The organism is Streptomyces sp. XY006, from assembly GCF_002237655.1.
In the GTDB taxonomy this organism is placed as follows: domain Bacteria; phylum Actinomycetota; class Actinomycetes; order Streptomycetales; family Streptomycetaceae; genus Streptomyces; species Streptomyces levis.
Map to the genome: position 1 here is coordinate 1 of NZ_NOKT01000042.1, position 57,671 is coordinate 57,671.

Annotated in this window: 45 protein-coding genes and 2 tRNA genes (1 of these 47 running past the window's edge); 10 read left to right on the forward strand and 37 right to left on the reverse strand. The window is 71.9% G+C overall.

Translation table 11 applies throughout. From position 1 onward, the window contains the following. Positions 1–154: 154 nt before the first annotated feature. Together dnaJ and hrcA are read right to left on the reverse strand one after the other, a co-directional pair. Positions 155–1,288 (reverse strand): molecular chaperone DnaJ, encoded by a 1,134-nt coding sequence (gene dnaJ, locus CHR28_RS34220; RefSeq protein WP_094057618.1) that lies wholly within the window; start codon positions 1,286–1,288, stop codon positions 155–157. Continuing rightward, complete coding sequence (gene hrcA, locus CHR28_RS34225) at positions 1,288–2,304, reverse strand: heat-inducible transcriptional repressor HrcA (RefSeq protein WP_031111606.1); 1,017 nt, start codon at positions 2,302–2,304, stop codon at positions 1,288–1,290. Before hrcA ends, dnaJ begins: the two co-directional genes overlap by 1 nt. A gap of 170 nt (positions 2,305–2,474) precedes the next feature. Between hrcA and CHR28_RS34230 the strand changes: the two genes are divergently transcribed. Both CHR28_RS34230 and CHR28_RS34235 read left to right on the forward strand, forming a co-directional pair. Further along, positions 2,475–3,206, forward strand: a complete 732-nt coding sequence (locus CHR28_RS34230; protein ID WP_094057619.1) for an MBL fold metallo-hydrolase — start codon at positions 2,475–2,477, stop codon at positions 3,204–3,206. Between the two features lie 31 nt (positions 3,207–3,237). Then, the gene (locus CHR28_RS34235) at positions 3,238–4,041 is read left to right on the forward strand and encodes a DUF3097 domain-containing protein (RefSeq protein ID WP_094057620.1); all 804 of its coding nucleotides are present in this window, start codon (positions 3,238–3,240) and stop codon (positions 4,039–4,041) included. 18 nt (positions 4,042–4,059) lie between these two features. Here the strand turns inward: CHR28_RS34235 and hemW are convergent, their stop codons facing one another. Together hemW and CHR28_RS34245 are read right to left on the reverse strand one after the other, a co-directional pair. Next, positions 4,060–5,292 carry a radical SAM family heme chaperone HemW gene (hemW, locus tag CHR28_RS34240; protein WP_094057621.1) on the reverse strand — a complete coding sequence of 411 codons (1,233 nt, stop codon included), beginning with the start codon at positions 5,290–5,292 and terminating at the stop codon, positions 4,060–4,062. A gap of 47 nt (positions 5,293–5,339) precedes the next feature. After that, complete coding sequence (locus CHR28_RS34245) at positions 5,340–7,742, reverse strand: ATP-binding SpoIIE family protein phosphatase (protein ID WP_094057622.1); 2,403 nt, start codon at positions 7,740–7,742, stop codon at positions 5,340–5,342. 192 nt (positions 7,743–7,934) lie between these two features. Here CHR28_RS34245 and CHR28_RS34250 point away from each other — a divergent pair, with 192 nt between their 5' ends. Then, positions 7,935–11,951: a HAMP domain-containing protein gene (locus CHR28_RS34250; protein ID WP_094057651.1), complete on the forward strand. Its 4,017-nt coding sequence runs from the start codon at positions 7,935–7,937 to the stop codon at positions 11,949–11,951. After that, entirely contained in the window at positions 11,948–12,418 is a 471-nt protein-coding gene (locus tag CHR28_RS34255; RefSeq protein WP_094057623.1) for a response regulator, read from the forward strand. The genes CHR28_RS34250 and CHR28_RS34255 overlap by 4 nt, the downstream gene beginning before the upstream one ends. 93 nt (positions 12,419–12,511) lie before the next feature. Here the strand turns inward: CHR28_RS34255 and CHR28_RS34260 are convergent, their stop codons facing one another. Then, positions 12,512–14,386, reverse strand: coding sequence for an AMP-dependent synthetase/ligase (locus tag CHR28_RS34260; RefSeq protein ID WP_094057624.1), 1,875 nt, complete (start codon positions 14,384–14,386; stop codon positions 12,512–12,514). Positions 14,387–14,660: 274 nt separating this feature from the next. After that, entirely contained in the window at positions 14,661–16,529 is a 1,869-nt protein-coding gene (gene lepA / locus CHR28_RS34265) for a translation elongation factor 4 (protein WP_094057625.1), read from the reverse strand. A 239-nt stretch (positions 16,530–16,768) separates the two neighbouring features. On the opposite strand from lepA, the gene rpsT reads away from it, so the two are divergent. Continuing rightward, positions 16,769–17,035, forward strand: a complete 267-nt coding sequence (gene rpsT / locus CHR28_RS34270) for a 30S ribosomal protein S20 (RefSeq protein ID WP_010042013.1) — start codon at positions 16,769–16,771, stop codon at positions 17,033–17,035. Between the two features lie 176 nt (positions 17,036–17,211). On the opposite strand, the gene CHR28_RS34275 is transcribed toward rpsT, so the two are convergent. Then, a complete protein-coding gene (locus CHR28_RS34275) occupies positions 17,212–17,607 on the reverse strand; it encodes a nuclear transport factor 2 family protein (RefSeq protein ID WP_094057626.1) in 396 nt (131 codons plus the stop codon). Between the two features lie 99 nt (positions 17,608–17,706). Between CHR28_RS34275 and CHR28_RS34280 the strand changes: the two genes are divergently transcribed. Continuing rightward, positions 17,707–18,132: a VOC family protein gene (locus tag CHR28_RS34280; protein WP_094057627.1), complete on the forward strand. Its 426-nt coding sequence runs from the start codon at positions 17,707–17,709 to the stop codon at positions 18,130–18,132. Positions 18,133–18,276: 144 nt separating this feature from the next. On the opposite strand, the gene holA is transcribed toward CHR28_RS34280, so the two are convergent. The 8 genes from holA to leuS all read right to left on the reverse strand — a co-directional run bounded on the left by holA (position 18,277) and on the right by leuS (position 29,325). Further along, positions 18,277–19,266 (reverse strand): DNA polymerase III subunit delta, encoded by a 990-nt coding sequence (gene holA / locus CHR28_RS34285; protein ID WP_179272662.1) that lies wholly within the window; start codon positions 19,264–19,266, stop codon positions 18,277–18,279. Between the two features lie 192 nt (positions 19,267–19,458). After that, positions 19,459–19,704, reverse strand: a complete 246-nt coding sequence (locus CHR28_RS34290; RefSeq protein WP_094057653.1) for a hypothetical protein — start codon at positions 19,702–19,704, stop codon at positions 19,459–19,461. A 79-nt stretch (positions 19,705–19,783) separates the two neighbouring features. Beyond that, positions 19,784–20,626, reverse strand: a complete 843-nt coding sequence (locus CHR28_RS34295; RefSeq protein WP_094057628.1) for an arylamine N-acetyltransferase family protein — start codon at positions 20,624–20,626, stop codon at positions 19,784–19,786. 4 nt (positions 20,627–20,630) lie between these two features. Beyond that, complete coding sequence (locus CHR28_RS34300; RefSeq protein WP_094057629.1) at positions 20,631–23,210, reverse strand: ComEC/Rec2 family competence protein; 2,580 nt, start codon at positions 23,208–23,210, stop codon at positions 20,631–20,633. Beyond that, positions 23,207–24,457: a ComEA family DNA-binding protein gene (locus CHR28_RS34305; RefSeq protein ID WP_094057654.1), complete on the reverse strand. Its 1,251-nt coding sequence runs from the start codon at positions 24,455–24,457 to the stop codon at positions 23,207–23,209. The genes CHR28_RS34300 and CHR28_RS34305 overlap by 4 nt, the downstream gene beginning before the upstream one ends. A 191-nt stretch (positions 24,458–24,648) precedes the next feature. After that, entirely contained in the window at positions 24,649–25,494 is an 846-nt protein-coding gene (locus CHR28_RS34310; protein WP_094057630.1) for a DegV family protein, read from the reverse strand. A 72-nt stretch (positions 25,495–25,566) separates the two neighbouring features. Beyond that, positions 25,567–26,313 (reverse strand): hypothetical protein, encoded by a 747-nt coding sequence (locus CHR28_RS34315; RefSeq protein ID WP_094057631.1) that lies wholly within the window; start codon positions 26,311–26,313, stop codon positions 25,567–25,569. A gap of 138 nt (positions 26,314–26,451) precedes the next feature. Next, entirely contained in the window at positions 26,452–29,325 is a 2,874-nt protein-coding gene (gene leuS / locus CHR28_RS34320; protein ID WP_094057632.1) for a leucine--tRNA ligase, read from the reverse strand. Positions 29,326–29,801: 476 nt separating this feature from the next. On the opposite strand from leuS, the gene CHR28_RS34325 reads away from it, so the two are divergent. Together CHR28_RS34325 and CHR28_RS34330 are read left to right on the forward strand one after the other, a co-directional pair. Beyond that, positions 29,802–31,058, forward strand: a complete 1,257-nt coding sequence (locus CHR28_RS34325; protein ID WP_094057655.1) for a hypothetical protein — start codon at positions 29,802–29,804, stop codon at positions 31,056–31,058. Beyond that, positions 31,055–32,668, forward strand: a complete 1,614-nt coding sequence (locus tag CHR28_RS34330; protein WP_094057633.1) for an NADH-quinone oxidoreductase subunit NuoF family protein — start codon at positions 31,055–31,057, stop codon at positions 32,666–32,668. Before CHR28_RS34325 ends, CHR28_RS34330 begins: the two co-directional genes overlap by 4 nt. A gap of 127 nt (positions 32,669–32,795) precedes the next feature. On the opposite strand, the gene CHR28_RS34335 is transcribed toward CHR28_RS34330, so the two are convergent. From CHR28_RS34335 to CHR28_RS37930, 10 genes are all read right to left on the reverse strand, one after another. Next, positions 32,796–32,868 (reverse strand) — tRNA-Ala (locus CHR28_RS34335). Between the two features lie 118 nt (positions 32,869–32,986). Beyond that, positions 32,987–33,220: a hypothetical protein gene (locus CHR28_RS34340; RefSeq protein WP_006136074.1), complete on the reverse strand. Its 234-nt coding sequence runs from the start codon at positions 33,218–33,220 to the stop codon at positions 32,987–32,989. Between the two features lie 3 nt (positions 33,221–33,223). Continuing rightward, the gene (locus CHR28_RS37390; protein WP_107473156.1) at positions 33,224–33,397 is read right to left on the reverse strand and encodes a hypothetical protein; all 174 of its coding nucleotides are present in this window, start codon (positions 33,395–33,397) and stop codon (positions 33,224–33,226) included. A gap of 200 nt (positions 33,398–33,597) precedes the next feature. After that, positions 33,598–33,670 (reverse strand) — tRNA-Ala (locus CHR28_RS34345). 75 nt (positions 33,671–33,745) lie between these two features. Then, positions 33,746–34,411: a histidine phosphatase family protein gene (locus tag CHR28_RS34350; RefSeq protein WP_094057634.1), complete on the reverse strand. Its 666-nt coding sequence runs from the start codon at positions 34,409–34,411 to the stop codon at positions 33,746–33,748. Continuing rightward, on the reverse strand, positions 34,408–34,854 hold the full coding sequence (rsfS, locus tag CHR28_RS34355) for a ribosome silencing factor (RefSeq protein WP_094057635.1): 447 nt from the start codon (positions 34,852–34,854) through the stop codon (positions 34,408–34,410). Before rsfS ends, CHR28_RS34350 begins: the two co-directional genes overlap by 4 nt. 104 nt (positions 34,855–34,958) lie before the next feature. Continuing rightward, on the reverse strand, positions 34,959–36,674 hold the full coding sequence (locus CHR28_RS34360) for an LCP family protein (protein WP_094057636.1): 1,716 nt from the start codon (positions 36,672–36,674) through the stop codon (positions 34,959–34,961). A 16-nt stretch (positions 36,675–36,690) separates the two neighbouring features. Then, a complete protein-coding gene (gene nadD / locus CHR28_RS34365) occupies positions 36,691–37,434 on the reverse strand; it encodes a nicotinate-nucleotide adenylyltransferase (RefSeq protein ID WP_094057637.1) in 744 nt (247 codons plus the stop codon). Positions 37,435–37,519: 85 nt separating this feature from the next. Next, entirely contained in the window at positions 37,520–37,684 is a 165-nt protein-coding gene (locus CHR28_RS37925) for a hypothetical protein (RefSeq protein WP_094057638.1), read from the reverse strand. Positions 37,685–37,860: 176 nt separating this feature from the next. Further along, positions 37,861–38,019, reverse strand: a complete 159-nt coding sequence (locus tag CHR28_RS37930) for a hypothetical protein (protein WP_094057639.1) — start codon at positions 38,017–38,019, stop codon at positions 37,861–37,863. Between the two features lie 125 nt (positions 38,020–38,144). Here CHR28_RS37930 and CHR28_RS34380 point away from each other — a divergent pair, with 125 nt between their 5' ends. Continuing rightward, positions 38,145–39,269 (forward strand): M48 family metallopeptidase, encoded by a 1,125-nt coding sequence (locus CHR28_RS34380; protein ID WP_094057640.1) that lies wholly within the window; start codon positions 38,145–38,147, stop codon positions 39,267–39,269. A gap of 160 nt (positions 39,270–39,429) precedes the next feature. Here the strand turns inward: CHR28_RS34380 and CHR28_RS34385 are convergent, their stop codons facing one another. The 5 genes from CHR28_RS34385 to proB form a co-directional block, all read right to left on the reverse strand. Continuing rightward, positions 39,430–40,500 carry an SCO2583 family membrane protein gene (locus CHR28_RS34385; RefSeq protein WP_094057641.1) on the reverse strand — a complete coding sequence of 357 codons (1,071 nt, stop codon included), beginning with the start codon at positions 40,498–40,500 and terminating at the stop codon, positions 39,430–39,432. A gap of 89 nt (positions 40,501–40,589) precedes the next feature. Next, on the reverse strand, positions 40,590–41,165 hold the full coding sequence (locus CHR28_RS34390; protein ID WP_441351044.1) for an SCO2584 family spore wall biosynthesis protein: 576 nt from the start codon (positions 41,163–41,165) through the stop codon (positions 40,590–40,592). 172 nt (positions 41,166–41,337) lie between these two features. Continuing rightward, positions 41,338–42,624, reverse strand: a complete 1,287-nt coding sequence (locus CHR28_RS34395; protein WP_094057643.1) for a glutamate-5-semialdehyde dehydrogenase — start codon at positions 42,622–42,624, stop codon at positions 41,338–41,340. A gap of 84 nt (positions 42,625–42,708) precedes the next feature. After that, positions 42,709–43,167 (reverse strand): hypothetical protein, encoded by a 459-nt coding sequence (locus CHR28_RS34400; RefSeq protein ID WP_094057644.1) that lies wholly within the window; start codon positions 43,165–43,167, stop codon positions 42,709–42,711. 146 nt (positions 43,168–43,313) lie between these two features. Then, positions 43,314–44,420 carry a glutamate 5-kinase gene (gene proB, locus CHR28_RS34405; protein ID WP_094057645.1) on the reverse strand — a complete coding sequence of 369 codons (1,107 nt, stop codon included), beginning with the start codon at positions 44,418–44,420 and terminating at the stop codon, positions 43,314–43,316. A gap of 332 nt (positions 44,421–44,752) precedes the next feature. On the opposite strand from proB, the gene CHR28_RS34410 reads away from it, so the two are divergent. Then, positions 44,753–46,789 (forward strand): hypothetical protein, encoded by a 2,037-nt coding sequence (locus tag CHR28_RS34410; RefSeq protein WP_179272664.1) that lies wholly within the window; start codon positions 44,753–44,755, stop codon positions 46,787–46,789. Positions 46,790–46,892: 103 nt separating this feature from the next. On the opposite strand, the gene CHR28_RS34415 is transcribed toward CHR28_RS34410, so the two are convergent. The 7 genes from CHR28_RS34415 to rpmA form a co-directional block, all read right to left on the reverse strand. Then, positions 46,893–48,101 (reverse strand): glycosyltransferase family 2 protein, encoded by a 1,209-nt coding sequence (locus tag CHR28_RS34415; protein WP_094057646.1) that lies wholly within the window; start codon positions 48,099–48,101, stop codon positions 46,893–46,895. 202 nt (positions 48,102–48,303) lie between these two features. Then, positions 48,304–50,388: a hypothetical protein gene (locus CHR28_RS34420; RefSeq protein WP_094057647.1), complete on the reverse strand. Its 2,085-nt coding sequence runs from the start codon at positions 50,386–50,388 to the stop codon at positions 48,304–48,306. A gap of 203 nt (positions 50,389–50,591) precedes the next feature. Next, positions 50,592–52,088, reverse strand: a complete 1,497-nt coding sequence (locus tag CHR28_RS34425) for a bifunctional cytidylyltransferase/SDR family oxidoreductase (protein WP_094057648.1) — start codon at positions 52,086–52,088, stop codon at positions 50,592–50,594. Between the two features lie 333 nt (positions 52,089–52,421). Then, a complete protein-coding gene (locus tag CHR28_RS34430) occupies positions 52,422–53,972 on the reverse strand; it encodes an alkaline phosphatase D family protein (protein WP_094057649.1) in 1,551 nt (516 codons plus the stop codon). A gap of 266 nt (positions 53,973–54,238) precedes the next feature. Continuing rightward, positions 54,239–55,720 carry an FG-GAP-like repeat-containing protein gene (locus CHR28_RS34435; RefSeq protein WP_094057657.1) on the reverse strand — a complete coding sequence of 494 codons (1,482 nt, stop codon included), beginning with the start codon at positions 55,718–55,720 and terminating at the stop codon, positions 54,239–54,241. A gap of 142 nt (positions 55,721–55,862) precedes the next feature. Beyond that, positions 55,863–57,296 carry a GTPase ObgE gene (obgE, locus tag CHR28_RS34440; RefSeq protein ID WP_094057650.1) on the reverse strand — a complete coding sequence of 478 codons (1,434 nt, stop codon included), beginning with the start codon at positions 57,294–57,296 and terminating at the stop codon, positions 55,863–55,865. Between the two features lie 124 nt (positions 57,297–57,420). Then, positions 57,421–57,671, reverse strand: the 3' portion of a protein-coding gene (gene rpmA, locus CHR28_RS34445) for a 50S ribosomal protein L27 (RefSeq protein WP_010041940.1). The gene runs 4 nt beyond the window's last position; only the last 251 of its 255 coding nucleotides appear in the window; its start codon lies off the right edge, out of view — the gene reads right to left on this strand; it ends in the stop codon at positions 57,421–57,423.

The window sequence follows — 57,671 nt, forward strand, 5'->3', positions numbered from 1 at the left end:
GACGACCCCCGGACCCCCGGCAGCGGCCGGACCACTCGCGTCAGCCGCCGTTGAACGCATCCTTCAACCGCGAGAACAGCCCCTGCTGCCCCGGCTGACCGTGCCTGCCCGGGGGACGACCCCCGGACCCCCGGCAGCGGCCGGACCACTCGCGTCAGCGGCCGTTGAAGGCGTCCTTCAGCCGCGAGAACAGCCCCTGCTGTCCCGGCTGGAACTGGCCCTGGGGGCGCTCCTCGCCGCGCAGCTTGGACAGTTCGCGCAGGAGGCGCTCCTGCTCCGGGTCGAGCTTGGTCGGCGTCTGGACCTCGACGTGAACGATCAGGTCGCCGCGTCCGCCGCCGCGCAGATGCGTGACGCCCCGGCCGTGCAGCGGGATCGACTGGCCGGACTGGGTGCCCGGGCGGATGTCGACCTCCTCCATGCCGTCGAGCGTCTCCAGCGGCACCTTCGTGCCGAGGGCCGCCGCCGTCATCGGGATCGTCACCGTGCAGTGCAGGTCGTCGCCGCGCCGCTGGAACGTGGAGTGCGGCAGCTCGTGGATCTCGACGTAGAGGTCACCGGCGGGACCGCCGCCGGGGCCGACCTCGCCCTCGCCGGCGAGCTGGATGCGTGTGCCGTTGTCCACACCGGCCGGGATCTTGACCGTGAGCGTGCGCCGGGAGCGCACCCGGCCGTCGCCCGCGCACTCGGGGCACGGCGTCGGGACGACCGTGCCGAAGCCCTGGCACTGCGGGCACGGGCGGGAGGTCATGACCTGGCCCAGGAAGGACCGGGTCACCTGCGACACCTCACCGCGGCCGCGGCACATGTCGCACGTCTGCGCGCTGGTGCCCGGCGCGGCGCCCTCGCCGTTGCAGGTGTTGCAGACGACGGCCGTGTCGACCTGGATGTCCTTCGTGGTGCCGAAGGCCGCCTCGTCGAGCTCCACCTCGATGCGGATCATGGCGTCCTGGCCGCGGCGGGTGCGCGAGCGCGGTCCGCGCTGCGACGCCGTGCCGAAGAACGCGTCCATGATGTCGGAGAAGTTGCCGAAGCCGCCGGCTCCGAAGCCGCCCGCGCCGCCGCCGGCCTGCGAGAGCGGGTCGCCGCCGAGGTCGTAGACCTGCTTCTTCTGCGGGTCCGACAGCACCTCGTAGGCGGCGTTGATCTCCTTGAACCGCTCCTGGGTCTTCGGATCGGGGTTGACGTCCGGGTGCAGCTCGCGCGCGAGCCGCCGGAAGGCCTTCTTGATCTCTTCCTGCGACGCGTCGCGGCGCACGCCGAGTACGGCGTAGTAGTCCGTGGCCACTACGACTCCGCCAGGATCTGTCCGACGTACCGTGCCACTGCGCGTACCGCTCCCATCGTTCCCGGGTAGTCCATGCGGGTCGGTCCGACCACGCCGAGCTTGGCGACTGCCTCGCCGCCCGAACCGTAGCCGACCGACACGACGGACGTGGAGTTGAGTCCTTCGTGGGCGTTCTCGTGACCGATACGGACGGTCACGCCCGGATCCTTCGCCTCGCCGAGCAGCTTGAGGAGCACGACCTGCTCCTCGAGCGCCTCCAGCACCGGCCGGATCGTGAGGGGGAAGTCATGACCGAAGCGGGTCAGATTGGCGGTGCCGCCGATCATCAGCCGCTCCTCGTTCTCCTCGACGAGCGTCTCCAGGAGTGTGGAGAGCACCGTGGAGACCGTACCCCGGTCCTCGTGCTCGAAAGCCTCCGGGAGATCCTCCACCAGACTCGGCACATCCGCGAAACGGCGGTTCGCCACCCGGCTGTTGAGGCGCGCGCGCAGATCCGCGAGCGAGGCCTCGCCGAAGGGCGCCGGGCAGTCCACCACCCGCTGCTCGACCCGCCCCGTGTCCGTGATCAGCACGAGCATCACCCGCGCGGGCGCCAGGGAGAGCAGCTCCACGTGCCGCACGGTGGACCGGGTCAGCGACGGGTACTGCACGACGGCGACCTGGCGGGTGAGCTGCGCGAGCAGCCGTACCGTGCGCGCGACGACGTCGTCGAGGTCGACGGCGCCCTCCAGGAAGTTCTGGATCGCGCGCCGCTCGGGGGCGGTCATGGGCTTGACGCCGGCGAGCTTGTCCACGAACAGGCGGTAGCCCTTGTCGGTGGGGATGCGCCCGGCGCTGGTGTGCGGCTGGGCGATGTATCCCTCGTCCTCCAGTGCCGCCATGTCGTTGCGGACGGTCGCCGGGGAGACGCCGAGGTTGTGCCGCTCGGTGAGGGCCTTGGAGCCGACCGGCTCCTCGGTGCCGACGTAGTCCTGGACGATGGCGCGCAGCACCTGAAGCCTGCGTTCACTGAGCACCGCGCACACCTCCAGAAGTCGTCCGCCGTCGCCTGCCACTCGCGGCCTGGCACTCTGCGCGTGCGAGTGCCAATGTTCCCCGGCCCAGTGTACGGCGGTGGGGTACGCCTCCGGCAAGGCTGGTGGTGCGGCGTCGTGCCCCGGGCGGGGCGCACCGCTAGCGTCGCGGTATGACGGTGACTTGGGAAGAGCTCGGCTGGGAGCGCCTGGCCGCCGGGGTGGGCCGGTGCCGGCTGCCGGTGTGGGACTGCACGGCGGGGCTGGTCGCCGGGGAGGGCGCGGTCCTCGTGATCGACGCCGGGTCGAGCCCGGCCGAGGGCGCGCGGGTGCGCGCGCAGGCGCGGTCGCTCACCGGTCACCGTGTGACACATCTCGCGCTGACCCACCCCCACTTCGACCATGTCTTCGGGGCGGCCGCGTTCGAGGACGCGGAGGCGTTCGGGGCGGTCGGCGTGGACGCGGTGCTGACCCGCGCGCGGGACCGCGAGGAGCTGCGGGCGGACGCGGTGCGCAACGGCCTGGCGGAGTCCGTCGCGCGCGAGTCGGCGGACCGGCTGGTCGCGCCCCGCCATCTGGTCTCCGGCGAGTGGACCCTCGACCTGGGCGGCGGCTGCCAGGTGCTGCTGGCGAACGTCGGCCCGGGGCACACCGCGCACGACCTGGCGGTGCTGGTGCCGGGCGATCCGGAGGTGGTGTTCTGCGGCGACCTGGTCGAGGAGTCGGGCGAGCCCCAGGCCGGCCCGGACGCGGTGGGGTCGCGGTGGCCGGCCGCGCTGGACCGGCTGCTCGCGCTGGGCGGCGAGGACGCGCTGTACGTGCCCGGTCACGGAGCGGTGGTGGACGCGGCGTTCGTCCGGGCCCAGCGGGACGCCCTGGCGGCGCGTTTCGGCGTGTCTGCGTGATCGCCCCGCGGCTTCTCCTATCGTCATCCGAATGCGCCAGTACTCTCCGGACCTGACCCCGCCGTGGAAGAAGCCCCAGCCGGTCCCCGAGGTCCCGGCGGAACCGGGCCTGGTGGTCGAGGAGCCCGGCACCGGCTTCTGCGGGGCGGTCGTCCGCTGCGAGGCCGGCACGGTGACGCTGGAGGACCGCTTCGGCAAGCACCGCGTGTTCCCGATGGAGCCGCGCGGCTTCCTCCTGGAGGGCAGGGCGGTGACGCTGGTCCGCCCCTCGCCGGGCGCCCCGGCCCGGCCCACGCGCACGGCCTCCGGTTCGGTGGCGGTCCCCGGCGCACGCGCGCGCGTGGCCCGGGCCGGCCGCATCTACGTCGAGGGCCGGCACGACGCCGAGCTGGTCGAGAAGGTGTGGGGCGACGACCTGCGCATCGAGGGCGTGGTGGTGGAGTACCTGGAGGGCGTGGACGACCTCCCGTCGATCGTCGACACCTTCGCCCCCGGCCCGGACGCGCGCCTGGGCGTCCTGGTCGACCACCTCGTGCCGGGCTCGAAGGAGTGGCACATCGCCCAGTCGGTGACGAGCGAGCACGCGCTGGTGGTCGGCCACCCGTACATCGACATCTGGGAGGCGGTGAAGCCGTCGTCCCTGGGCATCGAGGCCTGGCCCCGGATCCCGCGGGGCCAGGACTGGAAGACGGGCGTGTGCCGCGCCCTGGGCTGGCCGCAGCACACGGGCGCGGCCTGGCAGCGGATCCTGTCCGGGGTCCACTCGTACAAGGACCTGGAACCGGAGCTCCTGGGCCGGGTGGAGGAACTGATCGACTTCGTGACGGCGCCCTAGCCGACGCCGGGCGCTCGCTCAGTCCACGAGGTCGCGCACCACGCCGTCCGCCAGCAGCCGCCCGCGCAGGGTCAGCACGGCCCGCCCCCGCGCATACGGTTCCTCCTGGAGCAGCCCGTCGGACAGGGCCCTGCGCGACGCCGCGAGCCCGTCCTCCCGCAGCAACGCCAGCGGCACCCCGTCCCGCAGCCGCAGCTCCAGCAGGATCCGCTCGACGCGGCGGTCCTCCTCCGAGAGCACCTCACGCCCGGCCCCGGGCGACCGGCCGGCCGCCAGTGCCGCCGCGTACGCGCCCGGGTGCTTCACGTTCCACCACCGCACCCCGCCCACGTGGCTGTGCGCCCCCGGCCCGGCGCCCCACCAGTCGGCGCCCCGCCAGTACAGCTCGTTGTGCAGGCACCGCCCCGCCGCGGAGGTCGCCCAGTTCGACACCTCGTACCACTCGAACCCGGCGTCCGAGAGCACCTCGTCCGCGATCAGATACCGGTCGGCGTGGACGTCGTCGTCGGTCATCGGCACCTCGCCCCGGCGGATCCGCCGGGCCAGCTGGGTGCCCTCCTCGACGATCAGGGCGTAGGCGCTGACATGGTCGGGCCCGGCCCCCAGCACCGCGTCCAGCGAGGCCCGCCAGTCGTCGTCCGACTCCCCCGGCGTGCCGTAGATCAGGTCGAGGTTGACGTGCTCGAACCCGGCCGCCCGGGCCTCCGCGACGCACGCCTCCGGCCGTCCGGGCGTGTGCGTGCGGTCCAGCACCTTCAGCACGTGCTGCCGCGCGCTCTGCATCCCGAAGGAGATCCGGTTGAAGCCCCCCTCGCGCAGGGCGGCCAGATACGCCGGGTCGACCGACTCCGGGTTCGCCTCCGTCGTGACCTCGGCGTCCGCCGCGAGCCCGAACTCGTCCCGGACGGCGCTCAGCATCCGTACGAGGTCGCCGGCGTCCAGCAGGGTCGGCGTGCCGCCGCCCACGAACACCGTGCGGACGGGACGCGGGTCGTCCCCGAGGACCTTGCGGGCCAGGCGGATCTCGTCGACGAGCGTCCCGGCGTAGTTGTCGCGGGAGGCGAGCACACCGCCGGTGCCCCGCAGCTCGGTGGCCGTGTAGGTGTTGAAGTCGCAGTAGCCGCAGCGGGTGGCGCAGTACGGGACGTGCAGGTAGAACCCGAGCGGGCGGTCGGCGGCCCCGGCGAGGGCGGACGCGGGCAGCGCGCCGTCCTCGGGGACGGGCTCGCCGTCGGGGAGTGCGGAAGGCATGCCTTCCATTGTCCAGCACCCGCGCGGTGTCCCGTCCGGAGCGGGCCTCACTCCGCCTGGAGCACGAGCAGCGCCAGATCGTCCGCCGGGGGCCGCGCCCCGAACTCGTGCACGAGCCGCTTGATCCGCTCGGCTATGAGCTCCGCGTCCAGGCCCGCGCATCCGGCCAGCGCCGCCGCGAGCCCGTCCCCGTCGTCGAACTGGCGGGAGCCGGAGCGGCGCTCGGTGACGCCGTCGGTGACGCACAGCAGGGTGTCGCCGGAGCGCAGCTCGAAGGTCTCGCTGGTGTACGTGGCGTCCTCCAGGACGCCCAGCAGGGTCTGCGGCTGCGCGCACGGGTGGACCTCGCCGCCCGCCCCGAGCCGCAGCGGCAGCGGGTGCCCGGCGGAGGCGACGGTGCAGCGGACCCCGCCGTCGAAGGGGACCAGCTCGCCGTAGAGCAGGGACAGGAAGCGCGTCTGGGGGCCGTCGCCGGGCGGAGTGGGCCGCGCGCCCGCCGCCACCAGGGCCCGGGCCGCGGCGTCCGCGGCCTCCGTGGCGTCGTCCAGCAGGAGCTGGTTGAGGCGGTCGAGGACGTCGGCGACCCGGTAGCCCTCGCGGGCGAGCAGCCGCAGCCAGGGCCGGGCCAGGCCGATGACGACGGCGGCCTCGGGCCCCTTGCCCTGGACGTCGCCGACGGCGAAGCACCAGCGGCCGTCGCCGGCCGGGAACAGGTCGTAGAAGTCGCCGCTGGGCCCGCCCTTGTCGCAGGGCTCGTAGACGAGGGCGCTGCGCACGCCGGGGATCTCGGCGACGGCTCCGGGCAGCAGGCCGCGCTGCAGGACGGCGCTGATGGTGGCCTGGCGGGCGTACTGCCGGGCGGCGCCGATGGCCAGGGCCACCCGGCGGCCGAGGTCCTCGACGAGGCCGGTGATCTCGTCGGGGAAGCGGGCGGTGCCGGACCGCCCGATGACCAGGGTGCCGAGCGGGCGTCCCCCGGCGACCAGCCGGTACGCCAGGGCCGAGCCGGACTCCCCGGGGGTGTCGCCGAGCGCCTCGCCGGGCCAGGGGCACGCGACGGGCCCGGTGCCCGCGGGGTCGGACGGGGGCGGCGGCTCCTTCTCCAGGGTCCGGCGCAGCTCCTCGATGCGGTTCTCGCTGCCGTGCCAGACCCGCGCCAGCCGGGGGCCGCCCGCGCCGCCGTTCCAGCCGCCGCCGGTGGCCTCGTCCTCCAGCCAGACGGCGCACCAGTCGGCCAGCCGCGGCACGATCAGCTGTCCGGCGAGGGCGGCGACCAGGTCCTCGTCGAGCTGCCCGGCGAGCAGGTCGGAGGCCTCCGCGAGGAAGGACAGGGCCCCGCGGCCCAGCCAGGAGCCGTCGGGCCCGTCGCGCCCGTCGGGGTTCTCGTACCGGTCACGCCAGTCCCGCAGGTCGCTCCAGTCACGCAGGGCGGGCGCGTCACGCAGGGCGGGCGCGTCACGCAGGGCGGGCGCGTCACGCCGGTCGGGCGCGTCACGCCGGTCGGGGGCGTCACGCCGGTCGGGTGCGTCACGCAGGGCGGGTGCGTCACGCCGGTCGGGGGCGTCACGCCGGTCGGGGGCGACGCGTTGGTCCGGGAAGTCACGCTCGTCGGGGAAGTCCCGCCCGCCGGGGAAGTCCCGTCCGTCGGGGTGGTCGGGCCGGTCCGGGAAGTCACCCCGGTCCGGGACGTCACGCCGGTCGGGGAAGTCGCGGGGCAGGGGCGAGTCCCGTACGGGCTTGCCGTCCGGGGCCCGGTCCCGGCCCTCGGTGCCGTGCCCGTCGCCGTCGCCGTCGCCGGGGGGCGGCTCCGGCGCCAGGATCTCGGCCACCCGTAAATCGCGCGCCAGCGCGCGCTCCCCGGCGTACGACCCGATCTGCTCCCCGGCCGGGCACCCGGCGGCGGGCAGCCGCGCCCACACGGTCTTCCGGCCCGTGCGGTACGTGATCCCCCAGGCCTCGGAGAGCGCGCCGACGAGCCGCAGGCCGCGCCCGTACTCGGGGGTGTCGTGGGGCGTCTCCGCCTCGTGGCCGCGCGGGGCGCGGGACGGGTGGTGGTCGGAGACCTCGACGACGAGGGCCGCCGTCCGCGGGGCGTCGCCCTCCAGCCGGCACTCCATCTCGAGATCGGTGCCCGCGTGCACGACGGCGTTGGTGACGAGTTCGCTGACGACGAGCGTGGCGTCGTCGCGGAGGCGGTCGGTCAGGTGCTCGGCGCCGGGCAGGCCGAGCCCGGCCCACTCGGCGAGCGCCTCGCGCACCAGGGCGCGGGCGGCTCCCGGCGCGACCGAGCTGCCGGGCAGTGTCGCGTACGCCCGCGCGCGCTCCGGCGCGGCCGGTGCGGGTTCCTCGAAAACGGGCCCCTCCTGAACGGGCACGGACGTCTCCCCAGCGTGTGCAGGCGCATCTGAGGCACGGGCAGCGGTCTCCCGTTGCATCGGAATGGCCCCCATGGACGGCTCCCCGGGCAGTTCGTACGAATACGCCACAGTCGATGCCGACAGAGTGACAGACTGGCCACGCCCATAAGCGCCGAGTTACCGAAGTGGGCCGCCATGAGTGAGAACCGTGCTACTCCTGTGGTCGAAGACCGGTACGAAGACGGTCAGATTCGTGCATCCGATCTGCGTCCTCTGCTCGCGGCCATGACCGCCGCCCGCGACGGCGACTTCACCAAGGTGCCCGAATCCGGCCACGGCATGGTGGCCGAACTCACCGCGGTCTTCAACCAGATCATGGACCGCAGCGTCCACTTCACCGGTGAGGTGCGGCGCGTCAGACGCGAACTGGTGCGCCACGGCCGCCTCGACGAACGGCTGTCGGCCAGTCCGGGGCAGGGCCTGTGGACGTCCCGGGTCGACGACGTGAACCAGCTGCTCGACGCCCTGGTCGCCCCGGCGGCGAACGCCACGCGCGTGCTGGACGCGGTGGCCGGCGGGGATCTGACCCAGCGGGTCGATCTGCACGACGGGACCCGGGAGTTACGCGGCGACCTGCGCCGCCTCGGCCGGGCCGTGAACAAGATGGTGGACCAGCTGTCCCTGTTCACCGGCGAGGTGACCCGGGTCGCCCGCGAGGTCGGCACCGAGGGCCGGCTCGGGGGCCGCGCCAAGGTGCAGGGCCTGTCGGGCAGTTGGCGGGACGTGACCGAGGCCGTCAACACGATGGCGTCCCGGCTGACGGCCCAGGTGCGGGACATCGCGGCCGTGACGACGGCGGTGGCGCGCGGCGACCTGACCCGTACGGTCACGGTCGAGGCCACCGGCGAGCTGCTGGAGCTGAAGCTGACCGTCAACACGATGGTCGACCAGCTCTCCGCCTTCGCCGACGAGGTCACCCGCGTGGCCCGCGAGGTCGGCACGGAGGGCCAGTTGGGCGGCCGGGCCCAGGTCCGGGGCGTCTCCGGGGTCTGGAAGGACCTGACCGACAACGTCAACTTCATGGCGTCGAACCTGACCTCCCAGGTCCGCAACATCGCCCAGGTCACCACGGCCGTCGCCAACGGCGACCTGTCGCAGAAGATCACGGTCGACGCGCAGGGCGAGATCCTGGAGCTCAAATCCACGATCAACACGATGGTCGACCAGCTCTCCGCGTTCGCCGACGAGGTGACCCGGGTCGCCCGCGAGGTCGGCACCGAGGGCAATCTGGGCGGCCGGGCCCAGGTCCGGGGCGTCTCCGGCGTCTGGAAGGACCTCACCGACAACGTCAACTTCATGGCGGACAACCTCACCTCGCAGGTCCGCAACATCGCGCTCGTGTCCACCGCCGTCGCCCAGGGCGATCTCGGCAAGAAGATCACGGTGGAGGCCAAGGGCGAGATCCTGGAGCTGAAGTCGACGATCAACACGATGGTCGACCAGCTCTCCGCGTTCGCCGACGAAGTGACCCGCGTGGCCCGCGAGGTCGGCACGGAAGGCAACCTCGGCGGACAGGCCCAGGTCCGGGGCGTCTCCGGCGTCTGGAAGGACCTCACCGACAACGTCAACTTCATGGCGCTGAACCTGACCTCCCAGGTCCGCAACATCGCCCAGGTCACCACGGCCGTCGCCAACGGCGACCTGTCGAAGAAGATCACGGTCGACGCGCGCGGCGAGATCCTCGAACTCAAGGACACCGTCAACACGATGGTGGAGCAGCTGCGCGCCTTCGCCGACGAGGTGACGCGGGTCGCCCGCGAGGTCGGCACCGACGGCCGGCTCGGCGGCCGGGCCCAGGTGCTGGGCGTCTCGGGCGTCTGGCGGGACCTGACGGACAACGTCAACTACATGGCCGACAACCTCACCTCGCAGGTGCGCAACATCGCCCAGGTCGCCACAGCCGTCGCCCAGGGCGATCTGTCCCGGAAGATCGACGTGGACGCGCGCGGCGAGATCCTGGAGCTGAAGACCACCATCAACACCATGGTCGACACGCTCTCCTCCTTCTCCTCGGAGGTCACGCGCGTGGCCCGCGAGGTCGGCTCCGAGGGCCGGCTCGGCGGCCAGGCCCGCGTCGAGGGCGTCTACGGCACCTGGAAGCGCCTGACGACCAACGTCAACGAGCTCGCCTCCAACCTCACCACCCAGGTCCGTGCGATCGCCGAGGTCGCCTCGGCCGTGGCGCAGGGCGACATGTCCCGCTCGATCACGGTGGAGACGCAGGGCGAGGTCGCCGAGCTGAAGGACAACATCAACCTCATGGTGGCCAATCTGCGCGAGACCACCCGGGCGAAGGACTGGCTGGAGTCGAACCTGGCCCGCCTCGCCGCCCTGATGCAGGGCCACCGCGACCTGATGGAGGTCGCCGACCTCATACTCCGGGAACTGACCCCGCTGGTGAACGCCCAGTACGGCGCGTTCTACCTGGCCGACCCGGAGGAGGCCGGGGCGACGGTCCCGACCAAGGGGCTCGCCTTCATCGCCGGTTACGGCGCCGCCCAGGACGCGACCGTGGAGACCGGCGGTCTGCCCGTGCACGGGCTGGTCGCGCAGGCGGCCCGGGAGAAGAAGCGGATCCTGGTGGAGGGCGCCCCGCCCGACTACATCAAGATCAACAGCGGTCTCGGCGAGGCGGCGCCGACGACCATCGTCATCATCCCGATCCTCTTCGAGGACAAACTCCTCGGCGTCATCGAGCTCGCCTCCTTCTCCCGCTTCTCCGATGTGCACCTGGCCTTCTTCGACCAGTTCGTCAACACCATCGGCGTCGCCATCAACACGATCATCGCCAACTCCCGCACGGAGTCCCTGCTGGGCGAGTCCCAGCGCCTGGCCATGCAGCTCCAGGAGCGCTCGGACGAACTGCAGAAGCAGCAGGGCGAGTTGCAGCGCTCCAACGCCGAACTGGAGGAGAAGGCCGCTCTGCTGGCCACGTCCTCCCAGTACAAGTCGGAGTTCCTGGCGAACATGTCGCACGAGCTGCGCACCCCGCTGAACTCCCTGCTGATCCTCGCCCGGCTGCTCTCGGACAACCCGGACGGCCGGCTCTCCGACCAGGAGGTGCAGTTCGCGACGACGATCCACCGCTCGGGCTCGGACCTGCTCCAGCTGATCAACGACATCCTGGACCTGTCGAAGATCGAGGCCGGCCGGATGGACGTACGCCCCAAACGGCTCCCCCTGATCAAGCTGCTCGACTACGTCCACGCCACCTTCCGCCCGCTCACCCTCGACCGGGGCCTGGCCTTCGAGGTGGCGGTCGGCGAGGACGTCCCGCGCGAGATGTACTCGGACGAGCAGCGCCTGCAGCAGATCCTGCGCAATCTGCTCTCCAACGCGATCAAGTTCACCGCGACGGGCAAGGTGGAGCTGCGGGTGCGCCGGGTGCAGGACGCCGAGCGCCGACGGGGGGCCGCCCGCACGGGCGACGGCGAGGTCCGCGACACCGACGACGTCATCGCGTTCGCCGTGTCCGACACGGGCATCGGCATCGCGCCGGAGAAACTCCCGGTGATATTCGAGGCGTTCCAGCAGGCCGACGGCACCACCAACCGCAAGTACGGCGGCACCGGGCTCGGCCTGTCCATCAGCCGGGAGATCGCGGGCCTGCTCGGCGGCCGGATCGTCGCCGAGAGCGAACCCGGCAAGGGCTCGACGTTCACCCTGTACGTCCCGGTCGTCAGCCCCGGCCACACGGTGCCCGCGCCGGTCCCGGAGGAAAACGCCGCGCTGCCCCTGCCGCTCCAGCCGTCCGCCGGCCCGTTCCCGGGCTCCTCCGACGCGGACGACGCCTGGCCCGCCCCCACCAAGCTGGAGGCGTGGACGTCCGGCAGGCCTGGCCGGATCCTGTCCGGCCGGCAGGTGCTGATCGTGGACGACGACATCCGCAACGTCTTCGCCCTGACGCACGTCCTGGGCCGGGTCGGCATGAGCGTGCTCTACGCGGAGAACGGCCGCGAGGGCATCGAGACGCTGGAGCGCAGCGCCGACGTCGAACTGGTCCTGATGGACATCATGATGCCGGAGATGGACGGCTACGAGACCATCTCCGCCATCCGCCGCACACCCCGCTGGGCGGACCTGCCGATCGTGGCGCTGACGGCCAAGGCGATGCCCGGCGACCGGGAGAAGTCCATCGCCCGCGGCGCCAACGACTACGTGCCCAAGCCGGTGGACATCGACCGGCTGCTGATGGTGGTGTGCGGACTGCTGGACCCGGACGGCACGGAAGAAGAGGCATGAGCAGCGCGGACACCCACGACGAACGCGCCGGGATCCTCCTGGTCGACGACATGGAGGACAACCTGACCGCCCTGGAGGCCGTCCTCGCCTCCCTCAACGAGCCACTGGTGCGGGCCCGTTCCGGAGAGGAGGCCATGAAGGCCCTCCTGCGCCGGCCGATCGCGCTGATCCTGCTGGACATCCGCATGCCCGGCATGGACGGCTTCGAGACGGCCGCCCACATCAAACGCCTGACCCAGACCCGGGACGTCCCGATCATCTTCCTGACCGGGGCGGACGACGACTCGGGCTACGCCTTCCGCGGCTACGCCACCGGCGCCGCCGACTACGTGACCAAGCCCTTCGACCCGTGGGTCCTCAGGGCGAAGGTCAGCGTCTTCCTGGACCTCTACCGCAAGGGCAGGGAGGTGGAACGCCTGCGCGCGGAGATCGAGGACCTCAAACGCCGGGTGGAGCAGGTTCCTTAGAAGCGCGGGGCTGTGCCGATGTGCGGCTGCGCCGCGTGGGCGCGGACGGCGGCCACGACGTACCCGCGGCCGCCCCACAGCCCTCGCCACCCCCTACGCCTCGCGCGAGCCCTCGTACATCTCCTCGATCAGGTGCTTGTACTCCCGCTCCACGACGGGCCGCTTCAGCTTCAGGCTCGGCGTGATCTCGCCGTGCTCCACGTCGAGGTCCCGCGGCAGCAGGCGGAACTTCTTGATGGTCTGCCAGCGCTGCAGCCCCTCGTTGAGCTGCTTCACGTACCCGTCGACCATCTCGACGGTCTGCGGCGCCGCCACGATCTCCGCGTACGGCTTGCCTTCGAGGCCGTTCTCCTTGGCCCACTCGGTGATGGCGATCTCGTCGAGGGCGATGAGGGCCGTGCAGAAGTTCCGGTCGGCTCCGTGCACGAGGATGTTCGACACGTAGGGGCACACCGCCTTGAACTGCCCCTCGACCTCCGCCGGCGCGATGTACTTGCCGCCGGACGTCTTGATGAGGTCCTTCTTGCGGTCGGTGATCCGCAGGTAGCCGTCGGGTGACAGCTCCCCGATGTCGCCGGTGTGGAACCAGCCGTCCGGCTCCAGCACCTCCGCGGTCTTCTCGGGCAGCTTGTGGTAGCCCTCCATGATGCCGGGGCCGCGCAGCAGGATCTCCCCGTCGTCGGCGATCCGCACCTCGGTGCCGGGCAGCGGCTTGCCGACCGTGCCGGTGCGGTAGGCCTCGCCCGGGTTCACGAAGGACGCCGCCGAGGACTCGGTGAGGCCGTAGCCCTCCAGGATGTGGATGCCGGCGCCGGCGAAGAAGTAGCCGATCTCGGGTGCGAGGGCGGCCGAGCCGGAGACGCAGGCCCGCAGGTTGCCACCGAAGGCCTCGCGGATCTTGGCGTACACCAGCGTGTCGGCGACCTTGTGCTTGGCGTTCAGCCCGAACGGCACGGTCGCGGTCCCGGTGCGCCGGAAGTTGTCCTGGGAGACCTTGGCGTACTCGCGGGCGACCTCGGCGGCCCACTGGAAGATCTTGTACTTGGCCCCGCCGCCCGCCCGGGCCTTCGCGGCGACGCCGTTGTAGACCTTCTCGAAGATGCGCGGCACGGCCGCCATGTACGTCGGCTGCACCACCGGCAGATTCTCGATGATCTTGTCGACGCGGCCGTCGACGGCGGTGACGTGCCCGACCTCGATCTGGCCGGAGGTGAGCACCTTGCCGAAGACGTGCGCGAGCGGCAGCCACAGGTACTGCACGTCGTCGCCGCTGACCAGGCCGGTCGCGGCGATCGCCTTCGCCATGTACGACCAGTTGTCGTGCGGCAGGCGCACGCCCTTGGGGCGGCCGGTGGTGCCGGAGGTGTAGATGAGGGTGGCCAGCTGGTCCTTGGAGATGGCGCCGACCCGCTCCCTGATCAGGTCGGGGTCCTTCTCCAGCCGGGCCGCGCCGCGCTTCTCCAGCTCGTCGAGGGTGAGGATCCAGTCGGCGGTCTCGGCGCCGGCCGCGTCGATCACCACGACATGGGTCAGCTCGGGCAGCTCGGCGCGCTTCTCCTTGGCCTTGGCCAGCTGCTCGGCGTTCTCCGCGATGAGCACCCGGCTCTCGGAGTCCGACAGGATGTACGCCGACTCGTCGGCGTTGGTCTGCGGATACACCGTGGTCGTGGCGGCACCGGCGCACATGATGCCGAGGTCGGCCAGGATCCACTCGACCCGCGTGCTGGAGGCGAGGGCGACCCGCTGCTCGGGCTGCACGCCGAGCTCGATCAGGCCGGCCGCGATGGCGAAGACCCGCTCGGCGGCCTGCGCCCAGCTCAGCGACTTCCACTCGTCCGGCCCCTGTCCGGACGGTGACGGGACCGGATACCGGTAGGCCTCCGCGTCCGGCGTGGCCGTCACGCGGTCCAGGAAGAGGCCCGCCACGGACGGCGGACGGTTCTCGATCAAAGTCTGTGTGTCGCTCACGACATCCTCCGGGGCCCGCGACAGTGCGGCTGGCTCAGGTGCGGCTGGTGGGCACTCACGAGGCGTCACGAGGCGCAACGCACACCCCGTTGTTTAACTCGCGAGTAACTATCGAGCAGGGATCAGAGTAAAGGCCGACCGGCCCCCGCGTAAGGGGCCGCGGCCTGTCACTTCGTACAGAGAGCTACCCCGTGGACGCGCAGGGCCCGCCGCACTTTCGCACGGCGGGCCCCTGTTCTACCCGGTTTGGGGTGTAACCCACGGTAATCCGTGATTACTTCTTGCCCTTGCCCGATCCCGCGCTGTCATCGCTCGACAGGACCGCGATGAAGGCCTCCTGAGGAACTTCCACGGAACCCACCATCTTCATCCGCTTCTTGCCCTCCTTCTGCTTCTCCAGCAGCTTCCGCTTGCGGGAGATGTCACCGCCGTAGCACTTGGCGAGGACGTCCTTGCGGATGGCGCGGATGGTCTCGCGGGCGATGACCCGGGAGCCGATGGCGGCCTGGACCGGCACCTCGAAGGCCTGCCGCGGGATGAGCTCCTTGAGCTTGGCGACGAGCCGCACGCCGTACGCGTACGCCTGGTCCTTGTGGGTGATCGCCGAGAACGCGTCCACCTTGTCGCCGTGCAGCAGGATGTCGACCTTGACCAGGCTGGAGGTCTGCTCGCCGGTGGGCTCGTAGTCGAGCGAGGCGTAGCCGCGGGTCTTGGACTTCAGCTGGTCGAAGAAGTCGAAGACGATCTCGGCGAGGGGCAGGGTGTAGCGGATCTCGACCCGGTCCTCGGACAGGTAGTCCATGCCGAGCAGCGTGCCGCGCCGGGTCTGGCACAGCTCCATGATCGAGCCGATGAACTCGCTCGGCGCCAGGATCGTGGCCCGGACGACCGGCTCGTAGACCTCCGAGATCTTGCCCTCGGGGAACTCGCTCGGGTTGGTGACCGTGTGCTCGCTGCCGTCCTCCATGACGACGCGGTACACCACGTTCGGGGCGGTCGCGATCAGGTCGAGCCCGAACTCGCGCTCCAGCCGCTCACGGATCACGTCCAGGTGCAGCAGCCCGAGGAAGCCGACGCGGAAGCCGAAGCCGAGCGCGGCCGAGGTCTCCGGCTCGTACACCAGCGCGGCGTCGTTGAGCTGCAGCTTGTCCAGGGCCTCGCGCAGCTCCGGGTAGTCCGAGCCGTCCAGCGGGTACAGGCCCGAGAAGACCATGGGCTTGGGGTCCTTGTAGCCGCCGAGGGCCTCGGTGGCGCCCTTGGACTGGCTGGTGACGGTGTCACCGACCTTGGACTGGCGGACGTCCTTCACCCCGGTGATCAGGTACCCCACCTCGCCGACGCCCAGTCCGTCGGCGGGCAGCATCTCCGGCGAGTTGGTGCCGATCTCCAGCAGCTCGTGAGTGGCGCCCGTCGACATCATCTTGATGCGCTCGCGCTTGTTGAGCTGCCCGTCGATGACACGGACGTACGTCACGACACCGCGGTAGGAGTCGTAGACGGAATCGAAGATCATCGCGCGCGCCGGGGCGTCCTTGACACCGACCGGGGGCGGAACCTGCTCCACGACCTTGTCCAGCAGCGCCTCGACCCCGAGCCCGGTCTTGGCGGAGACCTTGAGCACGTCGCCGGGGTCGCACCCGATGAGGTGGGCGAGCTCCTCGGCGAACTTCTCGGGCTGCGCGGCCGGCAGGTCGATCTTGTTCAGCACCGGGATGATCGTGAGGTCGTTCTCCATCGCCAGGTACAGGTTGGCGAGGGTCTGGGCCTCGATGCCCTGGGCGGCGTCGACCAGGAGGATGGTGCCCTCGCAGGCGGCGAGCGACCGCGAGACCTCGTAGGTGAAGTCGACGTGCCCCGGGGTGTCGATCATGTTCAGGATGTGCGTGTTGTCCTTGTCGTGGGTGGGAGCCCACGGCAGACGCACCGCCTGAGACTTGATCGTGATGCCACGCTCACGCTCGATGTCCATGCGGTCGAGGTACTGGGCGCGCATCTGCCGCTGCTCGACCACTCCGGTCAGCTGGAGCATCCGGTCGGCGAGCGTGGACTTGCCGTGGTCGATGTGCGCGATGATGCAGAAATTGCGGATCAGAGCCGGGTCGGTACGGCTCGGCTCGGGCACGTGGCTGGGGATCGCGGGCACGCAGGGTCCTGATTCTTGAGGCGTCCGCAGTGTCTGCGGTCTCGGGTCGGATCGATACGTAGCCTCCATCGTCCCACGGGTGGGGACCATGGACGGGTTTGGGCCGGGAAAGCACCCACTGGTAGCCTGGGTGGCTGTGTCTCATGCCCTCTCGCACGAGGCACGACCTCAAGAAATCACCCGGTGCGGATCCGTGCGGCCTCGTGCGGCCCCGTGCCAGAACCTGAAAAGGCTCATTCGTGGCGAACATCAAGTCCCAGATCAAGCGGATCAAGACCAACGAGAAGGCGCGGCTGCGCAACAAGGCCGTCAAGTCCTCCCTCAAGACCGCGATCCGCAAGGCCCGTGAGGCCGCTGCCGCGGGTGACGTCGAGAAGGCCACCGAGTACCAGCGCGCTGCGGCGCGCCAGCTCGACAAGGCCGTCTCGAAGGGCGTCATCCACAAGAACCAGGCTGCCAACAAGAAGTCGGCGCTGGCTCAGAAGGTCGCCGCGCTCAAGGGCTGACGATTGATGTGACGCCGGAGGGAATCGAGCGGGCCCTCTCTCATCCGCTCCCGTCCGGCACCCTTCGGATCCGCGCGCGGCCTGCGTTCGCCACGCGGGCGCGGATCCACCCGATGTGAACCGTAGGCCGGGTCTCCTCCTGTTCCCCATGGGAGGACGCCCGGCCTTCGGCGTGGTCAGGACCAGAACGCGTTGTTCTCGTCGATGTCCTCGACGCACTCGTCGAGGTCGGTGACCTTGTCGCCGACGATCCGGAAGACGATGCAGCCGGTGTCGTCGAGCTTCCTGCCGTTGCGCTCGGCCGTGAAGCGGGTCATGCCGACCGCGTGACCGCGGCCGTCGACGGCGATGCCGATCAGTTCCGCGTGCATCGTCCCGTTGGTCTCGGCGCCGAGCCGTTCGTACATCTCGATGATCGCGTCGACCCCCTTGAAGTCGCCCGACAAGGGGTGGTCTCCGGGCACGTGGTGGGTGGCGTCCCCCGCCATCAAGCCGCGCAGGGTGTCCATGTCCCCGCGTGAGAAGGCCTCGAATCCCTTGCGGACCAGCGCCGCGTGCGGGTGTTCAGCCATGTCCCTCGCCACCTCTCCGTCGCTTGGCGATGTACGGCTGACACTCCCGATTCTCCCTCCGGGCCGCCGCCACGGCACGTTCCGGGGCACAGTGGAGAGATGGACACCGACGACACGGCCGTGCTGGCCGGGGCCCGTGTGGCGACCCGGCTCCCGGCGCAGGACCTGGACCGGGCGCGGCGCTTCTACGCCGACAAGCTCGGCCTGGAACCGGTCGACGAACGGCCCGGCGGGCTGCTGTACCGGTGCGGCGGCGGGGAGTTCGCGCTGTTCCGGTCGGCGGGGGCCTCGCCCGGCACCTTCACCCAGATGGCGTTGGAGGTCGACGACATCGACGGCGCCGTGGCGGAGCTGAAGCGGCGCGGGGTCGTCTTCGAGGAGGTCGACCTGCCCGGCTTCCGCACCCGGGACGGGATCGCCGAGGTCGAGGGGCACTACCCGAGCAAGGGGGCACGGGGCGAACGCGGCGCCTGGTTCCGCGACAGCGAGGGAAACCTGCTGGGGATCGGCCAGCCGCTGTACTGAGTCTTCCCGGGACAGGCCCTCCCGGCACGGGTCCTCCCGGCACGGGCCCTCCCAGTACCGGCCTTCGCTGTACCGGCCTTCCCTGTACTGAGTCCGCGAGGAAGCCGGCCGACGGGCCAGGCCGTGGCCGACCGGCCGGGATCGTCAGCCCCGGCCCCGGGAGCGGGCCGCGCGGGCGATCGTGACCACCGCCTTCTCCAGGGCGTACTCGGGGTCGTCGCCCCCGCCCTTCACGCCCGCGTCCGCCTCGGCCACCGCCCGCAGCGCCACCGACACACCGTCCGGCGTCCATCCGCGCATCTGCTGCCGCACCCGGTCGATCTTCCACGGCGGCATCCCGAGCTCCCGGGCCAGATCGGCCGGCCTGCCCCCGCGCGCCGACGACAGCTTGCCGATCGCCCGGACGCCCTGCGCGAGCGCGCTCGTGATCATCACCGGCGCCACCCCGGTCGCCAGCGACCAGCGCAGCGCCTCCAGGGCCTCCGCCGCCCTGCCCTCGACCGCGCGGTCGGCGACCGTGAAGCTCGACGCCTCGGCCCGGCCTGTGTAGTACCGCCCGACGACCGCCTCGTCGATCGTCCCCTCGACGTCCGCGACCAGCTGCGAGACCGCCGAGGCCAGCTCCCGCAGATCGCTGCCGATGGCGTCGACGAGCGCCTGGCAGGCCTCCGGCGTGGCGGACCTGCCCACCACGCGGAACTCCTGCCGCACGAACGCCAGCCGGTCCGCCGGCTTCGTCATCTTCGGGCAGGCCACCTCGCGCGCCCCCGCCTTGCGCGCTGCGTCGAGCAGGCCCTTGCCCTTGGCCCCGCCCGCGTGCAGCAGCACGAGCGTGATCTCCTCGGCGGGCGCCCCGAGGTACGCCTTCACGTCCTTGATCGTGTCGGCCGACAGGTCCTGCGCGTTGCGCACGACCACGACCTTGCGCTCCGCGAAGAGCGACGGGCTCGTCAGCTCGGCGAGCGTGCCGGGCTGCAACTGGTCCGGGGTGAGGTCCCGTACGTCCGTGTCGGCGTCGGAGGCCTTGGCGGCGGCCACCACCTCCTGCACGGCACGGTCGAGCAGCAGCTCCTCCTGGCCCACGGCGAGCGTCACCGGGGCGAGGGGGTCGTCATTCGCAGTCTTCCTGGCCATCGCGCCAAGCATCCCACGCACCACTGACACGGAGCCCCGGGGCTCGTCATCCGCCTGGAGCTACGGCTAGTCCCGGCAGGGATCAGGGCTCGTCCGCCGAGGGCGACGGCTCATCCCGGCAGGGGTTACGGCTCATCCCGGCAGGGATTGCGGATCCGCCCGGCCCAGGGTTACGGCTCGCCCGGGCAACGGCTACGGCTCCTCCCGCCAGCCCTCCCACTCGCCGGCGAAGCGGTCCAGCTCGCCGGCGTCCAGCCGTTCCTCCTCGTCCCGGAGGACGACCAGCCACTGCGCGTCCTCCGCGTCGTCCTCACCGGCCAGCGCGTCCCGCACCAGCTGTGGCTCCTCGACGATCCCGAACCGCTCCCGCAGCGCCTCGACCACCTCTTCCGCGGCATCACGGTCGGGCAGCACCAGCACATGTCGCACATCACTCACGCGGGACATTGTTCCCGGTGCGGCCCGGACACCGCCCGGCAGGCCTGCCCCCGGCCGGCCCGGCAGCGCCCCACGCCCTCTAGAGCCCGTCCGAACCCGGGGGCCGTACCGCCGGCACCCTGTCCAGCTCGATCCCGAACCGCTCGCGGTACGCGCCGAGCACCTCCTGGTCCGTCGCCAGCTCCCTCTCCTCCCGCGTCCCGTCGGCCGCCGTCGTCGTGAAGCGGCGTCCGCTGAGCGTGATCCTCCCTCCGTCCCGCGTGATCCGCGAGCAGACCAGCGACCGCGTGAAGTGCGAGGCCGGCGACGTACCGTGCCACCACGCCCCGGCCACGAAGTCACCCAGCGCCCGCGGCCGTACCTCCAGCCGGTACTGCGCCGTGCCGCCCCGGAACACGTCCAGGTCCGCCGCCTCCACCGTGCCGTGCCCGCCGCGCACCCCGGCCGCGTCCGGCCCCGCCTCGACGATCCGGAACGTGCCCGCCGGGTCCTCCTGCTCCCCCCGCTCCCCGAAGGCCAGCGGCAGGTGGCTGTGCGCCCCGAACCCGACGTCGGCCAGCCAGTCACCGCCGTCCACCGTCCGCACCCGCAGGGCGAGATGGTCGTACGGGATCCCGAGCCGCTCCCCGTCGCCGTACACCCTCCCGGCGAGCAGCGTCACGTCGTATCCCAGCGCGGCCAGCAACGCCCCGAACGAGCCGTTGAGTTCGTAACAGAACCCGCCCCGCCGCGCCCCCACCACCTTGTCCAGCAGCCGCTTCTCCTCCAGCACGATCTCCTCGCCGAGATGGATCGAGAGGTTCTCGAACGGCACCGTCTGCAGATGGCGCAGATGCAGCTCGCGCAGCGCGTCGACGGTCGGCCACGCCGGGTGCTCGACTCCCAGACGACGGAGGTAGGCATCAACCTGTGCTGAATTCATGGCCTCAGTCTCGCGCCACCCTCAGTCCGCCGCCCTCTCCCATCACGGCCAGCGCGCCGCCCCGGTCCGTCCGCAGCACCGCCGCGCCTCCGGCACGCAGCGCCGCGAGCGTGCCCGGCGCCGGATGCCCGTACGGGTTGTCCTCACCGCAGCTGATGAGGGCCAGCCGCGGAGCCGCCCGGTGTATGAGCCCCGGGTCCTGGTAGGCCGAGCCGTGGTGCGCGACCTTCAGCACGTCCACGTCCCGCAGCGCCTCGGCGTCCGGCGATCTCGCCAGCGCCCGCTGGGCCGGGGGTTCGAGGTCCCCGAGGAGCAGCAGGCGCAGTCCGCCCGAGCGGACCAGCAGGGCGACACTGGCGTCGTTCGGGCCCTCCGGCACCGGGTGCGTCGGCAGCACCCCGGGGGGAGCGCCGGGTGGCGGGATCGGCGGCGGCCACACCACCTGCCAGGACAGCTCCCCCGCCCGCCGCTCCTCACCGGCCGCCGCCCGGGTCACGGGAACCCGCCGGGCCGCCGCCAGCCGCCGCACGAACGCGGCCTGGTCGGGGGGCTCTTCCAGGCCCGTCGTCTCGATCGCGCCCACCGCCCGTCCGCGCAGCACACCCGGCAGGCCGGCGACGTGGTCGGCGTGGAAGTGGGTGAGGACGACCAGCGGGATCCTGGTGATGCCGAGTGAGCGCAGGCAGTGGTCGACGCGCTGCGGATCGGGGCCCGCGTCGACCACCACCCCGGCGCCCTCGCCCGCCGCGAGCACCAGGGCGTCCCCCTGCCCCACGTCACACATCACCAGCCGCCAGCCCGGCGGGGGCCAGCCCGTGATCGTCCGGGTCAGCGGCGGCGGCTGCACCACGGCCAGCAGGAGCAGCACCCCGCAGGCCCCGCACCACCAGGGATGCCGAAGCAGCCGCCGGCCCAGAAGCACCACGAGCAGCGTCACGGCGCCGAGCAGTGCCGCGCCCGTCCAGCTGCCGGGCCAGTCCACGCCCGCGCCGGGCAGCGCCGCCCCGGTCCGGGCGACCCCCGCGATCCACTCCGCCGGCCACTGGGCGCACCACGCCAGGGCCTCGGCCACGGGCATCGCCGACGGGGCCGTGGCCAGCGCGGCGAAGCCCAGCACCGTCGCCGGCGCGACCGCGGCCTCCACGAGCAGGTTGCACGGCACCGCCACCAGGCTCACCCGCGCCGACAGCACGGCGACGACGGGCGCACACAGCGCCTGCGCGGCGGCAGCGGCACCCAGCGCCTCGGCGAGCCGGGGCGGCACCCCACGCCGTCGCAGCCCGGCGCTCCATCGCGGCGCGAGCGTCAGCAGGGCGCCGGTGGCCACGACGGAGAGCAGGAAACCGTAACTGCGCGCCAGCCGCGGGTCGTAGAGCACCAGCAGCAGGACCGCCGTCGCCAGCGCCGGGATCATCGACCTGCGGCGGCCGGTCGCGAGAGCCAGCAGCGCGACGGCCCCGCAGGCCGCGGCCCGCACCACGCTCGGATCCGGCCGGCACACCACGACGAACCCGAGCGAGAGCGCGCCCCCGAGCACCGCGGTGCCGCGCAGCGAGATGCCGAGGCGGGGCGCGAGGCCGCGCCGCTCGGCCTGCTGGGCCAGACCGGGCGGACCGAGCAGCAGGGCGAGCAGGATCGTGAAGTTCGCCCCGGACACGGCCAGCGTGTGGGTGAGGTCGGTCTCCTTGAAGGCCTCCTCCAGCTCCGGTGTGATCCGCGAGGTGTCCCCGACGACCAGCCCCGGCAACAACGCCCGGGCGTCCGCCGGCAGCCCGTCGGTCGCCTCCCGCAGCCCGGCGCGCAGCCGCCCGGCGAGCCGCTGCGCCCCGGAGGGCTCGCCCACCACCTCCGGTCCGGCCTCGCCCCGCACCCGCAGCACGGCCGCCACCCGGTCACCGCCCGCCATCGCCGGTGCCGCCCGCGCGTTCACGCGCAGCCGTGTCGAGGGCAGCAGCCCGAGCCATGCCGACGGCACCGACCCACCGGCGACCGTCCGCCCGGCCCGATCACCCCGCCCGGCCGGTCCCACGTCGACGATCAACAACACCGGCGTCCGCGTCACCGTCGCCGTCCCCGTTGCCGTCGCCGTCGCCGTCGCCGTCGAGGCGGCTCCCGCGCGGTGGACGCGCCGCACCTCGGCGTCGATCAGCACGGCGGCCGGAGCCAGACGATCGCCCTGAACGCGGGGACGGGTGAGCCGGGGGTCGGAGGTGAGCTCGACCTCGGCGGTCACCGTCGCGTACTCCCTGGCCAGCCCGGGCACAGGGCCCCGCCGCAGATCAGCCGCGTGCAGCCCGGCCGAGGCGGCGGCCGCCGCGACGCACAGCAGGACGGCGGCGGCCGACACCCGTGGCCATGACGCCGAGCCGCGCCGCCGAGTCAGAGCCAGGAGGGCGACGGCGAGGAGGCAGGCGATCACGATGCCCACGGCCCAGCCCGCCGACACCCCCGGTACCAGTGCCGCCGTGCCCCAGGCCGCGAGGGCCGGTGGGACGAGCCGCAGATCGGTGGGCCCCTCCTGCCGCGGCCGGGCGAGACCGAGCCGCGTGCCGGAAGCAACGTGCACGGCCGACCGTTCGCTCATGGCCGTACCAGGTTCCGCAGGTCGGCGAAGCGGCGGTCGCCGATGCCGTTCACCTCGCGCAGCTCGTCCACGGAACGGAATCCGCCGTGCTGCGTGCGGTAGTCGACGATGTGCTGCGCCAGCACGGGACCGACACCGGGCAGCGTGTCGAGCTGGTCGAGGGTGGCCGTGTTGAGTGAGACCGGAGCCCCTGCCATTGCCCCACCCGACGCCCCTCCCACCCCTCCCACGGAGCCCGTCGACCTCGCACTCCCCGCTCCTGCCCCTGCTCCCGCACCCGCTCCCACCCCCGCGAAGGGAGCCGCACCGCCGACGATCACCTGCTCCCCGTCCACGAGGAACCGCGCGCGGTTGAGGCCGTCGGTGTCCGTGCCGGGCTCCACCCCACCCGCCGCCTTCAGCGCGTCCGCCACCCGCGAGCCGGCAGGCAGTCGATGGATCCCGGGATCACGGACCTTGCCGCTGACGTCCACGACGATCTCGGCGCCTCCGGAAGCTCCAGCCGCCCCCGCCGCCCCAGCCGTCCCGACCGCCCCCGCCGCTCCGGCCGCACCCGCCGCACCGCCGGCCTTCGCCGACCCGGCCACCGCCGCTCCCGGCCCCGCCTCGGCCCGACCGCCCTGCCCCGGCTCCTCCCCGTACTGTGCCGCCGCACGCACCACCTCGGGCGGCCGCACGGACTGGGTCCGGCCCGCCCAGAAGTGCTGCACGGCGAAGGCCGCGGCCACGACGAGCACCACCGTCAGGGCGACCACACTCCGCCGCTCCAGCCCGCACCTCGTCTGCAACCACAGCGGCATACGCTCCCGAAGGGCGAGCCCGGCCCGCTCCCGCCAGTCCCCCTGCCCAGGCAGCCCCTGTCCAGACGAGCCCTCCCCAGGCGCAACCTGCCCGTGCAGCCCCTCCCCCAGCAGGTCCTCCCCAGGCAGCCCCCGCCCACGCGGATCCTCCCCAGCCCGCGCCTCCCCAGGCGGCCCCTGCCCCGACTCCCGCCGCTCCCCGGCCCGTTCGCCTTCCCATTCCCCCGCCGGTGCCCCCATATCGGCCCGCCTCAGCGGCTCGGCGTGTTCCCCGAACAACGCCTCTGCCCGACGGCGGAGCTCCTCCGCGGACGGGTGACGGTGCCGGGCGGTCCGGCCACGTGCCACAGACCGGGGCCGGCGGTGACGGACGCGCCCGTCGGACGCGGGGCCACGGCCCGGTCCACTGGTCGCGGTCGCTGTGCGTGAACGTGATCGAAGTGCCATGCGCCGAGGATCGGACATCCCGGCCCACCCGCGATGATCATGGCCAATTCCCGGGGACAACCGCCCGCTTGTGGACAACCCCGCCACTCACACGAGTGAGACGAGCCCCACCCCACCCCAGCCCACCACAGACCCCAGCCCACCACAGACCCCAGCCCACCTCAGACCCCGGCCCACCCCACCGCAAACGTTCACCGAGGCGAAACCACAACCCCCAGCAACCCCGGCCCCGTGTGCGCCCCGATCACCGCCCCGACCTCACTGACATGCAGATCGGCCAGCCCGGACAACCGCCCCCGCAGCCGGTCGGCGAGGGCCGACGCCCGGTCCGGGGCGGCGAGATGGTGGACGGCGACATCGACCTGCGCACCGCCGGCCCGGTCGGCGGCGATCTCCTCCAGCCGGGCGATCGCCTTCGACGCGGTCCGCACCTTCTCCAGCGGTTCGATGCGGCCGTCGGCCAGCTGCAGCAGCGGCTTCACCGCGAGCGCGGAGCCCAACAGGGCCTGGGCGGCGCCGATCCGGCCGCCGCGGCGCAGATAGTCGAGGGTGTCCACGTAGAAGTAGGCGGATGTGCCCGCGGCCCGCTTCTCCGCCGCGGTGACGGCCTCGTCCACCGTGCCGCCCGCCTCGGCGGTCTCCGCCGCGGCAAGCGCGCAGAAACCGAGAGCCATCGCGATCATGCCCGTGTCCACGACCCGCACCGGCACGGGCGCCTGCCGGGCGGCGACCACGGCCGCGTCGTACGTGCCGGAGAGCTCGGCGGAGAGATGGAGGGAGACGATGCCGGTGGCGCCGGACTCGGCCACCCTGCGATAGGTCTCCTCGAAGACCGCGGGGGCGGGCCGCGAGGTCGTCACCGGCCGGCGCTTCTGCAAAGCCTGGGCGAGGGCGCGCGTGGAGATCTCCGTGCCCTCCTGAAGCGCCCGGTCGCCGAGCACCACCGTCAGCGGGACCGCCGAGATGCCATGGCGCTCCATCGTCCGGGCCGGCAGGTAGGCCGTTGAATCGGTGACGATCGCGACATGGCGGGACATGAGCTGGAGGTTACCTGCCGTAGTGCCCGTGTGGCAGCCCGGGCCCCGCGCCCTGCCGCACGCGTGGCCGGATCAAGTGGTGCTCTCGGGGCGGGGCTTCTTCTGCCAGGGGTAGGTGGGACGGGCTGCCGGCGGGGTGATGGCCGGCCGCTCCGGCTCCTGCGCCGGGCTCGACCGCGGGGTCTCCGGCCAGGTCTGCCCGGCCGTGGTGGCGTCCGCGGCGGGTGCCTCGGGCCACGGCTTCGAGGCGGGCGCCGAGGCGGACGGGGAGTCCGAGGTCGTCCAGTGCCGCAGGGCGCCGGCCTCCACGTCGATCTGCGCGCTCAGCGTGTCCAGGTCGTCGTCGGCGAAACGGCGGGCGCGGTCGCGGGCGGCCCAGCGCAGCGCGTCGGCGGACTGGATGATGCGCTCGGTGCGCTCGCGCAGGTCGGGCAGCCGCTCGGTGAGAGCACCGCGGTTCGGCTCGGACTCCAGGCGCTTCAGCTCGTCGTCCAGCTCGTGGCCGTGCGCGCTGAGCCGCTCGAAGAGGCCCACGGACTCCTTCATGGAGGCGTCCTCGGCGGCGGCCGCCTGCAGCGCGTCCTGCGTGGCGCGCATCGAGGTGCGCAGCCTCAGCCGCAGCTGGGCGAGTTCACCCGCGGCGCCGGGCTGGGCGAAGGACTTGGCCCGCAGGGTGTGGTCCTCGACCGTGCGCCGCGCCTGGGTGATGCCGCGGTCCACACCGCGCTTGGCCGCGCCGACCACCTTGACGGTCGCGTAGGCGCCGAGCACCACGAAGAGCACGACGAGCAGAGCGAATACTGCGATCACTGCTTCCACCGGCTCCTCCTCAGGGCGTCCGAACCCACCTCGTGTCGCTCTCCACGGTAAACGCAACAGGCAGGCCCGGAGTTCCAGAAAAACCCCGAACCTGCCCGTAGGGGACCACCCCGAGAGTGGTCCCCCGGTGCCTCGCGGCTACGCCGGGACGATGTTCACCAGCTTCGGCGCCCGCACGATCACCTTGCGGATCCCGGCCCCGCCCAGCGCGGCGACGACCTTCTCGTCGGCCAGGGCGACCTTCTCCAGCTCGTCCTCGGAGATCGACGGCGAGACCTCCAGCCGCGCCTTGACCTTGCCCTTGATCTGCACGACGCAGGTCACGGTCTCGTCGACCACGTACGCCGGGTCGGCGACCGGGAAGTCCTGGTGGACGACCGAGTCGGTGTGCCCCAGCTTGTGCCACAGCTCCTCGGCGATGTGCGGGGCCAGCGGCGCGACCATCAGCACCAGCGGCTCGGCCACGGAGCGCGGCACGGGCCCGCCCACCTTGGTCAGGTGGTTGTTCAGCTCGGTGACCTTGGCGATGGCGGTGTTGAACCGCATGCCCTCCAGGTCCCCGCGCACCCCGTCGATCGCCTTGTGCAGGGCGCGCAGCGTGTCCTCGTCGGGCTCGGCGTCGACGACGGTGACCTCGCCGGTCGCCTCGTCGACGATGTTGCGCCACAGCCGCTGCAGCAGCCGGAACTGGCCCACCACCGCGCGCGTGTCCCACGGCCGGGAGACGTCCAGCGGGCCCATGGCCATCTCGTACAGACGCAGCGTGTCGGCGCCGTACTCGGCGCAGATCTCGTCCGGAGTGACCGCGTTCTTCAGGGACTTGCCCATCTTGCCCAGCAGCCGGGAGACCTTCTCGCCCTGGTACCAGTACGCGCCGTCGCGCTCCTCGACCTCGGCGGCCGGCACGGCGATGCCGCGGCTGTCGCGGTAGACGTAGGCCTGGATCATGCCCTGGTTGAACAGCTTGTGGAACGGCTCCGCGGAGGAGACGTGCCCCAGGTCGTACAGCACCTTGGACCAGAAGCGGGCGTACAGCAGGTGCAGCACGGCGTGCTCGGCGCCGCCGACGTACAGGTCGACACCGCCGTGCGGCATGCCCTCGCGCGGGCCCATCCAGTACTGCTCGATCTCGGGGTCGACCAGCTTCTCGCTGTTGTGCGGGTCCAGGTAGCGCAGCTCGTACCAGCAGGAACCGGCCCAGTTGGGCATGGTGTTGGTCTCGCGGCGGTACTTCTTCGGCCCGTCGCCCAGGTCCAGCGTGACGTTGACCCAGTCCTCGTTGCGGGACAGCGGCGTCTCGGGCTGGGTGTCGGCGTCGTCCGGGTCGAAGGTGCGGGGGCTGTAGTCCTCGACCTCGGGCAGCTCCAGCGGCAGCATCGACTCGGGCAGCGCGTGGGCGATGCCGTCCTCGTCGTAGACGATCGGGAAGGGCTCGCCCCAGTAGCGCTGGCGGCTGAACAGCCAGTCGCGCAGCCGGAAGTTGACGGTGCCCTCGCCGACGCCCTCGGCCTCCAGCCACTCGGTGATGCGGGCCTTGGCCTCGACGACGCCCAGGCCGTCCAGGGACACGCCGGTGCCGGTGGAGTTCACGATCTTCGCGTCGTAGGAGGCGAAGGCGTCGTCCCACTCGGACGGGTCGGTGCCGCGGCCGTCGGTCGGCTCGACCACGCAGCGGATCGGCAGCTCGAAGGCGCGGGCGAAGGCGAAGTCGCGCGTGTCGTGGGCCGGGACGGCCATGATCGCGCCGGTGCCGTAGCCCATCAGCACGTAGTCGGCGATGAAGACCGGGACCTGCTCGCCGTTGACCGGGTTGGTCGCGTAGGCGCCGACGAAGACGCCGGTCTTGTCCTTGGCCTCGGCCTGGCGCTCGACGTCGGACTTGGACGCGGCCTGCGCGCGGTACGCGGCGACGGCCTCGGCCGGGGTCGCGTAGCCGCCGGTCCACACCTCGTGGGTGCCCTCGGGCCAGGCGGCCGGGGTGAACTTCTCGACCAGCGGGTGCTCGGGCGCCAGCACCATGTAGGTGGCGCCGAACAGGGTGTCCGGCCGGGTGGTGAAGACGGTGATGCGCTCGCCGTCGATGGGGAAGTCGACGCGGGCGCCCTCGGAGCGGCCGATCCAGTTGCGCTGCTGCAGCTTGATGGCCTCGGGCCAGTCCAGCGCGTCCAGGTCCTCCAGCAGCCGGTCGGCGTAGGCGGTGATGCGCATGTTCCACTGGCGCAGCTTGGCCTTGAAGACCGGGAAGTTGCCGCGCTCGGAGCGGCCGTCGGCGGTGACCTCCTCGTTGGCCAGCACGGTGCCCAGTCCGGGACACCAGTTGACCGGCGCGTCGGAGGCGTAGGCCAGCCGGAACTCGCCCAGGACGTCGGCCTTCTCGGCGGCGCTCAGCTCGCTCCACGCGCGCGTGTGGCCGGGGACGGGCCGCTCACCGGACTCGAACTGCGCGACCAGCTCGTCGATCGGGCGGGCCCGCCGGGCGTCGTGGTCGTACCAGGAGTTGAAGATCTGCAGGAAGATCCACTGGGTCCACTTGTAGTACTCAGGGTCGATCGTGGCGAACGACCGGCGCTTGTCGTGGCCCAGGCCCAGCCGGCGCAGCTGGGCCTTCATGTTCTCCATGTTGGCTTCGGTGGACACGCGCGGGTGGGTGCCGGTCTGCACCGCGTACTGCTCGGCGGGCAGGCCGAAGGCGTCGAAGCCCAGGGTGTGCAGGACGTTGTGGCCGGTCATCCGCTGGAAGCGGGCGAAGACGTCCGTGGCGATGTAGCCCAGGGGGTGGCCGACGTGCAGGCCCGCGCCCGAGGGGTACGGGAACATGTCCATGATGAACTTCTTGGGCCGGGCGACGGTCTCCGGGTCGCCCGCCAGGTCACCCTTGGGGTTGGGCGCGGCGTAGGTGCCGTCCGCGTCCCAGAAGTCCTGCCAGCGTGCTTCGATCTCGGCAGCCGTCGCGGCCGTGTAGCGGTGCGGCGCTGCCACCTCGGAGGTGGCAGCGGGGTTCGTCTCGCTCATGATCCTCAAAGCTCCATCGATCGTCTCTGCCTGCGGCTGTGTCGTCGAGAAACGAAAAATCCCCTCGCACAGGAGGGGACGCCGCGCCGATTCCGGCCACTCGACTCGTCCGGTGGCCGGGACTGATCAGCGCGGCCCGCTAAGCAGAAGGCGTACGGCACGCATGGCGTTAGGGTACCGCAGGCCCCCAGCGCGCCGCGACGCGCTTCGGACGGGCCCTCGACGCTCGATCCCACACTCGAAAAGCTGAACCAAGGTCAAGGGTTACTTCGCGTAACAGTAGCTAAGGGACATCGCAACAAGCGCATTGTCCTTTGATAACAACGCAATAACTCAAACCTCGTACCCATCGGTATGGCTCCGCTTAGAGTGCGGCAGCGGGACCGCTTTCCCGAACCGCTCGGAGTTGCCCCCATGAACCCTCATCGCAGTACCCCCTCACTCCCCCCGGTCGCCGGGATGTGGGGTGGCAGGTCGTGAACCCCAACGACTCCACGGCAGACGACTCCTTCGCCGAGTTCCTCAACTTCGGCGCGGGCGTGCTGTCCCTCGTGTGCCTGACCTGCTCGGTGATCTGGGGTCTGGTCGCCCAGGACCGGATCCTGCTCGACGCGCGCCGGCGCATCCTGGCGCAGGCCGTGCACCGGACCACGGCCGTCGCCTCGATCGCCTTCCTCCTGGTGCACATCGGCGTGAAGCTGGCGCTGTCCCACACGTCGTGGATCGCCGCGGTGATCCCCTTCGGGCTGTTCCTCACCGACGAGGAGATCGTCGCGGGCAGGTCGTTCCTGATCGGCCTGGGCACCCTGGCAGGCATGCTCATGATCTTCGTGGGCGTCACCGGCGTGCTGCGCAACCGCTTCGCCTCCCCCGCGCCGGTCGCCGCCCGCTGGCGCGCCATGCACATGCTGGCCTACCCGGCCTGGTGCGCCGCCCTCGTGCACGGCCTCTACGCGGGTCGCGCGGCCAAGCCGATCTTCGTCATCCTGTACTGCCTCTCCCTGCTCGGCGTGGCCGCGGCCCTCGCCCTGCGCGCCGCTCCGCGCCCGGTCAAGCGCAAGGTCGCCGACAAGGTCGCCGCGTTCATCGGCCCCGGCGAGGGCCAGAGCCGCCGTGACCTGGAGGAGAGCCGGGCCCGGGCCGGCTCCGCGCTGCCCGGCTACGAGGGCCGCAAGGGCCGCGCGGGAGCGGCGGCGACCGCGTCCGCCCCGCGGTACGAGCCGGCCGAGCGCCCCTCGCCCCAGGAGTCCGCGAACGGCTTCGCCGCGGCCTACCGGGCCGTCTCGGGCCCGCCGCGCGACCAGGCCTACGCGCCGGGGCCGACCACCAGCATGGAACTGCCGCTGGACCTGCAGCCGACCGAGACCATCCCCACCGTGGACGGCCCCTCCAGCACCTCCGGCAGCTGGCCGATCCCGTCCCCGCCCCCGGTCGGCGAGGCCCCGCCGTCGGCCTACGACCCGCTCCAGGACACGGGCTTCAACATCCCGCCCTACGACCCCCTGCGGGACACGGGACAAAGCATCCCGGCCTATGGCAATCCAGGCGCCTCCGGGTACGGATCGAGTGATGTGTACGACACGGGTGAGACGAATGCCGTCCAGGACACGTACTACCCGAACGACACGTACAACAGCGGTCCCGCCACTGAAACACTGCCCGGTGCGTCCTACGACTTCGACGCACCGGGATCGGGCGAACCTTGGAACACGCCTTCCGGAGGCTTTAAGTGAACGAGGCCCTGCCCGACGTACCCGAAGTCCGCGTGGTCGGTCTTCCCCAGCTCACGTCGGGCTTCGACCTTGTCGATCGGCTCGATCTGCCCATGCACCTCAAGGTGCACGGGCCGCTCGAGCCGATGGGCGGCGAGCAGCTCGCGCAACTCGCCGAACGCATCAACCTCAAGGGCCGCGGCGGCGCGGGCTTCCCCTTCCACAAGAAGCTGCGCTCGGTCGCCGAGGCGGCGATCAAGCGCGGCGTCCGGCCGGTCGTCGTCGTCAACGGCAGTGAGGACGAACCGGCCTGCCGCAAGGACACGGTGCTGATCAACCGCGCCCCGCATCTCATCCTGGACGGCGCGCTGCTGTGCGCCGAGGCCCTGGGTGCCCGCACGCTCGTGGTGGGGGTCACCCGGGAGTCGACCCAGCGCTCCATGGAGGCCGCGCTCGCCGAGCGCGGCCTCAGCAACGGCCGCCGGTCGGCCCTGCGCGCCCGCGTGCAGCGCAACCCGGTCCGGATGGTCACCGGCGCGGCCGCGTCGCTGATCCGCTCGATCGACGGCGGCCCGGCCGTGCCGCCCGGCCGCAAGGTCAGCGCCTCGCAGAACGGCGTCGGCGGCGCGCCCACCCTGCTGTCCAACGCCGAGACCTTCGCCCAGCTGGCCATCGCCGCCCGCATCGGCCCGGAGCGCTACGGCAACACCGGCCTGTACGACGAGCCGGGCACGGTCATGCTCACGGTCTCCGGTGCGGTCGCCCGCCCCATGGTGATCGAGGTCCCCACGGGCGTGCCGCTGCGCTACGTCCTGCAGCTGGCCGGCGCCCCGCCGGTGCCGCAGGGCGTGCTCACCGGCGGCTACCACGGCAAGTGGATCGACGCCGCGACGGTGAACGAGGCGATCGTCTCCCGCAACTCCCTGGACGCGGTGGGCGGTTCCCTCGGCGCCGGGGCCATCCTGCCGATCAGTCAGGACACCTGCCCGCTGGGCGAGTCGCTGCGGGTCGCCCAGTGGCTGGCCGAGGAGAGCGCGGGCCAGTGCGGCCCCTGCTACCTCGGCCTGCCGGCCGCCGCGCGCGGCATGGAGGACATCCTCAACGGCGGCGGACCGGCCGCCCTGGAGGCGCTCAAGCAGGTCGCCAAGAACGTGAAGCGGCGCGGCGCCTGCTCCCACCCGGACGGCTCCGCGATGTTCCTGGAGTCGACCATCAAGGCGTTCACGGACGACCTGGCCGCCCATGTCCTCGGCAACGGCTGCGGACGGCGCGTGGAGGGCGTTCTGCCGCTCTTCGAGGGAGGCAGGGCCCCGACGGGCATCCCGGGCGGCGGCGAGTCCGAGGAGGACGGCCCGAGCCGTCAGAAGATCTACGTCGACTGGACGCTCTGCCGGGGCCACGGCCTGTGCGCGGACATCCTCCCCGAGGTGTTCCAGCTGGGCGCCGACGGCTTCCCGACCGTGGCCCAGGCGCAGGTGCCGCGGTACGCCGAGGCCAAGGCTCTACGCGCGGTGCGTCGCTGCCCGGCGCTGGCCCTGCGCATCGAGGAGGACACCCGCGGGCAAGGCGCGCCGTCGCGCAACCTCCCGGTGCTCTCCCAGGGCCGCGGCCGCCGCGCCCTCGGCCGCTAGGCGCACACACGGCGTACGGCGGGCTTCCCTGCGGGGAGGCCCGCCGTACGCGTACCCGCGCCGGACGAGACGGGTACGACAAGAAGGCGGGCCATCCGGATCGGATGGCCCGCCTTCTCATCTGCTGTGGAGCTAAGGAGAATTGAACTCCTGACCTCCTGCATGCCATGCAGGCGCTCTACCAACTGAGCTATAGCCCCTTGCGGTGTTGCCTTCGGGTTTTTCCCGGCGGCGACGCCAACTTTACTGGTCCTGCGGGCCCAACACCAAATCGGTTTCCTGGTGCCCGATATGACCGATTTGCCCCTCCTTCTCGTCTCAGGCCGTCACGAACGAGTAGAACCGCTTGAGCGTGCAGTGCTCCTCCAGAAGCCGGCCGTAGATCGGCTCGCCCTCCAGCTCGCGGTACGTCTCGATCGGGTCGCCTTTTATGATCAGCGCCCGCGCGCACTCCTCGCACCAGTACTGGTAGTCGGGATTGATCGGCTCCATGTCGCGGACGATCGGAGTCCCGCTGCCGCACCAGTCGCACTTCCGCCTGTGTGCACCCATCGATCAGCTCCAGCTGTGGCCGCAGGCCGTGCACACGTAGGAGATCCCGCCGTTGTCGCCGAGCATCTGGGCCACGTGCGCGGATCCGCAGGAAGGGCAGCTGAGGCGGGTGGACAGGTCCCGTGTCAACGCTGCTCCGAGGAGGTGGTCGACCTCCTCGAGGATGCTCGCAGGCATCGGTGCTCCTCCCGTCGGGCCGCGCCCCCTTCCGGCCGTTTGATTCTGCCACGGCCGGGCCAATACGGTCAGCGACGCCTCAGTACCAGTCCGGACACGGCAGTCGTCGCGACCGTAGAGGTATACGCCTCGACGGGGCCGAGTGACTCAACAGCGGGCACGAAAAATCCCGCCCCCTGGACGGGAACGGGATCTTGACGTGGAGCTAAGGAGAATTGAACTCCTGACCTCCTGCATGCCATGCAGGCGCTCTACCAACTGAGCTATAGCCCCTCTTGTTCCTTCCCGGCGGGCCGGGCGAACAAGAAGAACTTTAGCCTGCGACCTGCCGGAAAGTGAAATCCGGGGTCAGTCGTCGTCGCCCAGCACCGGTTCCGGCAGCGTGCCGGCGTTGTGCTCCAGCAGCCGCCAGCCGCGGGCGCCTTCGCCGAGCACGGACCAGCAGCAGTTGGAGAGTCCGCCGAGGCTCTCCCAGTTGTGCGGCTGCAGGCCGAGGAGCCGGCCGATGGTGGTGCGGATGGTGCCGCCGTGGCTGACCACGACGAGCGTGCCGTCCTCGGGGAGCTTGTCGGCGTGCCGGAGGACCACGGGGGCGGCGCGGTCGGCCACCTCGGTCTCCAGTTCGCCACCGCCGCGGCGCACGGGCTCGCCGCGCTTCCAGGCGGCGTACTCCTCGCCGTGCCGGGCGATGATCTCCTCGTGCGTCAGGCCCTGCCAGACGCCCGCGTAGGTCTCGCGCAGGGCCTCGTCGTGGGTGACCTCCAGGCCGGTGAGGGCGGCGAGCTCGGCGGCCGTGCGCGCGGCCCGCCGCAGGTCGGAGGCGACGATCGCGTCCGGCTTCAGGGACACGAGCAGCCGGGCGGCGCGGCGCGCCTGGGCGACACCGGTCTCGGTGAGCTCGACGTCCGTGGTGCCCTGGAAGCGGCGCTCCACGTTCCACGAGGTCTGGCCGTGCCGCCACAGGATGATGCGGCGGCCGCGGCCCGGCGTGGCGGCCTCGCCGGCGGCGCTCACCGCCAGTCTCCGTCCAGCTCCGCCGCCTCCTCGGCCGCCTGCAGCTTGGCGTGTTCCTCGGCCTTGCCGCGCGTGGCCTTGGCGTCCTCGGGCAGGTCGAGCTCGGGGCAGTCCTTCCACAGCCGCTCCAGGGCGTAGAAGACGCGCTCCTCGCTGTGCTGGACGTGGACGACGATGTCGACGTAGTCGAGCAGGATCCAGCGGGCGTCGCGGTCGCCCTCGCGGCGCACGGGCTTCGCGCCGAGCTCCTTCTGGAGGCGCTCCTCGATCTCGTCGACGATCGACTTGACCTGGCGGTCGTTGGGCGCGGAGGCCAGCAGGAAGGCGTCCGTGATGGACAGCACGTCGCTGACGTCGTAGGCGACGATGTCGTGCGCCAGCTTGTCGGCGGCCGCCTGGGCGGCGGTGGTGATGAGCTCCTGGGAGCGGTCGGTCACGGTCACTACAAGGCTTTCGGTCGGCGGTCGTTTGTCCTCAAGGGTCTCACGGACCGCCGTGCGCCCCCCACGCGATTACGGGGATCACGTGGGGGGCGGGCGCGCGCCGCCTAGCCGGCCGAGGGCTTGAAGTCCTGGCCGAGGACCACCGCGACGTCGGCGCTCGCCGAGATCCTGCCCCGGGCGACGGAGCTCTCGGGCAGTCCGAGCGTCTTGGCCACCTCGATGGCGTTCGTCTTGCCGGCGGCGTCGGCGTAGACGACCTTCGAGGTGGAGCCGGCCGCCGCCGTGCCGCCCTCCAGGAACGTGAAGCCGCCGTTGAGGAGCACCACGCGGGCCTTCTCGGTGTTGTCCTGGACGCCGGTGGCGTTCTGGACGGAGACGCTGACGGCGGCGTCCTTGTCGGGGCTCTTGGCGGTGCCGCCGAGGACGTTGCGGACGATGCCGGCGCCGGTCTGGGCGCTGAGCGTGCCGTCGCTCCGCACCGGCAGCAGGTCCGTGCGGTAGTCGCCGCCCTTGGCGAGGTCGGCGAGCCCGGCGAGGAAGGTGCCGAGGTCCTTGTCCGTCAGGGACGGGTCGAGGATCTGCGCCAGGGTCTGGACGGTGGTGGTCGCGGCCCCCGGGTCGGAGGACATCTTGCGCAGCACGCCCTGCATGACCTGCCCGAACCGCTCCAGCTGGGCGTTCTGGGCCTCGCCGGGGGCGCGGTAGGTGGCGTAGGCGACGGCCATCTTGCCGCTGAGCGTCTGGTCCCGGCCCTTGTTGACCAGGGGCGCCTCGCCCTTCTTCTTGGCCGCGGGGTCGGGGACGTCGGTGTTGGTGTCGACGTCGATGTTGCCGACGAGGTCGACGAGGTTCTGCAGGTAGGGGGTGTCCAGGCGCCAGGTGCCCTGGATGTCGGTGCCGAGGACCGTGTCGAGCGCGGCGCGGGTGCCGTCGGAGCCGTCGTCCTCGACCGACTTGGCGAGGGTCGTCGTGGTGCCGTCGTCGCTGGTCAGGGCGAGCGAGTTGGGCAGCAGGACGGTGGTGCCCCGCTTGGTCGTGGTGTTGTCGACGAGGAGGGCCGTGGCCGTGCCGTCGCCCTTGGTGTCGTGCAGGTGGACGACGATGACGTCCCGCTTCTGGGCGCCGGCCGCCGTCGCCGTGCCCGTCGCGGAGTCGTCGGAGGACAGGCCGGGCAGCTTCCCCGCGTACCAGAGGTAGCCGACGCCGCCGGCCGCGACGAGCGCCAGGACGACGGCCAGGGCGACGATCCGGCTGCGGGCGCGGCGCCGGGCCTCCTCGCGGCGCTCGGTGCGGTTCTCGGTGAACTTCAGCCAGTCGATGACGTCTTCGGAGTTGTCGTCCGGTTCCTCGACGAAGGCGAACTGCTCGGTGTGGTACTCCCGGTCGGCGTGCTCCGGGCCGGTGTCCGGCTCCCGGCCGGTGTCCTGCTCCCTGCCCGCGGGACCGGCCTGCTGCGGGATGTGCGCGGTCTGCCCAGCGGCACGCGCCTGCCCGTAGGGGTCCTGGTGGGCGCCCTGCGCCGGGCCGCCCTGGTGGGTCCCGGAGGCGTACGGGTCGTAGCCGTACGGCGCGGCGGACTGCTGCTGTCCCGCGCCGTAGTCGTACGCGGGCGGCTGCTGCTGCCCGCCCGTGGCGTAGGGGTCGTAGCCGTAGCCCTGCTGGTGCTGCTGGTGCTGCTGGGCGTACGGGTCGTAGGTCTGCTGCTGGGTCTGCTGGGGCCGGACCTGCCGGTAGACCGGCTGTCCGTACTCGTCGTAGCCGACGAGCTCGTACTGGTCGGCGCCGTAGCCCGCGGCCCCCGCGTCGTATCGGTCGTTCACCGGTGCCCCTCTCGGCTCACTCGCCGCGGTACAGCTCGCGCTTGTCGATATAGCGCACGACTCCGTCCGGCACCAGGTACCAGATGGGGTCGCCCTTGGCGACTCTCGCACGGCAGTCGGTCGAGGAGATGGCCAGGGCGGGAACCTCCACGAGAGAGACACCGCCCTCGGGCAGTCCCGCGTCGTCCAGGTGGTGGCCCGGCCGGGTGGCGCCGATGAAGTGCGCGAGGGAGAACAGCTCCTCGCTGTCGCGCCAGGTCAGGATCTGGGCGAGGGCGTCGGCGCCGGTGATGAAGAACAGGTCCGTGTCCGGGTTGAGCGCGCGCAGGTCGCGCAGGGTGTCCACGGTGTAGGTGGGGCCGCCGCGGTCGATGTCGATGCGGCTCACGGAGAACTGCGGGTTCTCGGCGGTCGCGATGACCGTCATCAGATAGCGGTCCTCGGCCGGGGAGACGCTGCGGTGGCTCTTCTGCCAGGGCTGGCCGGTCGGCACGAAGACCACCTCGTCGAGGTGGAACGCCGCGGCGACCTCGCTCGCGGCCACCAGGTGCCCGTGGTGGATCGGGTCGAAGGTGCCGCCCATGACGCCCAGGCGGCGCTTGCCCGGCTGCGCCGGGCTCTTGCCGGGGCCGTCGATCTGGCGGGTCGCCGTGGCGGCACGGCGGGGCGCCGAGTGTCGCTCGGTGCCGCTCGCCGTGTCCGGTGCCGGGTCGTGCGGCGTCTCGTTCGCCGGACCGGTAGGCATGTCCTGCTCTCCCATGCGTGCAGACCCTACCGGCCCTGCCTGAGGGCTCCGGCCGCCCCCGTGGTCCCCTGGGCACTCCGCGCGGGGTGCCCTGCCGGGCTCAGCGGTCGCGGTTGAAGCGGGTGGTGATCCACAGCAGGAGCAGCAGGATGAAGAGGGCGGCGCCACCGGTGAGGTAGGGGCTGAGGCTCTCGTGGTTTCCGCCGTGCTCCTCGCCCTCGGCGGCGAGGGTGACCAACTGGGCAGCGGTGCTGTGGAAGCTCATCTTCGGCAGGACCTATCGCGTGTGGGCGGGTTAAAGACGTCGGCTCATCGTAAGCGGGCGCCTCGGCCGCGATCACCCCGACTCCGCCTGTTGGTGCGCGTGAGTCCCGCGGCCCGCGACCGCCTGCCCGCGCCGGCCCGGTCCCGGGGGCCCGGCGGGGGAACCTTCGCGCCGCCTCAGTCGTCCTTCCGTCTGTAGCCGCGCAGCAGGAACCACGCGGTCACCGCACAGCCCACGATCATCACGAGCAGAACGATCCGGAGGATCCCCGGCCCCCCTTGCCGGTCGGCGGCGCTCGCGGCCTCGGCGAGCCAGGCGGCGGGGTGGTGCTCCATGACGGTGGTTCCTCTCGCTGTACTGCCCGACCACCGTAACTCCGCCTAGGCTGGGCTCAGCCTCGGGGAAGCAAAGGGCCGCACAAGGGGCCGCAAAGGTCATCCAGACGCACATGGGGGAAGACATGTCCGACGGCCACGACCAGGACGGGCACGAGCACGTGCCGAGCCGGCAGCGCAGGCGCTTCCCCGGGATCTCCTCGCGGACGTACGAGCACCCGGCCGACCGCTCCGCCCTGGTGGCGCTGCGCAAGCTGAGCGGTTTCGACACGGTGTTCAAGGCGCTCAGCGGCCTGCTCCCCGAGCGCAGTCTGCGGCTGCTGTTCCTGTCCGACTCGGTGCGGGTCTCCGACCAGCAGTTCTCGCACCTGAACGTGATGCTGCGCGACGCCTGCTACATCCTGGACCTGGAGAAGGTCCCGCCGATGTACGTGAACCAGGACCCGCAGCCCAACGCGATGTGCATCGGCCTGGACGAGCCGATCATCGTCGTGACGACGGGCCTGGTCGAGCTGCTCGACGAGGAGGAGATGCGGGCGGTCGTCGGCCACGAGGTGGGGCACGCGCTGTCCGGCCACTCGGTCTACCGGACCATCCTGCTGTTCCTGACCAGCCTCGCGGTCCGGGTGGCCTGGATCCCGCTGGGCAACCTCGCGATCATGGCGATCGTCACGGGGCTGCGGGAGTGGTTCCGCAAGTCGGAGCTGTCGGCGGACCGGGCGGGGCTGCTGGTCGGGCAGGATCTCCAGGCGTCCATGCGGGGCCTGATGAAGATCGCGGGCGGCAACCACCTGCACGAGATGAACGTGGACGCGTTCCTCGCCCAGGCCGAGGAGTACGAGGCCGGCGGCGATCTGCGCGACTCCGTGCTGAAGATCCTGAACGTGCTGCCGCGCACCCACCCGTTCACGACCGTCCGGGCGGCCGAGCTGAAGAAGTGGGCCGAGTCGCGGGACTACCAGCGCATCATGGACGGCCACTACCCGCGGCGCGACGAGGACAAGGACACCTCGGTCCGGGACTCCTGGCGCGAGTCGGCGAACCACTACAGCACGCACGTGAAGAGTTCGAAGGACCCGCTGATGAAGCTGGTCACGGACCTGGCCGGCGGCGCCGGCGACCTCGGCGACCGGGTGCGCCGGGGCTTCGGGGGCTTCACGGCCTCCTCCCCCAGGCCGCCCGGGGGTCCGCAGTCGCCGGGCTCGTCGGACACTCCGGGAGACGACGGAACACCGCGCGACGACCGCTGAGCCACCTCGCCCGCCCAGGGCCCGCCCAGGGTCCGCCAGGTCCGCCCAGGGCTCCCACGTGGCCCGCGAGGACGCGCCGGAGCCCTGCGGATCGGCGGTGCGGTATCCCGTGGGCCCGCCGGAGCCCTGCGGATCGCCGGTATCCCGTGGAAGCCGGCGCTCACACCTTCGGCAGTGCGCTCGTCGCCAGGGAGCCGCACAGGGCCGTGGCGCTGCCCGTCGCGTAGGGGTCTGTGCCGGCCGGGCCGCCCTCCTTGGCCGTCTGGCCGGCGAGCAGGGGCCGGAGGTGGTGCGTGGAGTCCTCGGCGCAGGACAGCGGGCCCGCCTGCACGTAGGAGACGACCAGCTGGGCCTGGTGCAGGCGCAGGTCGTCGCGGTCGAAGCGGAACTGCAGCTCGCGCCGGACGGTGAACAGGGACGCCTCGGCCTTGTCCCCGGCCCCGGCGGGCCGCAGCGCGTACACGAACGTGTGATCGGCCGTGACCTCCAGCGTCGACGCGTCCGTCTCGGCGGCCTGGAGCGTGCCCTGGACGCGCACCCGGCGGTCGGCCAGTTCGGCCCGGGAGGGGTCGAAGCGGACGAGCCAGCCGGTGGGCGCGTGGCGTCCGTCCGCGGTGGGGCGGGCGAAGCTCTGGTCGAACTGGTCCAGCTGGTCGGGGTCGAGCAGCACCCGCACGGCGCGGATCTCGCCGCCCGTGATCACCTCCGGGTCGAGGGCGGAGCGCACGACGTAGTCCTTGGCCGTGGACAGGGCGGTCACGACCTGGCTGTCCGAGAAGTGCGCGGTACGCCGCGAGGCGGGCAGGGGCACGCCCTCCGCGCCGGTCTTGAACTGCGCGGCGGGGCTGTGCGCGTACAGGTACGCCGTGTCGGCCGCGCCGGGCACCCCGCCCTCGGGGACGAGCGGGATGACGGTCATCCGCAGCGGCTCGACCGGCTCCCGGGCAGCGGGGGTCTGGTAGGGGTGCCGCACGCCCATGTAGATCGCGGTGCCGAAGGCGATGGCGATCAGCAGGACCAGGACCAGCGCCTGCCGGGACAGGCCGCGGCGCAGGGGCGGGCGGCGGCGCACGGCGGGCGCGTGGTCGACCATGCGCTCCTGCGCGGAGAACTCCTGAAGGCGGGCAGCACGGACGAACGACTCGTCGAAGACGACGGATCGGTACTCGTCCTCACCACCTCCGGGAGCGCCCTCGGGTGCCCCCTCAGGTGGGTCTCCAGGCCTGCCCATATCTTCAGGGTAGGTCGCCGCGAGCCCGGGTAAACGCCGGGCTGCTCCACAAGTTTTGACAGGTCCTCACCAGGAGGGGCGGCTTCCGGTCAGGGGGTGCGCGGAATCACCGAGACGGCCGGCTGGGAGTAGTCGGCGGAAGCGGAGGGGGCCACCCCGCCGCCCTGTTCCAGCCCGGTCGAGGCGGGCGGCGGCACGGGGCCCTCGCGGTTCGAGGACGCCCCGCGGTAGACCGCCGTGAAGGCGAGCGCGACCATGCCGATCCCCATCACGAGGGCGAGCAGCCAGGCGACCGGGCGGTGCCAGCGCACCTGTTTGGAGTACGGCCCCGTGTCGCCGTAGTGGTCCTCCAGCAGGTCGGGCTCGTCCAAATCGTCGAGGTCCGGGTCACGGCCGAGACCGGGGCCGTCCGGGCCGTACCCGTCGTCGTACCGCTCGCCTCTGAGGTGGGCGCGGCGGGCCGCCTCCGCCTCGGAGGCCTCGGCTCTCGCCTGCGCGGCGGCCAGGAGGCGCTCCACGGCGGTCGGCTCGTGCACCACGGCCGCGCGTACGAAGGCCTCGTCGAAGACCACGGAGGCGAACTCTTCGTCCGACACCCCGCGGTCGTGGTCGTCGTCGGGCTCGCGGCCGTCCGGAAACGGCGTGCCCCCCACGTCCTCCGGCACGGATCCAGAGTAGACCTGGGGGGTCAATTTGGGCAGACGGTATGGAAATTCATCCGCCGGTCGAGACGGCTTCCACAGCACCGCGCACGGCGCGCGACCGGGGCGGTGAGCCCCTGCCGCACGCGCCTGCGCCATCCCGCCGTTCGGGTGTCCCGGGCTCGCCGGCGTCCGGTCAGCGGCGGACGTGCCCGTCGCCGGTGACGATGTACTTCGTGCTGGTCAGCTCCGGCAGGCCCATGGGGCCGCGGGCGTGCAGCTTCTGCGTGGAGATGCCGATCTCCGCGCCGAAGCCGAACTGGCCGCCGTCGGTGAAGCGCGTGGAGGCGTTGACCGCGACGGTGGTGGAGTCGACCAGCTGGGTGAAGCGGCGGGCCGCCTGCTGGGAGGTCGTCACGATGGCCTCGGTGTGGCCGGACGTCCACAGCCGGATGTGCTCGACGGCCTTGTCCAGGGAGTCGACCACGGCGGCGGCGATGTCGTACGACAGGTACTCGGTCTCCCAGTCCTCGGCCGTCGCCTCGACGACGGTGGCCTTGGAGTCCTTGGCGTAGGCCTGCACGCGCTCGTCGGCGTGGACGGTGACCCCGGCCTCCGCGAGGGCGTCCAGGGCGCGCGGCAGGAACGCGGCGGCGATGTCCTGGTGGACCAGGAGGGTCTCGGCTGCGTTGCAGACGCCGACCCGCTGGGCCTTGGAGTTGATCAGGATCTCGACGGCCATGTCCAGGTCGGCCTGGGCGTCGACGTAGACGTGGCAGTTGCCGGTGCCGGTCTCGATGACCGGGACGACCGACTCCTGGACGACCGTGTTGATCAGGGAGGCGCCGCCGCGCGGGATGAGTACGTCGACCAGGCCCCGGGCGCGCATCAGCTCGCGGACGCTGTCGCGGCTCTCGCCGGGGACGAGCTGGACGGCGTCGGCGGGCAGCCCGGCCCCGCCCACGGCGTCGCGCAGGACGCGCACCAGAGCGGTGTTCGACCGGTACGCCGAGGAGGAGCCGCGCAGCAGGACGGCGTTGCCGGACTTCAGGCAGAGGGCGGCGGCGTCGACGGTGACGTTGGGCCGGCCCTCGTAGATGATGCCGACGACGCCGAGCGGCACGCGGACCTGGCGCAGGTCGATGCCGTTGGGCAGCGTGGAGCCGCGGACGACCTCGCCGACCGGGTCGGGCAGGGCGGCGACGTCGCGCACGTCGGAGGCGATGGCGCGGACCCGCTCGGGGGTGAGCGTGAGCCGGTCGATCATGCCGTCGCTGAGGCCGGCCTCGCGGGCCTTGGCGACGTCCTGGGCGTTGGCCTCGACGATCTCGCTCGTGCGGACCTCCAGCGCGTCCGCGATGGCGAGCAGCGCGTCGTCCTTGTCGGCCCGCGGCAGCGGCGCGAGGCTCGCGGCGGCGGCCTTGGCGCGGTAGGCGGCCTCGGTGACCGGGGACATGGAGTCGTACGGCGAGAGCGTGGTCATGAGGGAAGGGTAGTGCGCCGGGCGAGGGTGTTCCTCGCGCGTTCCACACCCCGAGACACCTCGCGAGACTCCCCCGGACCCGGGTCAGAACGGGTGAACCCCGACGGGCGAGGCCGGGGGCGGCCCGTACCCCTCGGCGATGCGCTGGTGGTAGGTCGCGCGGTCGATGACCTCCAGGCCGACGATCTCCCAGGGCGGCAGTCCGGCGGTCTGCCGGTGCTCGCCCCACAGCCGCAGGGCGACGGCGGCCGCGTCGTGCAGGTCGCGGGCCTCCTCCCAGTAGCGGATCTCCGCGTGGTCGACGGCGTAGCGGCTGGTCAGCAGGAAGGGGTGGTCGTGAGCGAGCTGCTCCAGGGCGCGTCTGACCTCGGGGAGCGGGGCCTCCTTGCCGGAGACGCTGAGGGTGACGTGCCACAGGCGCGGGAGGTCCGCGGGTTCCTCGCCCTCGAACCGGTCTCCGTCCGCCACACTGGCCAGGGCGCGCTCCTCACCGGCCGCGCGGGAGCCGGTACCACCACGGGACGCCGGCGTCCCAGGGCGCACTCGTCTCACGACGGCCTCCTTCGCTCAGTGGCGCTGTGTGTGGCGCTGCTGCGGAACAGTTCCCTGGGACAAAGTTGAGCAGGCCGCAAGGGCTCGTGTGGCGGTTTTGCGGAACGTCCACCACCGGGGGCGGATGTTTCGACACATTACGGGTGCAGAACCACCAGGTCGTCCCTGTGTACGACCTCCCGTTCGTACGCGGGTCCGAGATCGCGGGCAAGTTCCCGGGTGGAGCGGCCGATCAGCCGCGGGATCTCCCTGGCGTCGAAGTTGACCAGCCCGCGGGCCACCGCGTGCCCGGCGCTGTCCCGCAGCTCGACGGGGTCGCCGGCGGTGAAGTCGCCCTCGACGGCGGCGATGCCGGCCGGCAGCAGCGACTTGCGGCGCTCCACGACGGCCTGGACGGCTCCGTCGTCGAGGGTGAGGGCGCCCTGCGGGGTGGAGGCGTGCTGGAGCCACAGCAGCCGGTCGGCGGAGCGCCGGCCGGTGGGGTGGAAGAAGGTGCCGGTGTCCTGGCCGGTCAGGGCGTCGGCGGCGTGCACGGCGCTGGTGAGGACGACGGGGACGCCGGCGGCGGCCGCGATCCGGGCGGCCTCGACCTTGGTGACCATGCCGCCGGTGCCGACGCCGGCCTTGCCCGCGCTGCCGATCTCGACGTGGGCGAGGTCGGACGGGTCGCGCACCTCGCCGATGCGGGAGGTGCCGGGCTTGGCGGGGTCCCCGTCGTAGACGCCGTCCACGTCGGAGAGCAGGACCAGCAGGTCGGCGTGGACGAGGTGGGCGACCAGGGCGGCGAGACGGTCGTTGTCGCCGAAGCGGATCTCGTCCGTGGCGACGGTGTCGTTCTCGTTGACGATCGGGAAGGCGCCCATCGCGAGCAGCTTGTCGAGGGTGCGCGAGGCGTTGCGGTGGTGGGCGCGGCGGCTCATGTCGTCGGAGGTGAGCAGCACCTGGCCGACGCGGACGCCGTAGCGGGCGAAGGAGGCGGTGTAGCGGGCGACCAGCAGGCCCTGGCCGACGCTGGCGGCGGCCTGCTGGCGGGCCAGGTCCTTGGGGCGGCGGCGCAGGCCGAGCGGTGCGAGACCGGCGGCGATGGCGCCCGAGGAGACCAGGACGATCTCGCGCTCCCCGCCGCTGCGGATCTTGGCGAGCACGTCGACCAGCGCGTCCACGCGGTCCGCGTCCAGGCCGCCCGAGGCGGTGGTCAGCGAGGAGGACCCGACCTTGACGACGATCCTGCGGGCCTCGCCCACGGCCTGCCTTGCCCCTGCCACGTCGCCGTCCGTCCCCTCGCTGCGTTCCGGTCCCTCAACCGGAAATCTACGGGACGCGCGGGTACGCCGCCGAGCCGGTCCACGCTACGGACGGTGCGGGCGGGGTCACCCGGTGGACGCGGCGGTCGCGGCTTCTTTCTTCATGTGACCCGCCCCCACGACAGGAACGCGATATTCCGCTACCGTCCCACCGCGCGACGGGGCGCAGTCGCCCTCCTCGGCCCGAGGACACGCGCGTGTCGTCCGGTGGTCGCCGCGCGTTAACCCGTACGGCCGACCTGCGCCGAACCGACGCTCCTGGAGTGACCGCAGTGCCCGTACCTCTTCCCCGCCCGCCGGCCCTTCTGAAGGGGCTGGTCACCGTCGTCCTGGCCGCCGCGTTCGCCGCCCAGGCGGTCGCGGCGCTGCTGCCCCACGTCCCGCTGCTGCTCGTGGCGACCGCCGTGTCCCTGGCCGTCGAGGGCGTCCTGTACCGCTGGCAGCGCGGTGTGCTGGCGCTGTTCGCCAAGTCGCACGCGGACATCACCGTGCGCCACGTCCTGCGGGACCTGCTGCTGGTCGTGGCGCTGCTGCGGATCGGCGAGCAGGACCGGGAGACGGTGTACGCCCCGCTGGTGGGCGCGCTGCTCGCCTTCTACGCCCTGCACTGCGCGATCCAGGCGGGGTCCGTGCTGGTGCGCCGCACCCGCACGCTGCCGGTGGTGACCCGCAACATCGACGCCTCGGCGCTGCGGCTGTCCCCGGCCCCGGCCCTGCTGCTGCGCCGCCCCGGGCTGCGGCTGCTGGTGTTCGGCCTGCCGGCGACGGCCGGGCTGCTGGCCGGCGCGGCGGGCGACCGGCCGGTGCTCGCCGCCGCGGGCATCGCGCTGTCCCTGCTGCTCGCCCTGGCCGGGCTGGGCGCGCTGCTGCTGCGGCTGCTGCCGGGGCGCCGGCCGGCCGACGAGCAGCGGGTGCTGGAGTGGTTCGACGCGTGGCTGGCCTCCTACCGGCCCACGGTCGGCCTGTACTTCTCCGGCGGCGTCTCCTCGGCCTACCAGGCGAACATGTGGCTGGAGCCGCTCGCCGGGGTGGACGGCCGTCCGGTCATCGTGCTGCGCGAGCGGTTCATGGTGCAGAGGATCGCGGCAACGGACATCCCGATCGTGTGCCTGCCGAAGGTGTCCACGCTGATGCGCCTGGAGCACTCCACGCTCCAGGTCCTCATCCACCCCTCGAACTCCGGCAAGACCTCCCAGGTGCTGCGCATCCCCACGATCAAGCACACCTTCGTCAACCACGGCGAGAGCGACAAGCTGTCCTCGTGCAACCCGTACGCGAAGGCGTACGACGAGGTGTGGGTGGCCGGTCCCGCCGCCCGCGAGCGGTACGCGCTGGCCGAGGTCGGTGTCGAGGACAAGGACGTGGTGGAGACGGGCCGCCCGCAGCTGGACGGAGTGCTGCCCTACGCGGGTCCGCCGGCCGGGGCGTACACGACCGTGCTGTACGCGCCGACCTGGGAGGGCTGGGACGGCAACCCCGGCAACACCTCGGTGATCGCGGCCGGCGAGAACCTGGTGCGGGCGCTGCTCGCCGACCCGGGCGTGCGGGTGCTGTACAAGCCGCATCCGCTGACGGGGTCGGTGGACCCGCGCGCGGGCGCGGCCGACCTGCGCATCCGGGAGCTGATCCGGGCGGCGAACCGGGAGCGGGCGGTGGCGCGGCCCCCGGCCGGGGCGGAACTGGCGCGCCGCACCGCCGAGCTGGACCGGCTCACCACGGCCGACTTCCGGTCCGGGGCCGACACGGTGGAGCGCATGCTGGTGCAGTCGGCGCCCGAGCCGGGCCGCGCGCAGGCGGTGGCGCGGGCGACCGCCGCCTGGGAGGAGGCCTACTGGGCCTCGCTGCCGGAGGGCGAGCACCAGGTCATCACGGACGCCCGGCCCGCGCTGTACTCCTGCTTCAACGTCGCCGACCTGCTGATCAGTGACGTCTCCAGCGTGATCAGCGACTTCCTGGCCAGCGAGAAGCCGTACGCGGTGGCCAACACCAGCGGGCTGCCCGAGGACGCCTTCCGCGTGGCGTTCCCGACGGTGGCGGCGGCGACCGTGCTGACGCCGGACGCGGCCGGGGTGCCGGAGCTGCTGGAGTCGGTGCGGCACCCGGAGAAGGACGAACTGGCCGAGGCGCGGGCCGAGCTGAAGCTGCGGCTGCTCGGTCCGGCCGAGCCGTCGTCGCAGGAGCGCTTCAACCAGGCCGTGCGGGCGCTGTGCGCGAGGGCCCGGGACCACCGGGCGCGGGTGGCGGAGCGGCTGGCCGCCGAGCTGCCCGGCCAGCGCACGGAAACGGCGGTCCCGACCGCACCGCGCTGACCGACGGGACCACGCCTCGACAGCGCGCCAGGACTCCAGGACGACAGCGCGCCAGGACTGCGGAACGCCCCGCGGGGCCGGGGAGACCCGGCCCCGCTCCCGTTCAGGCCGCCGGCCGCACCTCACGGGACGTCAGCACGCGCCGCGCCTTGCGCACCGCTCGCCGTACGAACGTGTCGACGCCGCCCTCCCGGTAGCCCGGGAACGCCCGGGCCTCGCGGGGCCCGGCGAGGTAGACCGCGTCGGGGATGCCCGCGGCACGGTCGCGGAAGTGCGGGTAGGCCAGGTAGACCCGGCGGCCCTTCCTCTCCAGCAGGGCCGCCGCCTGCTTCTTGGCCTTGACGAACTGCACCACGTCCAGGAGCAGGTCCGCTCGCTGCTCGGCGACCAGATGCAGGCGCAGCCGCTCGTGGACCTTCAGGCGCTGGGCGACGCCCTCCGTCCAGTAGGCGTCCATCAAGGGCTTGGCCAGCTCCAGCTTGTGCCGCCGGATCTCCTCGCTGTCGGTGGCGAACTTCGGGCCGAACTGCGGCAGCAGCGTGACCAGGAAGGGCCGGACCATCAGCTGGTCGCGCCGGCCGCCCGCTGGGACGAGCTCGGCGATGAGGTGCATCAGGGCCCGCGCGGAGTCGAAGCGCAGCGTGTAACCGCCGCTCTTGGTCACGTGCTTGCCGTCGTCACGGCCGACCAGGTAGTAGCAGGTGTGGTCGGCGACCACCGAGACGCCGTTCGCCCGGAGGTAGGCCTCCATCGTGAACAGCGCGTCCTCGCCGGTGAACAGCGACTCGTCGAACCGCATGCCGTGCCGGTCCAGCAGCTCGCGGCGGAACAGCTTCTGCGCGCTCAGCGTGAACTTGATGTTGGAGGAGTAGACGTCCGTCCGCTCCACCGTCTTCCCCCACATGGACTTCGGAGCCGAGCGGTTGACGCCCTCGACCTTGCCGAGGACGACGTCGGTGCCGGCCCGGTCGGCCATGGCGACCATCCGCTCCAGCGCCTCGGGGCCCAGCCGGTCGTCGGCGTCGAGGAAGAAGACGTAGCGGCCGCTCGCCTTGCCCAGGCCGACGTTGCGCGGGCCGCTGGGGCCACCGGAGTTCTCCTGCCGGATCACCAGGACGTGCATGGGCGCCCGCGCGGCGAACTCCTCCAGGTACTCCCCCGTGCCGTCCGTCGATCCGTCGTCCACCGCGATGACCTCGATGCGTTCCGGACCGATGGTCTGTGCCTCGACGGACGAGAGGCACTCGATCAGATACGGCATCGCTTCGTACGCCCCGATGATCACGCTCACATCAGGCTGCGTCACGGTCACGTTTCCCCCTAGTCAATGGGATATTCCCCCCGTATCGCCTCATTCGCTACTTGGTAGACGGGTGATCGAGGCAAGCGGTTGCCTCGCACGCAGGTGTTAGTGGGACACGTCACATGGTGAACGGACAGGAAACGGGAGCACAAAGAAGTCCGGCCCCCGAGGACTTCCTCGGGGGCCGGACTCCTCAGCTGTGGGCGGCAGTTCAGCCCGTGCCGACTCCGTCCGTGTCACCGGCCGTGGACACCCGCTGCCCGGGCACGGCGTTCGCCAGCTCGGTTTCGGCCTCGGCCAGGGCGGCCGCGTCCCGTGACTGCTGGCCGACGTTGCGCGTCTCGGCCTTGAGCGCCAGGTTCGCGACGGCGGTGTTGAACTGCTCCAGGGAGGTCGGCTCGTCCGGGCCCAGCAGGTACTGCTTGAGCTCCTTGCGGTCCTCGGCCAGCGGATCGGCGGCCGGGTCGCGCACGGCGCTCAGCAGCTCGCCCAGCTCCTTCGCGCTGTTGGAGAGGATCACCGCGGCCCGCACGGCCGTGTTGTTCCGCTTGAACTCCTCGACGCCCACCTCGGCGGAGTCCGTCACCGCGTACGGCTTGCCGCTCGCGATGAAGTCGGAGACCACGCTGGAGATGTCGGAGACCATCGCGTCGGAGACGTTGAAGCAGTCGTACAGCCGCGGCTCGGCGCCGGTGATGACCCGGTGCTCCCAGTCGGGGAAGGAACGCCAGTAGGCGTCGTTCCACTCGGCGCGCAGCCGGGCGACCTCCTCGTGCCGGGCGACGTCGACCAGCCCCTCACGCGTGGCCTCGGCCTCGTCGCCGCGGTCGCCACCGGCGCCGGACAGCTGCGCCAGCCGGGCCTCGATCCGGTCCAGTTCGGCCTTGGCCTGCGCCTGGGCGGCGGTGTCGGCGACGAAGCGCGGGTCCATGGCGCGCTCCGCTGCGGCCTTGCGGACCAGGGCGGTGATGCGCTGGTGGGCGGCGCCGGCCTCCTTGCTGACCGTGCCGGTGAACGGGTGCGGCTTGTACAGGACGCGCACGGGCGGGTCGGCGGCGACCAGCTTGCGCACGATGTTCTCGCCGGCCAGCACGATCGAGGTGTTGCCCGGGTTGCCGTCCCAGCCCTCCCAGGTGGGCGCGTACAGCACGGTCGGGATGCGGCCCTCGGGCACGCCCTGCCAGGGCTGGATGGGGGCGAGCTGGGGACGCCCGACCTCGACGATGTCGTCGTCGCGGACGCCGACGTCGGCGATGGCGTAGCGGTCGCGGCCCGCGCGGCCGGCCGTCCACACCTCGTCGTAGACCTTGCTGAACGGGTTGACGCTGGCCAGCTTGTCGCTGTCGCCGTGGCCGATGAAGACGTGCTTCATGGTGGGCACGCGCAGCAGGTGGATGTTCTTGCCGACGTTGGCCGCGTACAGCGCGACACGCACCGTGGACAGGTCCAGGTTCATCAGGTGCACCCCTCCGGGCACGCAGATGACGGGGACCGTGGTGGGCGCCAGGTTGTTCAGGATGGCCCGCTCGCGCAGGATGATCAGCGGCTTGGAGTCCAGCTTCTCCATCGTGTCCAGCCACATGTTGACCTGGTACGCGGAGTCCTTCGAACCGGAGAAGTACAGCACCGTCTCCGGCTGGTACTCGCCCAGCCAGTCGTCGACGGCGGCCAGCACGCGCTCGGCGTTCGGCGGGATCTTCCGGCCGCGCACGTAGGGCACCAGCGTCAGGACGTACAGGGTGGCGAGGGCCACCGTGATGCCGATGCCGATGAAGCCGATCAGGGAGGACTTCAGCTGCGCGGCCAGGAGGATGCCGACGACCGCCGCGAGGTCGAGGTGGAGCATCTTCTCCGCGGAGCGGTGCAGCAGCCGGCGCGGCGGGGCGTCCGGGATGCGGATGCGCGACTTCAGGTCGACGTTGCGCGTGGCGACCGGCATGCGGCGGCGGTTGCGGATGAGCTGCACCAGCGCGCCGTGCGGGGCCTGCAGACCGTAGAAGGCGATGAAGCAGGCGATCGCGCCGTAGTAGATCAGGTTGTCCGCGAGGGACAGCCGGGCCAGCAGCAGGACCAGGAGCAACTGCCGGATCAGGAAGCGGATCGACAGGCCGGCCCGGACCTTGCCGAGGCGGTTGATCAGGTAGCTGCCCTTGCGGTGCAGATAGTGGTCCGCCAGGTACGTCACGGCGGCCGCTGCCGCGAAGGCGGGAACGCTCGGGACGAGCGCGGCCAGCATGAGGGCGGGGAAGCCCGCCACCATGAGGACCGCCGCGGCCAGCTCGGCCGCGCTGCCCACCCGGGCGACGCGAATAGCGGTGGATATCACGGAGAAACCTGCTCTTGAGAGGGGTGTGCCGGTCTTGGTTCTGAATGCGGCTGGTCTGTGAATATTCGCGGGACTGTATGGATTCAGGCCCCTGCGAACACTCCCGTTGACGGATCCCCGTTAACAGGAGGGCGCAGAGGCCTGAATTACCGAAGTCTAATTGCCGCCAATTATTACACGCCGTCCTGCCGGTCCAGCACCGAGGCCAGCGCCTGCTCGAAGCCGGACGCACGGGCCGCGCCGGCCGTCGGGTCCTGCTGGCGGACGTCGATGACGTGCCCGGTCAGCTCGGAGAGCAGCACGTCGAGCGACGTACGGGCGACCGCCTCGGAGGACAGCAGGGAACCCGCGGGCTCCTGGCCGAAAGCCTTGGTGCGCATGGGGGTGGCGGTGCGCTCGGGGTTGATGCAGTTGACGCGGACGCCGTCGCCGGCCCACTCGTCGGACAAGGCCTGGGTGAGGTTCACCATGGCGGCCTTGGTGGAGGAGTACAGGCTGTACTCGGCGCGGCCGCGGGTGTAGCTGCTGGATGTGTAGAGCAGCAGCTGGCCCTTGGTCTCCGACAGGTACTTGTACGACGAGCGGGCGATCTGCACCGGGGCCAGGTAGTTGACCTTCAGCGCCTCCTCGATGGTGGCGTTGTCGGTCTCGGCGAGCTTGCCTATGCGCAGCACGCCGGCGGTGTTCACCACGTAGTCGATCCGGCCGGTCTCGGCGTACGCCTTGGACAGCGCGTCGTCGACCTCCTCCGGGTTCTCCACGTGGGTGCCGGTGGTGGAGCGGCCGAGGGCGTAGACCGTGGCGCCGTAGGACTCGGCGAGCTCGGCGATGTCCTTGCCGATGCCGTAGGAGCCGCCGAAGACGACGACCGTCTTGCCGGTGAGCAGCTCGCGGTAGGCCTCCTCGGAGACCTGCTCGGGCGCGGCCGTGGAGGCGAGCTGGAAGAGCTTGTCGGCGATGAAGACGTCGACGGGCTGCGTGACCTTCATGTTGTACTCGTCGCCCGCGACGACGTGGATCGGCACGTCGGGCAGGTACTTGAGCACGACGGAGCAGTCGTCGGTGGCCTGGAAGTTGGGGTCGCCGGCGGCGACCTCGTAGGCCCGCTTGATCGTGGACAGCTTGAAGGCCTGCGGCGTCTGGCCGCGGCGCAGCCGGGAGCGGTCCGGGATCTCGGTGATGAACTCGCCGTCCCCGCCGTGCGTGCGCGTGACGATGATGGTGTCCGCGGACGGGATGGCCACGTCGACGGCCTGGTAGCGCTCCAGCGCGGTGACGCAGTCGTCGATGACGCGCTGCGACAGCAGGGGGCGCACGGCGTCGTGGAAGAGGACGTTGACGTCCTCGCCCTCGGCGAGACCCTCACCGAGGGCCGCGATGGCGCGCTCGGTGGTCTCGTTCCGCGTGGAACCGCCCTCGATGATCTTCGAGACCTTCTTGAACCCGGCCTTCGCGACGATCTTCTCGACGTCGGGCACGTAGCCCTGCGCCATCAGCACGATGATGTCGTCGATCGAGTCGGCGTTCTCGAAGGTGGTCAGCGTGTGCTCGATGACTGCCTTGCCGGCGATCTTCAGCAGCTGCTTGGGGATCGACAGACCCACCCGCTGACCGGTGCCACCGGCCAGGATCACTGCGGTGGTACGGGGCTTGGCTATGTGCTGGGACACAGGTGACCTACCTTGGGGCGACAGGGAACTTCGAAATGGTCCCACTCTTGGTTACCGCAGTGCAAGGTGAGCGCCCTCCGCCGCATATGTGCGCGCAACCTGTCATTCACCTGGTACTGCTGGTGATTGGTGAGACGGTTCCAGGGCCTCGTGAGGGTCCCTCTAATTGCTGTGAGTAACTCCACAAGGAGTTCTCGATCAAGATTCCGCAGCAATTCGGTCTCGGTGCGGGCAAGGTGGCGCCCGCGCGCTCGGCCGCGCCCGTACGACGGGAGCCCGGGACTCCGAAGAGTCCCGGGCTCCCGTGTGCCCCCGGCCGTACCGGTGTCGCGGTCAGACGACCTCCACGCCCGGCCGGCCCGCCTCGACCCGCAGCCGCGCCAGCGTGCTCGGCGTCGCCTGCGGCTGCCGCACGGTGTCGACCACCCGCACCTGCGCGTCGATGCCGGCCCGGCGGATGTCGAAGAGGTGGTAGCCGCGGTGCGCGTCGAGCAGCTTCCAGTGCGGGTTGTCCGGCCGCCGCGGGTCCCATTCCCTGCGGAAGGCCTCCTGGTCCTGGTCACCGTTGCTGGAGATGGAGGTGCCGACGAACTCGGCGCCGACGACCGCGGAGTCCGGGTCGGCGTAGTCCTCCTTGAGGTCGCTGATCATCGTCAGGTGCCGGTCGCCGGAGAGCACCACCGGGTTGCGGACCTGCCTGAACTCCTCCATGAACCGGTTGCGTTCCGCCTGGTAGCCGTCCCAGGCGTCGTAGAACCAGAGCTTGCCCTCGCCGACCTTGAGGTCCGTCTCGGCCATCATGATCTGCGAGGCGACGAGGTTCCAGCGGGCGGGCGAGTGCTGGAGGCCGTTCAGCAGCCACTGCTTCTGCCGCGCGCCCAGCATGGTCAGCGAGGGGTCCTGGGCGCCTTCCTGGCTGGTGGCCTGATCGCTGCGGTACTGCCGGGTGTCCAGGACGTTGAGCCGGGCCAGGCGGCCGAACTCCAGGCGGCGGTACATCCGGATGTGGGGGCCGTTCGGCACGGCGGTGGCACGGACCGGCATGTGCTCGTAGAACGCCTGGTAGGCCGCGGTCAGACGGGCCACGAACGCGTCGTGCGGCTGCTTGTCCGGATCCTGCGGGATCTCGCCCGCGAAGTCGTTGTCGACCTCGTGGTCGTCGAAGGTCACCACGAAGGGCGCGTTCGCGTGCATCGCCGCGAGGTCCGGGTCGGTGCGGTACTGGGCGTACCGGTTGCGGTACTGCACGAGGCTGAACGGCTCGCCGGTGCCCTCGTGCCGCCGCAGGGCCGTCGCCGAGGGCGTGGACTCGTAGATGTAGTCGCCGACGAACACCACGACGTCCGGATCCTGCTCCAGCATGTCCGCGTAGGGCGTGAAGTAGCCGTGCTGCCAGTTCTGGCAGGAGGCGAGGGCCATGCGCAGGGAGCCGCCGGCGCTGAAGGGGTGGGGCGCGGTGCGGGTGCGGCCGGTGGGCGAGAGCTGGCCGTCGGTGCGGAAGCGGTACCAGTGGACACGGTCCGCGCGCAGTCCGCGTACGTCCACGTGAACGCTGTGCCCGTACTCGGGCCGGGCCTGGGCGATGCCCTGGCGGACGACCTTTCTGAACCGGTGGTCCTCGGCGACCTGCCACTCCACGGGAACCACGCGCTCCGGCATGCCGCCGCCGTTCAGCGGGTCCGGGGCGAGCCTGGTCCACAGCACGACGCCGTCCGGGAGCGGGTCCCCGGAGGCGACGCCGAGGCTGAACACACCGTCGGGCAATGGCGTTTCGGCCGCGCGCGCGGCGGCCGGAAGCCACAGCTGGGCGGAGGCCGCGGCACCGAGCACCGCGGCGCCCGCGGTCAGAAAGCGGCGTCGGTCGGGGGACACTGCTCCGGTCATCGGCTGACTCCCTTACCTCGCTGGCCACATGGACACGGGGAAGCTTCACGCTCGCGGGCGGTCCGCCCGCTGAACGCCGGGGTTCACGTACATGACAACTAAGCAGACAAAAGAAGACCCGCCGCCAGCGCTGGAACAAGCCGTTGCCGGGGCGAGTCTGACGGTTGTTCAGTAGAACGGGTGAAGGGCCCTCAGTGAGACGGGTGACGGGTGGTCACCAGGGCGGGCGACCGGCAATGCCGGTGATCAGTAGGCGAAGCCGGTGATCAGTAGGCGAAGCCGGTGCCGAGCCGGGCCTCCGTGGCGGTCGTGCCGAGGAGCGTGTTGCCGAAGGCCGTGGTGCCGTTGGGGCTCACGACGGTCGTCGGGGCGGACGTGAAGGACCACACGAACCCCGCGTTGCCGTTCTCCCCGGGGGCGCCCGCCGACAGGTCGGCCAGGCCGTCCCGGTTCGCGTCCGCGAGGTGCACGGCCTTGCCGAAGGCGTCGCCCGTCTCGCCGGCGCCCGGCACATCGGCCGTGTTCTGCGTGACCACCTGGGCGCCGGTGCCGGTGAGCCCGCCCGCGCCGCCGCGCAGGACGACGACCGCGCCCGCGCCGGAGACCGTGCCCAGGTCCTCGCCGGGCAGGCCGGTCACCACGTCCGGGTGCCCGTCGCCGGTGACGTCGGCGACCTGCACGTCGGTGCCGAAACCGTCGCCCTTCTCGGCCGCGCCGGGCACGCCGGGGCTGTCCTGGTTGAGGTGCACGGCCCTGGTGCCGTCCGCGCCGTCCGCGCCGCCCGGTATGAAGGTGACCCGGCCGCCCCTGGCCGCGGGCGTGTCGAGGTCGCTGTCGTAGCCGTCGACGGCCCGGCCGACCACGATGTCGTCGAAGCCGTCCCGGTCGACGTCCCCGAGGTCGAGGTTCTCGCCGCCCTGGAGCCGGTGGCCGTCGGCGCCCTGCACGGTGGTGTAGGGCGCGAGCCCCTGCTCGCCGCCCAGCCAGTACACGATCCGCCGGGCGTCGTACTCGTCGCCGTCGTTCTCGGTGGCGGCGACGTCGCCGACGCCGTCGCCGTTGATGTCACCCGTGGCCAGGTCGAGGACGCGGCTGTCGAACTCGTCCGTGACGAGCTGCCCGCCGTGGGCGGTGGAGCCGTCCCGGGAGAACGGGCCGTTCAGCACCCGCAGGTTGAACTGGTTCTCGACGGTCACCAGATCCCCGGCGCCGTCGCCGTTCACGTCGCCGACGGCCAGCCGCCCCTGGGCCCCGAGGCCGTCGTAGGCCTTGCCGGTGGCCAGGACCGCGGCGCCGGCCAGCCCCTTCGGGCCGCCCCACAGCACCTCGACGAGCCCGGACTCCGCGCCGCCGTCGGCGGTGTCCTCGCCGCCCACGCCGACGACCAGGTCCGCGTATCCGTCGCGGTCGAGGTCGGCGGTGGTGAGCGCGCTGCCGAACGCGTCGGCCGTCTCGGGGCTGCCGGGCACACCGGCCGTGCTCTGGCTGACGACCTGACGCGTCGTGACGTCCAGCCCGTTCGCCGAGCCGTAGACGACGGCGACGTAGCCGGCGCCCTTCTTGCCGCCGACGGTCGCGCTCGGGGCGGCCACGACGAGGTCGGAGTAACCGTCACCGTTGAGATCGTCGTGGAGCGTCGCCGCGGTGGCCTGGCCGGCGGGCGCGGCGTGCGCGATCGTCGGGGCGGTGACGGCCGCGACGACGGCGACGGCCGCCACGGCCGTGCGGCCGAGCCTGCGCTTGCTCATGTACTGGGACACGGTGACTCCGGTGATCGACTGGGCAGTTGGCGTGCGGAAACACCAAGATCCGCTCCGCACCGCCCAGTACGACTCACCGCACGACGTGTTGGTTGCCCCGGAGTCCGTCGCGCGTTCGCCGCCCGTTCACTCAGAACGGCTCGAAGTCGTCGAACTCCTGCTGCGCCTCGTCCCGCTCGGCCTGCCGGTCCCTGCGGCGCTGTGCGGCCGGACGCGACTCCTCGAAGCGGTGGTCCTCGCCACGCCGGCCGAGCATCTCGGCACCGGCCGTCACGGACGGCTCCCAGTCGAAGACGACCGCGTTCTCCTCGGGGCCGATGGCGACGCCGTCGCCGCCCCGGGCGCCGGCCTTCATCAACGCCTCCTCGACACCGAGGCGGTTGAGCCGGTCCGCCAGGTAGCCGACCGCCTCGTCGTTGTTGAAGTCGGTCTGCCGCACCCACCGCTCGGGCTTCTCGCCGCGCACCCGGAAGACGTCGTCCTCGCGGGTCACGGTGAAGCCGGTGTCGTCCACGGCCTTGGGCCGGATGACGATCCGCGTGGCCTCTTCCTTCGGCTTCGCGGCCCGGGCCTGGGCCACGAGCTCGGCGAGCGCGAAGGACAGTTCCTTCAGCCCCAGGTGCGCCACGGCCGACACCTCGAAGACGCGGTAGCCACGCGCCTCCAGGTCGGGCCGCACCATCTCGGCCAGGTCCTTGCCGTCCGGCACGTCGATCTTGTTCAGCACGACCATGCGCGGCCGGTTGTCGAGCCCGCCGTACTGGCGCAGCTCCTCCTCGATGATGTCGAGGTCGGAGAGCGGGTCGCGGTCCGACTCCAGCGTGGCGGTGTCCAGGACGTGCACGAGCACACTGCACCGCTCCACGTGCCGCAGAAACTCCAGGCCCAGGCCCTTGCCCTGGCTGGCCCCGGGGATCAGCCCGGGCACGTCGGCGATCGTGTAGACCGTCGAACCGGCCGTGACGACGCCGAGGTTCGGCACGAGCGTGGTGAAGGGGTAGTCGGCGATCTTCGGCTTGGCGGCGCTCAGCACCGAGATCAGCGACGACTTGCCCGCGCTCGGGTAGCCGACGAGCGCCACGTCGGCGACCGTCTTCAGCTCCAGGACGATGTCCTGCACGTCCCCCGGCTCGCCGAGCAGCGCGAAGCCGGGCGCCTTGCGCCGGGCCGAGGCCAGGGCCGCGTTGCCGAGCCCGCCGCGACCGCCCTGCGCGGCGACGTACGAGGTGCCCTGCCCGACCAGGTCGGCGAGGACGTTGCCCGCCCCGTCCAGCACGACCGTGCCGTCCGGCACCGGCAGGACCAGGTCCTGGCCGTCCTTGCCCGAGCGGTTGCCGCCCTCGCCGGGCTTGCCGTTGGTGGCCTTGCGGTGCGGGGAGTGGTGGTAGTCGAGCAGCGTGGTCACGGACTGGTCGACGGTGAGGATCACGTCCCCGCCGCGACCGCCGTTGCCGCCGTCCGGGCCGCCGAGCGGCTTGAACTTCTCACGGTGGACGGAGGCACAGCCGTGGCCTCCGTTACCCGCGGCGACATGGAGCTCGACGCGGTCCACGAAGGTGGTCATGGTGGGTGCCTCCAGAAGTACGTGCGAGATTTACTTGTTCAACGAGATGTACTTGTTCAACAAGCGAAAGGCGGACCCGCCTTCCCGCAACGGGAAGTGAGGTCCGCCTCGCGAGAGTGTCCGATCAGGCGACCGGAACGATGTTCACGACCTTGCGGCCACGGTGGGTGCCGAACTGCACCGAACCGGCCTGGAGCGCGAACAGCGTGTCGTCGCCGCCACGGCCGACGCCCGCACCCGGGTGGAAGTGGGTGCCGCGCTGACGGACCAGGATCTCACCAGCGTTGACGACCTGACCGCCGAAGCGCTTCACGCCGAGCCGCTGGGCATTGGAGTCGCGACCGTTCCGAGTGGACGATGCGCCCTTCTTGTGTG

Bases quoted from the DNA above. Each gene is read 5' to 3' on its own strand.
- CHR28_RS34275 (WP_094057626.1), bottom strand. From the start codon at position 17,607: ATGGCTGAACACCCGCACGCGGCGCTGGTCCGCAAGGGATTCGAGGCC.
- CHR28_RS34435 (WP_094057657.1), bottom strand. From the start codon at position 55,720: ATGAGCAAGCGCAGGCTCGGCCGCACGGCCGTGGCGGCCGTCGCCGTC.
- CHR28_RS34250 (WP_094057651.1), top strand. From the start codon at position 7,935: ATGACCGCCGCCCGCGACGGCGACTTCACCAAGGTGCCCGAATCCGGC.
- CHR28_RS37390 (WP_107473156.1), bottom strand. From the start codon at position 33,397: ATGCCTGCGAGCATCCTCGAGGAGGTCGACCACCTCCTCGGAGCAGCG.
- obgE (WP_094057650.1), bottom strand. From the start codon at position 57,296: ATGACCACCTTCGTGGACCGCGTCGAGCTCCATGTCGCCGCGGGTAAC.
- CHR28_RS34245 (WP_094057622.1), bottom strand. From the start codon at position 7,742: ATGGGGGCCATTCCGATGCAACGGGAGACCGCTGCCCGTGCCTCAGAT.
- CHR28_RS34255 (WP_094057623.1), top strand. From the start codon at position 11,948: ATGAGCAGCGCGGACACCCACGACGAACGCGCCGGGATCCTCCTGGTC.
- CHR28_RS34385 (WP_094057641.1), bottom strand. From the start codon at position 40,500: ATGGGCAGGCCTGGAGACCCACCTGAGGGGGCACCCGAGGGCGCTCCC.
- holA (WP_179272662.1), bottom strand. From the start codon at position 19,266: ATGGCCAGGAAGACTGCGAATGACGACCCCCTCGCCCCGGTGACGCTC.
- CHR28_RS34305 (WP_094057654.1), bottom strand. From the start codon at position 24,457: ATGGCACTTCGATCACGTTCACGCACAGCGACCGCGACCAGTGGACCG.
- CHR28_RS34310 (WP_094057630.1), bottom strand. From the start codon at position 25,494: ATGTCCCGCCATGTCGCGATCGTCACCGATTCAACGGCCTACCTGCCG.
- CHR28_RS34340 (WP_006136074.1), bottom strand. From the start codon at position 33,220: ATGGGTGCACACAGGCGGAAGTGCGACTGGTGCGGCAGCGGGACTCCG.
- CHR28_RS34380 (WP_094057640.1), top strand. From the start codon at position 38,145: ATGTCCGACGGCCACGACCAGGACGGGCACGAGCACGTGCCGAGCCGG.
- hemW (WP_094057621.1), bottom strand. From the start codon at position 5,292: ATGCCTTCCGCACTCCCCGACGGCGAGCCCGTCCCCGAGGACGGCGCG.
- CHR28_RS34430 (WP_094057649.1), bottom strand. From the start codon at position 53,972: ATGACCGGAGCAGTGTCCCCCGACCGACGCCGCTTTCTGACCGCGGGC.
- CHR28_RS37925 (WP_094057638.1), bottom strand. From the start codon at position 37,684: ATGAGCTTCCACAGCACCGCTGCCCAGTTGGTCACCCTCGCCGCCGAG.
- leuS (WP_094057632.1), bottom strand. From the start codon at position 29,325: ATGAGCGAGACGAACCCCGCTGCCACCTCCGAGGTGGCAGCGCCGCAC.
- CHR28_RS34230 (WP_094057619.1), top strand. From the start codon at position 2,475: ATGACGGTGACTTGGGAAGAGCTCGGCTGGGAGCGCCTGGCCGCCGGG.
- CHR28_RS34280 (WP_094057627.1), top strand. From the start codon at position 17,707: ATGGACACCGACGACACGGCCGTGCTGGCCGGGGCCCGTGTGGCGACC.
- CHR28_RS37930 (WP_094057639.1), bottom strand. From the start codon at position 38,019: ATGGAGCACCACCCCGCCGCCTGGCTCGCCGAGGCCGCGAGCGCCGCC.
- CHR28_RS34395 (WP_094057643.1), bottom strand. From the start codon at position 42,624: ATGACCACGCTCTCGCCGTACGACTCCATGTCCCCGGTCACCGAGGCC.
- nadD (WP_094057637.1), bottom strand. From the start codon at position 37,434: ATGGGAGAGCAGGACATGCCTACCGGTCCGGCGAACGAGACGCCGCAC.
- CHR28_RS34235 (WP_094057620.1), top strand. From the start codon at position 3,238: ATGCGCCAGTACTCTCCGGACCTGACCCCGCCGTGGAAGAAGCCCCAG.
- CHR28_RS34300 (WP_094057629.1), bottom strand. From the start codon at position 23,210: ATGAGCGAACGGTCGGCCGTGCACGTTGCTTCCGGCACGCGGCTCGGT.
- CHR28_RS34295 (WP_094057628.1), bottom strand. From the start codon at position 20,626: ATGAATTCAGCACAGGTTGATGCCTACCTCCGTCGTCTGGGAGTCGAG.